Source organism: Stenotrophomonas sp. SPM, from assembly GCF_003105135.1.
In the GTDB taxonomy this organism is placed as follows: Bacteria; Pseudomonadota; Gammaproteobacteria; order Xanthomonadales; family Xanthomonadaceae; genus Stenotrophomonas.
In genome coordinates this window covers 1-44,218 of sequence record NZ_QETL01000022.1, presented here as the reverse complement: position 1 = coordinate 44,218, position 44,218 = coordinate 1, and the positions used below count along the sequence as shown (strand labels likewise).

General features: G+C 66.1%; 41 protein-coding genes. 25 read left to right on the top strand and 16 right to left on the bottom strand.

Translation table 11 applies throughout. The features are described 5' to 3' along the window. Together aceF and lpdA are read left to right on the top strand one after the other, a co-directional pair. Nucleotides 1-1,105 (top strand): dihydrolipoyllysine-residue acetyltransferase (gene aceF / locus DCO49_RS07565; RefSeq protein ID WP_116863507.1); only part of this gene is annotated, 1,105 nt, incomplete at its 5' end. A gap of 106 nt (nt 1,106-1,211) precedes the next feature. Next, nucleotides 1,212-3,020, top strand: coding sequence for a dihydrolipoyl dehydrogenase (gene lpdA, locus DCO49_RS07560; protein WP_116863506.1), 1,809 nt, complete (start codon nt 1,212-1,214; stop codon nt 3,018-3,020). 161 nt (nt 3,021-3,181) lie between these two features. Here the strand turns inward: lpdA and DCO49_RS07555 are convergent, their stop codons facing one another. Next, nucleotides 3,182-4,000, bottom strand: a complete 819-nt coding sequence (locus DCO49_RS07555; RefSeq protein ID WP_116863505.1) for a hypothetical protein — start codon at nt 3,998-4,000, stop codon at nt 3,182-3,184. Nucleotides 4,001-4,493: 493 nt separating this feature from the next. On the opposite strand from DCO49_RS07555, the gene DCO49_RS07550 reads away from it, so the two are divergent. The 9 genes from DCO49_RS07550 (at nt 4,494) to DCO49_RS07510 (ending at nt 11,554) form a co-directional block, all read left to right on the top strand. After that, entirely contained in the window at nt 4,494-4,829 is a 336-nt protein-coding gene (locus DCO49_RS07550; RefSeq protein ID WP_079223564.1) for a hypothetical protein, read from the top strand. Nucleotides 4,830-4,859: 30 nt separating this feature from the next. After that, a complete protein-coding gene (gene atpB / locus DCO49_RS07545) occupies nt 4,860-5,660 on the top strand; it encodes a F0F1 ATP synthase subunit A (RefSeq protein WP_079223562.1) in 801 nt (266 codons plus the stop codon). Between the two features lie 72 nt (nt 5,661-5,732). Further along, a complete protein-coding gene (atpE, locus tag DCO49_RS07540; protein ID WP_005411133.1) occupies nt 5,733-6,038 on the top strand; it encodes a F0F1 ATP synthase subunit C in 306 nt (101 codons plus the stop codon). Nucleotides 6,039-6,144: 106 nt separating this feature from the next. Continuing rightward, nucleotides 6,145-6,615: a F0F1 ATP synthase subunit B gene (locus DCO49_RS07535; protein ID WP_005419512.1), complete on the top strand. Its 471-nt coding sequence runs from the start codon at nt 6,145-6,147 to the stop codon at nt 6,613-6,615. Nucleotides 6,616-6,617: 2 nt separating this feature from the next. Continuing rightward, nucleotides 6,618-7,145, top strand: coding sequence for a F0F1 ATP synthase subunit delta (locus tag DCO49_RS07530; RefSeq protein ID WP_079223560.1), 528 nt, complete (start codon nt 6,618-6,620; stop codon nt 7,143-7,145). Nucleotides 7,146-7,189: 44 nt separating this feature from the next. Beyond that, nucleotides 7,190-8,737 (top strand): F0F1 ATP synthase subunit alpha, encoded by a 1,548-nt coding sequence (gene atpA / locus DCO49_RS07525; protein ID WP_079223558.1) that lies wholly within the window; start codon nt 7,190-7,192, stop codon nt 8,735-8,737. Between the two features lie 83 nt (nt 8,738-8,820). Further along, nucleotides 8,821-9,684, top strand: coding sequence for a F0F1 ATP synthase subunit gamma (gene atpG / locus DCO49_RS07520; protein ID WP_116863504.1), 864 nt, complete (start codon nt 8,821-8,823; stop codon nt 9,682-9,684). A 38-nt stretch (nt 9,685-9,722) separates the two neighbouring features. Next, entirely contained in the window at nt 9,723-11,129 is a 1,407-nt protein-coding gene (gene atpD, locus DCO49_RS07515) for a F0F1 ATP synthase subunit beta (protein ID WP_116863503.1), read from the top strand. 2 nt (nt 11,130-11,131) lie between these two features. After that, a complete protein-coding gene (locus tag DCO49_RS07510) occupies nt 11,132-11,554 on the top strand; it encodes a F0F1 ATP synthase subunit epsilon (RefSeq protein ID WP_005411127.1) in 423 nt (140 codons plus the stop codon). Nucleotides 11,555-11,611: 57 nt separating this feature from the next. Here DCO49_RS07510 and DCO49_RS07505 read toward each other — a convergent pair whose 3' ends face one another. Beyond that, a complete protein-coding gene (locus DCO49_RS07505; protein WP_116863502.1) occupies nt 11,612-11,998 on the bottom strand; it encodes a GtrA family protein in 387 nt (128 codons plus the stop codon). 82 nt (nt 11,999-12,080) lie between these two features. On the opposite strand from DCO49_RS07505, the gene glmU reads away from it, so the two are divergent. After that, complete coding sequence (gene glmU / locus DCO49_RS07500; RefSeq protein ID WP_116863501.1) at nt 12,081-13,448, top strand: bifunctional UDP-N-acetylglucosamine diphosphorylase/glucosamine-1-phosphate N-acetyltransferase GlmU; 1,368 nt, start codon at nt 12,081-12,083, stop codon at nt 13,446-13,448. 92 nt (nt 13,449-13,540) lie between these two features. Here the strand turns inward: glmU and DCO49_RS07495 are convergent, their stop codons facing one another. From DCO49_RS07495 to DCO49_RS07465, 7 genes are all read right to left on the bottom strand, one after another. Beyond that, nucleotides 13,541-14,902, bottom strand: coding sequence for a HAMP domain-containing sensor histidine kinase (locus DCO49_RS07495; protein ID WP_116863500.1), 1,362 nt, complete (start codon nt 14,900-14,902; stop codon nt 13,541-13,543). After that, a complete protein-coding gene (locus tag DCO49_RS07490; protein ID WP_116863499.1) occupies nt 14,899-16,245 on the bottom strand; it encodes a sigma-54 dependent transcriptional regulator in 1,347 nt (448 codons plus the stop codon). The genes DCO49_RS07495 and DCO49_RS07490 overlap by 4 nt, the downstream gene beginning before the upstream one ends. A gap of 103 nt (nt 16,246-16,348) precedes the next feature. Further along, the gene (locus DCO49_RS07485; RefSeq protein ID WP_116863498.1) at nt 16,349-16,747 is read right to left on the bottom strand and encodes a PDZ domain-containing protein; all 399 of its coding nucleotides are present in this window, start codon (nt 16,745-16,747) and stop codon (nt 16,349-16,351) included. A gap of 1 nt (nt 16,748) precedes the next feature. After that, the gene (locus tag DCO49_RS07480) at nt 16,749-17,966 is read right to left on the bottom strand and encodes an FtsX-like permease family protein (protein WP_116863497.1); all 1,218 of its coding nucleotides are present in this window, start codon (nt 17,964-17,966) and stop codon (nt 16,749-16,751) included. Nucleotides 17,967-17,986: 20 nt separating this feature from the next. Next, on the bottom strand, nt 17,987-19,288 hold the full coding sequence (locus DCO49_RS07475) for an ABC transporter permease (protein WP_116863496.1): 1,302 nt from the start codon (nt 19,286-19,288) through the stop codon (nt 17,987-17,989). A 10-nt stretch (nt 19,289-19,298) separates the two neighbouring features. Next, nucleotides 19,299-20,021: an ABC transporter ATP-binding protein gene (locus DCO49_RS07470; RefSeq protein ID WP_116863495.1), complete on the bottom strand. Its 723-nt coding sequence runs from the start codon at nt 20,019-20,021 to the stop codon at nt 19,299-19,301. 24 nt (nt 20,022-20,045) lie between these two features. Continuing rightward, the gene (locus DCO49_RS07465) at nt 20,046-21,323 is read right to left on the bottom strand and encodes an efflux RND transporter periplasmic adaptor subunit (RefSeq protein ID WP_116863494.1); all 1,278 of its coding nucleotides are present in this window, start codon (nt 21,321-21,323) and stop codon (nt 20,046-20,048) included. Between the two features lie 203 nt (nt 21,324-21,526). Between DCO49_RS07465 and glmS the strand changes: the two genes are divergently transcribed. The 3 genes from glmS to DCO49_RS07450 all read left to right on the top strand — a co-directional run bounded on the left by glmS (nt 21,527) and on the right by DCO49_RS07450 (nt 26,133). Beyond that, nucleotides 21,527-23,365, top strand: coding sequence for a glutamine--fructose-6-phosphate transaminase (isomerizing) (glmS, locus tag DCO49_RS07460; RefSeq protein ID WP_116863509.1), 1,839 nt, complete (start codon nt 21,527-21,529; stop codon nt 23,363-23,365). A 258-nt stretch (nt 23,366-23,623) separates the two neighbouring features. Beyond that, entirely contained in the window at nt 23,624-24,085 is a 462-nt protein-coding gene (locus DCO49_RS07455) for a DUF2846 domain-containing protein (RefSeq protein ID WP_207776474.1), read from the top strand. Between the two features lie 98 nt (nt 24,086-24,183). Further along, on the top strand, nt 24,184-26,133 hold the full coding sequence (locus tag DCO49_RS07450; RefSeq protein WP_116863493.1) for a PEP/pyruvate-binding domain-containing protein: 1,950 nt from the start codon (nt 24,184-24,186) through the stop codon (nt 26,131-26,133). Between the two features lie 39 nt (nt 26,134-26,172). On the opposite strand, the gene DCO49_RS07445 is transcribed toward DCO49_RS07450, so the two are convergent. Then, on the bottom strand, nt 26,173-26,646 hold the full coding sequence (locus DCO49_RS07445; RefSeq protein ID WP_116863492.1) for a hypothetical protein: 474 nt from the start codon (nt 26,644-26,646) through the stop codon (nt 26,173-26,175). Nucleotides 26,647-26,944: 298 nt separating this feature from the next. Here DCO49_RS07445 and yddG point away from each other — a divergent pair, with 298 nt between their 5' ends. The 4 genes from yddG to DCO49_RS07425 all read left to right on the top strand — a co-directional run bounded on the left by yddG (nt 26,945) and on the right by DCO49_RS07425 (nt 32,656). Continuing rightward, nucleotides 26,945-27,895: an aromatic amino acid DMT transporter YddG gene (yddG, locus tag DCO49_RS07440; protein ID WP_116863491.1), complete on the top strand. Its 951-nt coding sequence runs from the start codon at nt 26,945-26,947 to the stop codon at nt 27,893-27,895. A gap of 190 nt (nt 27,896-28,085) precedes the next feature. After that, complete coding sequence (locus DCO49_RS07435) at nt 28,086-30,830, top strand: TonB-dependent receptor (protein ID WP_116863490.1); 2,745 nt, start codon at nt 28,086-28,088, stop codon at nt 30,828-30,830. A 71-nt stretch (nt 30,831-30,901) separates the two neighbouring features. Continuing rightward, the gene (locus DCO49_RS07430) at nt 30,902-31,861 is read left to right on the top strand and encodes a pectinesterase family protein (RefSeq protein WP_116863489.1); all 960 of its coding nucleotides are present in this window, start codon (nt 30,902-30,904) and stop codon (nt 31,859-31,861) included. 363 nt (nt 31,862-32,224) lie between these two features. Continuing rightward, nucleotides 32,225-32,656 (top strand): CBS domain-containing protein, encoded by a 432-nt coding sequence (locus DCO49_RS07425; protein ID WP_053461435.1) that lies wholly within the window; start codon nt 32,225-32,227, stop codon nt 32,654-32,656. A 90-nt stretch (nt 32,657-32,746) separates the two neighbouring features. Here DCO49_RS07425 and DCO49_RS07420 read toward each other — a convergent pair whose 3' ends face one another. Further along, nucleotides 32,747-33,175: a VOC family protein gene (locus DCO49_RS07420; protein ID WP_108770073.1), complete on the bottom strand. Its 429-nt coding sequence runs from the start codon at nt 33,173-33,175 to the stop codon at nt 32,747-32,749. A gap of 70 nt (nt 33,176-33,245) precedes the next feature. Beyond that, nucleotides 33,246-33,764: a lactoylglutathione lyase gene (gene gloA / locus DCO49_RS07415; RefSeq protein ID WP_116863488.1), complete on the bottom strand. Its 519-nt coding sequence runs from the start codon at nt 33,762-33,764 to the stop codon at nt 33,246-33,248. A 125-nt stretch (nt 33,765-33,889) separates the two neighbouring features. Between gloA and DCO49_RS07410 the strand changes: the two genes are divergently transcribed. After that, nucleotides 33,890-35,002 carry a PLP-dependent cysteine synthase family protein gene (locus DCO49_RS07410; RefSeq protein WP_116863487.1) on the top strand — a complete coding sequence of 371 codons (1,113 nt, stop codon included), beginning with the start codon at nt 33,890-33,892 and terminating at the stop codon, nt 35,000-35,002. Between the two features lie 68 nt (nt 35,003-35,070). Here the strand turns inward: DCO49_RS07410 and DCO49_RS07405 are convergent, their stop codons facing one another. Then, a complete protein-coding gene (locus tag DCO49_RS07405; protein ID WP_116863486.1) occupies nt 35,071-35,475 on the bottom strand; it encodes a hypothetical protein in 405 nt (134 codons plus the stop codon). A gap of 210 nt (nt 35,476-35,685) precedes the next feature. On the opposite strand from DCO49_RS07405, the gene DCO49_RS07400 reads away from it, so the two are divergent. Beyond that, nucleotides 35,686-37,716, top strand: coding sequence for a M3 family metallopeptidase (locus DCO49_RS07400; protein WP_116863485.1), 2,031 nt, complete (start codon nt 35,686-35,688; stop codon nt 37,714-37,716). 156 nt (nt 37,717-37,872) lie between these two features. On the opposite strand, the gene DCO49_RS07395 is transcribed toward DCO49_RS07400, so the two are convergent. Both DCO49_RS07395 and DCO49_RS07390 read right to left on the bottom strand, forming a co-directional pair. Beyond that, on the bottom strand, nt 37,873-38,676 hold the full coding sequence (locus tag DCO49_RS07395) for an SDR family oxidoreductase (RefSeq protein WP_116863484.1): 804 nt from the start codon (nt 38,674-38,676) through the stop codon (nt 37,873-37,875). Continuing rightward, the gene (locus DCO49_RS07390; protein ID WP_116863483.1) at nt 38,673-39,239 is read right to left on the bottom strand and encodes a DUF1415 domain-containing protein; all 567 of its coding nucleotides are present in this window, start codon (nt 39,237-39,239) and stop codon (nt 38,673-38,675) included. Before DCO49_RS07390 ends, DCO49_RS07395 begins: the two co-directional genes overlap by 4 nt. A 253-nt stretch (nt 39,240-39,492) precedes the next feature. On the opposite strand from DCO49_RS07390, the gene DCO49_RS20160 reads away from it, so the two are divergent. Continuing rightward, nucleotides 39,493-40,029, top strand: a complete 537-nt coding sequence (locus tag DCO49_RS20160) for a hypothetical protein (protein WP_133249411.1) — start codon at nt 39,493-39,495, stop codon at nt 40,027-40,029. 25 nt (nt 40,030-40,054) lie between these two features. Further along, the gene (locus DCO49_RS20155) at nt 40,055-40,900 is read left to right on the top strand and encodes a hypothetical protein (RefSeq protein ID WP_133249410.1); all 846 of its coding nucleotides are present in this window, start codon (nt 40,055-40,057) and stop codon (nt 40,898-40,900) included. 212 nt (nt 40,901-41,112) lie between these two features. On the opposite strand, the gene DCO49_RS07385 is transcribed toward DCO49_RS20155, so the two are convergent. Next, nucleotides 41,113-41,316 (bottom strand): hypothetical protein, encoded by a 204-nt coding sequence (locus DCO49_RS07385; protein WP_116863482.1) that lies wholly within the window; start codon nt 41,314-41,316, stop codon nt 41,113-41,115. A 221-nt stretch (nt 41,317-41,537) separates the two neighbouring features. On the opposite strand from DCO49_RS07385, the gene DCO49_RS07380 reads away from it, so the two are divergent. Continuing rightward, nucleotides 41,538-43,004: a benzaldehyde dehydrogenase gene (locus DCO49_RS07380; protein WP_116863481.1), complete on the top strand. Its 1,467-nt coding sequence runs from the start codon at nt 41,538-41,540 to the stop codon at nt 43,002-43,004. Nucleotides 43,005-43,021: 17 nt separating this feature from the next. Beyond that, complete coding sequence (locus tag DCO49_RS07375; RefSeq protein WP_116863480.1) at nt 43,022-44,149, top strand: NAD(P)-dependent alcohol dehydrogenase; 1,128 nt, start codon at nt 43,022-43,024, stop codon at nt 44,147-44,149. The last annotated feature ends 69 nt before the right edge of the window (nt 44,150-44,218 follow it).

The following is a 44,218-nucleotide window of genomic DNA, read 5'->3' as shown; positions in this document are numbered from 1 at the left end:
CGCGCCGGCCCCGAGCAAGGCCGCCGCTGCCGCCGCCCCGGCCGCTGCCGAGACCGCCACCAAGGTCGAGCCGGTCGCCGTTCCGGCGCAGCCGGACAAGCTCGCCGCCCGCGAGATCGCCTCCGCCGGCGCCCCGTCCAGCCCGCCGGTGCAGTTCAACGCCGATGGCGTGCTGCCGGCCAAGGTGCCCTATGCCACCCCGGCCGTGCGCGTGTTCGCCCGCGAGCTGGGCGTGGACCTGCTGCAGATCAGCGGCACCGAGAAGGGCGGCCGCATCACCAAGGGTGACGTGCAGAAGTTCGTCAAGGCCGCGCTCAGCGGTGGCGTGCCGGCCGCAGCGGGTGCAGCCGTCACCGCCGGTGGTGGCCTGAACCTGCTGCCGTGGCCGAAGGTCGACTTCAGCAAGTTCGGCGAGACCGAAGTGCAGCCGCTGTCGCGCATCAAGAAGATTTCCGGTGCGAATCTGGCCCGCAACTGGGCGATGATCCCGCACGTCACCCAGTTCGAACAGGCCGACATCACCGATCTGGAAGGCCTGCGCGTGGCGCTGAACAAGGAAAACGAGAAGGCCGGCATCAAGCTGACCATGCTCGCCTTCCTGATCAAGGCCAGCGCCGCGGCGCTGAAGAAGTTCCCGGAATTCAACGCCTCGCTCGATGCCAGCGGTGAAAACCTGACCCTGAAGAAGTATTTCCACATCGGCTTCGCCGCCGATACGCCGAACGGCCTGGTCGTGCCGGTCATCCGCGACGTGGACAAGAAGGGCGTGGTGCAGATCGCGCAGGAAACCGGCGAACTGGCCAAGAAGGCACGCGACGGCAAGCTGGGCCCGGCCGACATGAGCGGCGGCTGCTTCTCGATCAGCTCGCTGGGCGGCATCGGTGGCACCGCGTTCACCCCGATCGTCAATGCACCGGAAGTGGCCATCCTCGGCGTCTCCAAGTCGGCCATCCAGCCGGTCTGGAACGGCAAGGAATTCGCGCCGAAGCTGATGCTGCCGCTGTCGCTGAGCTACGACCACCGCGTCATCGATGGCGCCCTGGCCGCACGCTTCACCACGTACCTGTCGCAGGTACTGGCCGACATGCGCCGCGTGCTGCTGTAAGGCACCGCTTCGCCCCCACCGTGCGGCCGCTGCCCCTGGCGCGGCCGCGTGAACAGATGCAGTGACAGCCCGCCGGCCACGCCGGCCGGGCACGAGGAAAACCACCATGGCCACGATTGAAGTCAAGGTTCCCGACATCGGCGATTACAGCGATGTGCCGGTGATCGAAGTGTTGGTCGCCGTCGGCGACACGGTGAAGAAGGACCAGGGCCTCGTGACCCTGGAGTCGGACAAGGCCACCCTGGAAGTGCCGTCCTCGGCCGCCGGCGTGGTCAAGGAAATCAAGGTCAAGCTGGGTGACACCCTCTCCGAAGGCGCCGTGGTCGTGGTGCTGGACGCTGAAGGTGCCGCCGAAGCCCCGGCCAAGGCCGCTGCGCCGGCCCCGGCGGCAGCCGCCCCGGCCAGCAAGCCGCCGGTGACCCCGTCGCACCGCGCCCCGGCCGAGCCGGCGGCACCGAAGCCGGCGCTGTCCAGCGGCAAGCCGGCCGACATCGAATGCGAAATGGTCGTGCTGGGCTCGGGCCCGGGCGGCTACACCGCCGCCTTCCGCGCCGCCGACGTCGGCCTGGACACCGTGCTGGTCGAGCGTTACGCCAGCCTCGGCGGCGTCTGCCTCAACGTGGGCTGCATTCCGTCCAAGGCCCTGCTGCACGCCGCAGCGGTCATCGACGAAGTGGCCCATGCAGGTGATTTCGGCGTCGAATTCGGCAAGCCGACCATCACCCTGGACAAGCTGCGCCAGTACAAGGAAAAGGTCGTCAGCCAGCTGACCAAGGGCCTGGCCGGCATGGCCAAGCAGCGCAAGGTCCGCAGCGTGCAGGGCGTCGGCAAGTTTGTTTCGGCCAACGAACTGGAAATCACCGCCGCTGACGGCAGCACCCAGCTGCTGCGCTTCCAGAAGTGCATCATCGCCGCCGGTTCGCAGGCGGTGAAGCTGCCGAACTTCCCGTGGGACGACAAGCGCGTGATGGATTCCACCGACGCGCTGGAGCTGGCCGAAGTGCCGGGCTCGCTGCTGGTCGTCGGCGGCGGCATCATCGGCCTGGAAATGGCCACCGTGTATGGCGCGCTGGGCAGCAAGGTCACCGTGGTCGAGTTCATGGACCAGCTGATGCCGGGCGCCGACAAGGACCTGGTCAAGCCGCTGGCCGACCGCCTGAAGAAGCAGGGCATCGACGTCCACCTGAAGACCAAGGCTTCGGGCGTCACCGCCGATGCCAAGGGCATCATCGTGACCTTCGAAGCTGCCGAGGAAGGCCAGACGCCGGCCCTGGCGCAGGGCACCTTCGACCGCGTGCTGGTGGCCGTGGGCCGCTCGCCGAACGGCAGGAAGATCGATGCCGATAAGGCGGGCGTGCAGGTCACCGACCGCGGCTTCATCCCGGTCGACCGCCAGATGCGCACCAACGTGCCGCACATCTTCGCCATCGGCGACATCGTCGGTAACCCGATGCTGGCCCACAAGGCCACGCACGAAGGCAAGCTGGCTGCCGAAGTGGCTGCCGGCCACAAGAAGGAATGGGTCGCCCGCGTGATTCCGTCGGTGGCCTACACCAACCCGGAAATCGCCTGGGTTGGCGTCACCGAGACCGAAGCCAAGGCCAAGGGCCTGAAGGTCGGCGTGGCCAAGTTCCCGTGGGCCGCCAGCGGCCGCGCGATCGGCATCGGCCGTACCGAAGGCTTCACCAAGCTGATCTTCGACGAAGAGACCCACCGCATCATCGGTGGTGCCATCGTCGGCGTGCACGCCGGTGATCTGCTGGCCGAGATCGGCCTGGCCATCGAGATGGGTGCTGAAGCCGAAGACATCGGCCACACCATCCATGCGCACCCGACGCTGAGCGAATCGGTGGCGATGGCCTCGGAAATCTACGACGGCACGATCACTGATCTGTACATGCCGAAGAAGAAGTAACGCTCCCTCGCGCTCCATACGAAAAACCCGGCGAAAGCCGGGTTTTTTGTTGCCCGCGCTGCGCGCGATGGTCGACCAACGGTCGACTTTACTGCCCAGGCAAAGAAAAACGCGGCGCCGGTTGCCCGGGCGCCGCGTTGGAGAGATCGTGTGACGCTCGATCAGAAGGTCATGCTGATGCCGGCCACCGGGCCCTTGAATTCCTGCTTCAGGCCGATCACGCCGTCGCTGCCCTTCTGGTCCACGTCCAGCTTGAACCAGTCATAGCCGGCGAATACGCCGAAGGTCTCGGTGAAGCGGTATTCGACGATGGCGTTGGCGCGGCTCAGGTCGCCGTCGTAGTCGTCGAAGCTGCCCCACTTGGTGTTCAGGTACTGGCCCTGGATGTTGATCAGCCAGCGGTCTGCCGGGGTGAAGCTGAGGCGGGCGCCGACCACCGGGGCCACGCCGCTCTCGCTCTCGTCCAGGAAGCGGCCGCTGTACACATTGCCGAGGTCGGCAAAGCCCTTGGCGCTGACTTTCGCCCACTCGGCGCCAAGCTGCAGGCCCATGTCGAACTTTTCGGTATCCACCACCGAGTAGTCGTACACCAGGCTGGCGACCTGGTACTTCAACTCGGCCTTGACGAAGCTGCCTTCCGGCACGTTGATCTGGCCGAAGGCGATGCCATCATCCAGGGTTTCGCGGCGGTCCTTGTCCCACTTGAAGTAGTCGAAGATCAGGCGCTGACGGTCGCTGAAGCGGAACACGCCGTCGATACGCGGCTCCCATTCCTTGCCGCCCATCTTGAAGTCTTCGCTGACGTTGACATCCTGGCCGGCAACGGTGGTGTTGCCGCGGATGGTGTTGTCGTTCTCGATGTTCATGGCACCCACGCGCAGCGTGAAGCGCGGATCGCCCTCGGCAGCATGGGCGGCAGTGGCGAACGAGGCGCCGGCGGCGAGCAGCGAGAGGGCGAGCAGGGTGGGTACGGAGCGCATCGCAGAGTCCTTGCAGTGGTTAATTCGGAATGAAGGCCACTGTGCCGGACGTGAGCGTCCACCCTACGTGAACGTATGGTCCACGCCGTGTAGACGGTTCAGCGCCGTCATGACGCTGCAAAGAAGATGGCCCCGGAGCGGACTACGGGGCCATCCTGGGACCTGCGGGGCGAAGCGTCGACGAGGTTGCTGCGGGCAGGTCGAAAGGTAGGACAGGCGGCGAATGGGAAAGTTCCGTGGCCTGCGACCAAAGTTGAATACGCTGCGTCGCAACATGGCGCGGACGCTATTGTCCCCCCTGCGGGCCGTAAAAATCCTGCCGATTCGGCAACTTGCGGCTCCGTGGATGAACAGGCAGCGGTTGTCTCACAAATTGTCCCATTGCTATAATTTGGCGGCTCGATGAGGCACACACGTTGTAACGGCCTCCGCCCTTCACAAGAACCATGTGGGACATCCTGTGCTGAACTCCGTTGAAGCGGGTCGGCGACTGATGCTGCGCGCCGCGGTCTATCCGCTGGTCGCAGTGGCTGTCCTGGCCCTGGCATTCCTGCTGCTGGCGGGGCAGAAGGCCGCACTGGGTGCGCTGCTGTCCGGCGTGGCGGTCTCGGCCGGGGGCTGGGTCGCGGCACGGATGGCGCTGAGCGGGGGCGCAGTTGCAGCAGGTTCGGCGATGGCGCGTCTGATCATTGCGGTCGTTGCGAAGTGGGCAGTCGTTTTCGGCGTCCTGCTGGCGGGTTTCCTGGTCTTCAAGCTGCCTGCACTGGCGCTGTTGGCCGGTATCGCCGTCGGTTTGATGTTCCAGGTCCTGGCTCTGGCCAGGCGTTGACAGAATTCAATTAACTAAGGTTCCGGACACATGGCGGGCGAGGCTCTAACCCCTACCAGCTACATCCAGCATCACCTGCAGAACCTGACCGCACCGGTCGGCAACGGCGAAGGGATGTTCTGGCACATCCACGTCGATACCTTCCTCACCGCCGTCCTGATGGGCCTGGTGATCGTGGTCGCGTTCTGGATGGGTACCCGCAAGGCTACCGCCGGCGTGCCGGGCAAGTGGCAGGCCTTCGTGGAAATCTGCCTGGAGTTCGTTGACCGCCAGGCCAAGGACACCTACCACGGCAAGAGCAAGCTGGTCACGCCGATCGCCATCACCATCTTCTTCTGGATTCTGCTGATGAATCTGCTGAAGATGATCCCGGCCGATTTCATCGCCAAGCCGCTGGAAATGGCCGGTGTCCACTACTGGAAGCCGGTGCCGACCGCTGACGTCAACGCCACCCTGGGCATGGCCTTCAGCGTGTTCTTCCTGATGCTGTTCTTCGCGCTGAAGTCGAAGGGCCTGCTGGGCTTCATCAAGGAATTCCTGACGGCGCCGTTCGGCAAGTGGATGATGCCGTTCAACCTGATCCTCAACATCGTCGAGTGGCTGAGCAAGCCGATCTCCCTGGCGATGCGACTGTTCGGCAACATGTTCGGCGGCGAAATCGTGTTCCTGCTGATCTGGGTGCTGGGTGGTGCCGGTTTCTTCGGTGCCATTGCCGGTGGTGCATTCGGTCTGGGCTGGATGCTGTTCCACCTGCTGGTGATCCCGCTGCAGGCCTTCATCTTCATGATGCTGTCGATCGTGTACCTGAGCCTGTCGGAAGACGCTCACTAAAGTTCCAAGCTTCAACCAGTTTCACCTTCATCCGTTTCATCACCCTTAGCAACTTAGTTCCTGGAGATAACCATGTACTTCGCCGTCCTGACCAACTTCGCGCAGATTCAGAGCTCCACCGCCCTTGCCGTCGGCATCATGATCGGCCTGGCCGCGCTGGGCGCTGGCCTGGGTCTGGCCATCATGGCTGGTAAGTTCCTGGAGTCGGCCGCCCGCCAGCCGGAACTGATCCCGGTCCTGCAGGTCCGCATGTTCATCACCGCGGGCCTGATCGACGCCGCGTTCATCATCTCGGTCGCCGTCGGCCTGCTGCTGGCCTTCGCCAACCCGCTGTCGGCTGCCTTCGCTGGCGCCGTCACCAAGGCTCTGGCCGGCTGATACAGCGGTTTGAGACGACCGGGTGCTGATGCACCCGGTTTCGGATGAAGGCCGGATGCGCTGCTTCGGCGGCGCATCCACCCCGAAACCAGCGATCGAGCTAACCATGAATATCAATTTCACCCTTCTTGCGCAGGCGCTCGCCTTCGCTGGTCTGATCTGGATCATCGCGACCAAGATCTGGCCGCCGCTGATGAACGCGATCGAAGAGCGCCAGCAGAAGATCGCTGAAGGCCTCGCTGCTGCCGACCGCAGCCAGAAAGATCTGGCCCAGGCGCAGGAGAAGGTCAACGAAGCGCTGAAAGAAGCACGCACCAAGGCCAACGAGATCATCGACCAGGCCCACGCGCGCGCCAACCAGATCGTTGATGCTGCCCGTAACGAAGCGATCACCGAAGCCACCCGTCAGAAGGAACTGGCCCAGGCTGAGATCGACGCCGCCGCCAATCGTGCCCGTGAAGATCTGCGCAAGCAGGTGTCCGCGCTGGCCGTGACCGGTGCCGAAAAGCTGCTCAAGCGCGAAATCGACGCCAACGCCCACAAGGCGCTGCTCGACGAGCTGGCCTCGGAGATCTAAGGATGAGCCAGGCCCTCACGCTTGCCCGCCCGTACGCCCGCGCCGCCTTCGCGACCGCGCGTGACGAAGGCACGTTCGCGCCGTGGTCGGACGCCCTGGCGTTCTCCGCCCACGTCGCCGCCGACCCGCGCGTGGCGGCCCTGCTCGCCAACCCGGAGCTGGGTCGCGACGAAGCCGTCGCACTGCTGGCACCGGAAACCCACGGTGAGACCTACTCGCGTTTCCTCGCCGTGCTGGCCGAATCGCATCGTCTGCCGCTGCTGCCGGAAATCGCTGGCATGTTCGACGCCCTGCGCGCCGAAGCCGAGCACGTGGTCAAGGCCACGGTGACCTCGGCGGCCGAACTGTCGGCCGGTGAGCTGGACGCGATCAAGGTCGCGCTGCGCAAGCGCTTCAACCGCGAGGTCGACGTGACCACTGCGGTCGATGCCTCGCTGATCGGCGGCGCCGTCATCGACGCCGGCGACGTGGTCATCGATGGTTCGCTGAAGGGCAAGCTGGCCCGTCTGCAGACCGCGCTCGCTAACTGAATTCATTTAACGTCCGGCCCCGCTGCCGGCACTAGGACTTGACGATGGCAACCACGCTCAACCCCTCCGAAATCAGCGAACTGATCAAGAACCGCATCGAGAAGGTCAAGCTGGCCGCGGAATCGCGCAACGAAGGCACCGTGACCAGCGTGTCCGACGGTATCGTGCGCATCTTCGGTCTGGCCGACGTGATGCAGGGCGAAATGATCGAACTGCCGAACAACACCTTCGCCCTGGCCCTGAACCTGGAGCGCGACTCGGTCGGCGCCGTGGTCCTGGGTGACTACGAGCACCTGCGCGAAGGCGACGTCGCCAAGACCACCGGCCGCATCCTGGAAGTGCCGGTTGGTCCGGAACTGCTGGGCCGCGTCGTGAACGCGCTGGGCGAGCCGATCGACGGCAAGGGCCCGCTGGGCACCGACCTGACCGCTCCGGTGGAGCGCGTTGCTCCGGGCGTGATCTGGCGCAAGTCGGTCGACCAGCCGGTGCAGACCGGTTACAAGTCGGTCGACTCGATGATCCCGATCGGCCGTGGCCAGCGCGAGCTGATCATCGGCGACCGCCAGACCGGCAAGACCGCGATGGCCATCGATGCGGTGATCAACCAGAAGGGCACCGGCATCAAGTGCGTGTACGTTGCGATCGGCCAGAAGGCTTCGACCATCGCCAACATCGTGCGCAAGCTGGAAGAGAACGGCGCCCTGGCCCACACCGTCGTGGTTGCCGCGACCGCTTCCGAATCGGCTGCCATGCAGTACATCAGCGCCTACTCGGGCTGCACCATGGGTGAGTACTTCATGGACCGCGGCGAAGACGCGCTGATCGTGTACGACGACCTGTCCAAGCAGGCCGTGGCCTACCGCCAGATCTCGCTGCTGCTGAAGCGCCCGCCGGGCCGCGAAGCCTACCCGGGTGACGTGTTCTACCTGCACTCCCGTCTGCTCGAGCGCGCTGCCCGCGTGTCCGAGGAGTACGTCGAGAAGTTCACCGAAGGCAAGGTCACCGGCAAGACCGGTTCGCTGACCGCGCTGCCGATCATCGAAACCCAGGCTGGCGACGTGTCCGCCTTCGTTCCGACCAACGTGATCTCGATCACCGACGGCCAGATCTTCCTGGAAACCGACCTGTTCAACGCCGGCATCCGCCCGGCCGTGAACGCCGGTATCTCGGTGTCGCGCGTCGGTGGCTCGGCCCAAACCAAGATCATCAAGAAGCTGTCGGGCGGCATCCGTATCTCGCTGGCCCAGTACCGTGAACTGGCTGCGTTCGCGCAGTTCGCCTCGGACCTGGACGAAGCGACCCGCAAGCAGCTGGAGCGTGGCCAGCGCGTCACCGAGCTGATGAAGCAGAAGCAGTACGCGCCGATGTCGATCGCCAACCAGGCACTGTCGATCTACGCCGTCAACGAGGGTTACCTCGACGACGTGCCGGTCAACAAGCTGCTGGCCTTCGAAGAGGGCCTGCACGCCCACTTCGCCAACACCCAGGGCGAGCTGATCGGCAAGGTCAACGCCACCGGCGGTTGGGACAACGACATCGAAGGTGCCTTCAAGAAGGGCATCGCCGAGTTCAAGACCACCGGCAGCTGGTAATCCAGCGCTCGTAGAGCGGGGCTCGCCCCGCTCAAACGGTTGAACAACGCGGGGCAACAGCCCCGCGCCACGGGAAACAAGAGATGGCAAGCGGACGCGAAATCAAAACCAAGATCAAGAGCGTGCAGAACACCCGCAAGGTGACGCGCGCCCTGGAAATGGTCTCGGCCTCCAAGATCCGCAAGGCGCAGGATCGGATGAAGACCTCGCGTCCGTACGCGCAGGCGATGAAGCAGGTGATCGGCCACCTGGCCCAGGCCAGCACCGATTACCAGCATCCGTTCCTGGTCGAGCGCGAGCAGGTCAAGCGGGTCGGGTTCATCGTGATCTCCTCCGATCGCGGCCTGGCTGGCGGCCTCAACAACAACCTGTTCCGCAAGATGCTGGGCGAAGCCAAGGCATGGCAGGACAAGGGTGCTGAAGTGGACCTGGTGACCATCGGCCAGAAGGCATCGACCTTCTTCCGCCGCGTGAAGGTCAACATGGTCGGCAGCGTGACCCACATCGGCGACGTGCCGAAGCTGGAATCGCTGATCGGTGTGATCAAGGTCATGCTCGACGCCTTCACCGAAGGCAAGATCGACCGCGTGTACCTGGTCTACAACCGCTTCGTGAACACCATGACGCAGAAGGCCAGCTTCGATCAGCTGCTGCCGCTGCCGCCGGCTGAGAAGCAGGTCGCTCACCACGACTGGGACTACCTGTACGAACCCGATGCCGCGACCGTGCTCGAGCACGTGATGACGCGTTACATCGAGTCGCTGGTGTACCAGGCACTGCTGGAAAACGTCGCCTCCGAACATGCTGCACGCATGGTCGCGATGAAGGCGGCGAGCGACAACGCCAACAAGCTGATCGGTGAGCTGCAGCTGGTCTACAACAAGGCACGCCAGGCAGCGATCACCCAGGAAATCTCCGAAATCGTCGGCGGCGCGGCAGCAGTCTGACCGCGTTCGTTCAAAGCACACATTTAGAGGATGCAGCAATGAGTCAGGGCAAGATCGTTCAGATCATCGGCGCGGTCGTCGACGTCGAATTCCCGCGTGAGTCGGTGCCGAAGGTGTATGACGCACTGAAGGTCGAAAACACCGAAATCACCCTCGAAGTCCAGCAGCAGCTGGGCGACGGCGTGGTGCGTACCATCGCCCTCGGTTCCACCGACGGCCTGAAGCGCAACCTGGTGGCCGTCAACACCGACCGCGGCATCTCGGTGCCGGTCGGCGCTGGCACCCTGGGCCGCATCATGGACGTGCTGGGCCGTCCGATCGACGAAGCCGGCCCGGTGGCCGCCAGCGACAACTGGGAAATCCACCGTGCGGCCCCGTCGTACGAAGACCAGTCCCCGGCTACCGAACTGCTGGAAACCGGCATCAAGGTCATCGACCTGATGTGCCCGTTCGCCAAGGGCGGCAAGGTCGGCCTGTTCGGCGGCGCCGGCGTCGGCAAGACCGTCAACATGATGGAACTGATCAACAACATCGCCAAGGCGCACAGCGGTCTGTCCGTGTTCGCCGGCGTGGGTGAGCGTACCCGTGAGGGCAACGACTTCTACCACGAAATGAAGGACTCCAACGTCCTCGACAAGGTGGCGATGGTGTACGGCCAGATGAACGAGCCGCCGGGCAACCGTCTGCGCGTCGCCCTGACTGGCCTGACCATGGCCGAGTACTTCCGCGACGAGAAGGACGAAAACGGCAAGGGCAAGGACGTCCTGCTGTTCGTCGACAACATCTACCGCTACACCCTGGCCGGTACCGAAGTCTCGGCACTGCTGGGTCGTATGCCGTCCGCCGTGGGTTACCAGCCGACCCTGGCCGAGGAAATGGGCGTCCTGCAGGAACGCATCACCTCGACCAAGAACGGTTCGATCACCTCGATCCAGGCCGTCTACGTTCCCGCGGATGACTTGACCGATCCGTCGCCGGCGACCACCTTCGCCCACCTGGACTCGACCGTCACCCTGTCGCGTTCGATCGCCTCGCTGGGTATCTACCCGGCCGTCGATCCGCTGGACTCCACCAGCCGCCAGATGGACCCGCTGGTCATCGGCCACGAGCATTACGACACCGCCCAGCGCGTCCAGCAGACCCTGCAGAAGTACAAGGAACTGAAGGACATCATCGCCATCCTGGGCATGGACGAACTGTCCGAAGAAGACAAGCAGGCCGTGTCGCGCGCCCGCAAGATCGAGCGCTTCTTCAGCCAGCCGTTCCACGTGGCCGAAGTGTTCACCGGCTCGCCGGGCAAGTACGTGTCGCTGAAGGACACCATCCGTGGCTTCAAGGCCATCGTCGATGGCGAGTACGACCACCTGCCGGAGCAGGCGTTCTACATGGTCGGCAGCATCGAAGAAGCGGTCGAGAAGGCCAAGAAGATGGCTGAGAAGGCCTGATCATGAGCACCATCCGTTGCGACATCGTCAGCGCCGAGCAGGAAATCTTCCGTGGTGAAGCGACTCTGGTCGTGGCTACGGGTGAGCTCGGCGAACTGGGCATCGCGCCCAAGCACGCACCGCTGATCACCCGTCTGAAGCCGGGCAAGGTCGTGGTGACCACGCCGAACGGCGAGCAGCTGGATTTCGCCATTTCCGGCGGCATCCTGGAAGTGCAGCCGCAGGTGGTGACCGTGCTGGCCGACACCGCGATCCGCGCGCAGGACATTGACGAAGCCTCGGTCCGCAAGGCCAAGGAAGAAGCCGAGCGCATCCTGGCCAACCGCGGTGAAGCCATGGAAGTGGCCGAAGCCCAGCAGAAGCTGGCTGAAGCCGTGGTACAGCTGCAGGCGCTGGAGCGCCTGCGCAAGACCCTCAAGCACTGAGGTTCGCGCCACACCCGCAGAAACGCCGGCCTCGTGCCGGCGTTTTTGTTTGTGCCGTCAGCGGTAGACCACGTAGCGCATCAGCAGGAACGACGCCGCGGCCAGCGCCGCTTCCACCAATGGCTTGGCCAACCAGGCGTACTGCAGGCCCAGCGCATGGTGGGCGGCGGACACCAGCAGCGTGCTGGCTACGGTCAGCAGCAGCCACACCGGCAGGAAGCGGGCGAAGCGCTGCCAGCCCAGACGCTGCCGGCCCTGCGCATCGGCGAAGGTGATCCGCCCGTTCAACCAGAAGCCCAGCAGCATGCCGGCCACGCGCCCGGCGATGTTGCCCGGGGCCACCGGAACGCCCGCCGCAGTGACGGCGACAAACACCAGCCAGTCCAGCAGCAGCTGCAGCAGGCCGATGACGATGTAGGCGCTTCCCTGGCGGAGCAGGCACATGGCGGCAATCAAGGCGGGCAGGCCGCCATGTTAACGGCCGACGCTCTAGAATCACCGGCAACGAACCACGGACCGCTGCCCCATGACTCAAGCCCTGCACGTCATCATCCTCGCCGCCGGCGCTGGCAAGCGCATGAAATCCGTGTTGCCGAAGGTGCTGCAGCCTATTGCCGGCCAGCCGATGCTGGCCCATGTGATCGCCGCGGCACGCGAACTGCAGCCCGCCGCCATCCATGTGGTGTACGGGCATGGCGGTGAAGCCGTGCGGCAGCGCTTTGCCGACCAAGCCGATCTGTTGTGGGCCGAGCAGGCGCAGCAGCTGGGCACCGGCCATGCAGTGGCGCAGGCCATGCCGGAGGTGCCGGATGCAGCGCAGGTGCTGGTGCTGTACGGCGACGTGCCGCTGATCCGCGCGGACACCCTGCGCCACCTGCTGGCACAGCCGGGCCGCCTTGCGGTGCTGGTGGCCGAGGTCGACGACCCGACCGGCTATGGCCGCGTGCTGCGCGATGCCGAAGGCCGGGTCGGTTCGATCGTCGAGCAGAAGGACGCCAACGACGACCAGTTGCGGGTGCGCACCATCAATACCGGCATCATTGCCGCCGAATCGACCGCGCTGCGCCGCTGGCTGTCGCAGCTCTCCAACAGCAACGCACAGGGCGAGTACTACCTGACCGATGTGTTTGCCTTTGCCGCGCACGAGTACACCCCGGCAGAGATGGCCCTGGTGTCCGACGCGCAGGAAGCCGAGGGCGCGAATGATCCCTGGCAGTTGTCGCAGCTGGAGCGTGCATGGCAGCGCCGCGCGGTGCGTGCCCTGTGCGCGCAGGGCGCGCGCGCGCTCGATCCGGCGCGACTGGATATCCGCGGCGAGGTCACGGTTGGCAGCGACGTGCTGATCGATGTCAATGTGATCCTGGAAGGCAGGGTGGAGCTGGCCGACGGCGTGACCGTGGGGCCGTTCACCCGCTTGAAGGATGTGCGCCTGGGACCGGGTACCGAAGTGCGCGCGCACTGTGACCTGGAAGGCGTGGTGACCGAGGGCGCCGCGCAGATCGGCCCGTTCGCGCGCCTGCGCCCGGGCACCGTGCTGGCCGACGGCGTGCACGTGGGCAACTTCGTGGAAACCAAGAAGGTCACCCTGGGCGTGGGCAGCAAGGCCAACCACCTGACCTACCTGGGCGATGCAGTGATCGGCAGCAAGGTCAACATCGGCGCCGGCACCATCACCTGCAACTACGACGGGGTGAACAAGTCGACCACGACCATCGGCGACAAGGCCTTCATCGGTTCCAACAGTGCGCTGGTGGCGCCGGTGACGATCGGCGAAGGCGCGACCATCGCGGCGGGCTCGGTCATCACCCGCGATGCGCCGGACGGCAAGCTGACCTTGGCCCGTGCGCGGCAGGAAACGATCGACGGCTGGAAGCGGCCGGTGAAGAAGGGCTGAGGAGAGGCCGCCGGGCATGGCCCGGCGCTACCTTGGTGGACGGTTGGCGGCGTTGCAGTAGATCCACGCCATGCGTGGATGCGGCCAACCGGTCAACCCACCGGCAGCAGAATCGACACGCACAAGCCGCCATCACCGCGGTTCTGCAGGGAAACCCGGCCGCCGTGTGCCTCGACGATCTCGCGGGTCAGCGCCAGACCCAGGCCGGTGCCGTTGCGCTTGGTTGAATAGAACGGCATCAGCGCGTTCTGAAGCACCTGCTCGTTCATGCCCTTGCCCCTGTCCAGTACGTCCAGGCGCAGCCACTGCGGCAGCCGCGTCAGCTGCACCTGCACGTCGTCGTTGGGCGGCTCCGCTTCGGCGCAGGCTTCGTGTGCGTTCTTCAGCAGGTTCAACAGCGCCTGGCCGAACTGGGCGATGTCGATGCGGCTGCTCAGCGTCTCGTCCGGCTCGCGGTCCATGCCGAAGGGAATCTGCTGGCGCAGGCTGGACAGGAACGGTGCCCAGTGCACGGTCTGCAGCTGCGGCTGCGGCAGTTTGGCGAAGCGCGCATAGCCGCGGATGAAGCCTTCCAGGTGGCGTGCGCGGTCTTCGATGGTGCTGAAGATTTCCGGCAGGCGATCGAAGCGTTCGCGCTTGACCAGCTCGCCGCCGGAATGGGCCAGCGAGGCGATCGGTGCCAGCGAGTTGTTCAGTTCGTGGCTGATCACCCGGATCACCTTCTTCCAGGTCTGCACTTCCTGCCGCCGCAGTTCGGCGGTCAGCTGGCGCACCAGCAGCAGATCGTGCGGGCGGCCGTTCAGATGGAACGCGCGCCGCGACAGATGGTAGACCTGCTCGTCGTCCTCATCGGGCTCGACGCCCTCCTCGACCTCCGCGCGCACCGCGAACAGGCTGTCACCGCCGCGTGCGATGGCATCGCGCAGTTCCACTGGCAGCTGTTCGAGCACCTCTTCCATGCGCTGGCCTTCCAGCTTCCAGCCCCCGTGCAGCAGCTTGCGTGCGGCCAGGTTGGAAAACACCACGCGGGAAATGCCATCGCCACCGGCCGCGATCAGCAGCATCGCCACCGGCGTGTTCTGCACCATCGTGTCCAGCAGCAGTTCGCGCTGCACCAGGCCCTGGCGCTGCTCGCGCAGCACGTCGCCCAGTTCGCGGTGTGCGTCCACCAGGTCGCCCAGTTCGTCGTTGCCCGGCCAGTACACGCCGAAGTTGAACTCACCATCGCGATAGCTGCTGGTGGTGCCGGCCAGTGCGCGCATCAGCGAGCGCACAGGCGCGGTGGCGCGGCGCAGCGACCACCACATCAGCGACAGCAGCACGACCGAGGAGATCCCCGTCACCCACCAGCCGTGGTTCATCCAATAGGCCAGCAGCCACGGCAGCGCGGCGGCCAGCGCCAGCACCGGCAGCAGGCGCAGGAACAGGAGGAAGGTGAAGGAGCGCCGTTTCATTCGCGCGGAATGCCGTGGCGGTCCATGCGCCGGTACAGCGCCTGGCGGCTCAGGCCGAGCTCGGCCGCGGCCTGGGCGATGACGCCGTGGTTGCGGGCCAGCACGTCCTCGATGCGTGCACGGTCGGGATCGTTGCCCGCGCTCGGGGTCGGGCGCGGCGCGGCCGCTGCACGCGGCAGGTTGAGGTCGGCCACCTCGATGCGGTTGCCGCTGGCCAGCAGCTCGGCACGCTGGATCACGTTGCGCAGCTCGCGCACGTTGCCCGGCCACGGATGCCGCTGCAGTGCGGTGGCAGCAGCGGTGGACAGCGGCTTGCCGGCGCTGAGGAAGCGCTCGGCCAGCGGCACGATGTCGCCCGGTCGCTCCGCCAGCGGCGGCAGCACCAGTTCCACCGTGTTGAGGCGGTAATAGAGGTCCTCGCGGAAGCTGCCGTCGCGGATCATCGCCGGCAGGTCGGCATTGGTCGCGCTGACCACGCGGACCTTGACCTGGCGCTCGCGGTTGGAGCCCAGGCGCTCGAAGCGGCCGGTTTCCAGCACGCGCAGCAGTTTCATCTGCCCGCCCAGCGACAGGTTGCCGATCTCGTCCAGGAACAGCGTGCCGCCGTCGGCGGCTTCGAACTTGCCCTCGCGCGCCTTGTTGGCGCCGGTGTAGGCACCGGCTTCGGCGCCGAACAGTTCGGCCTCGATCAGTTCGGAGGGCAGGGCACCGCAGTTGACCGCCACGAACGGGCCCTTGGCCACCAGCGAATTGGCCTGGATGATCTGCGCGATCTTCTCCTTGCCGGCGCCATTGGGGCCAGTGATCAGTACTGGCAGTTCCGAACGCGCGACCTGGCAGGCCAGGGCGATGACACGTTCGCTGGCGGGATCGGCGAACACCGCGCCGCACAGCTCGTATTTCTCTTCCAGCGCATTGCGCTGGCGCTCCTCGCGGGCGCGACGCTGGTCCAGCTCGCGACGCGCTTCGGACAGTTCCAGCAGGTTGTTGACCGTGGTCAGCAGCTTGCGGTCATCCCACGGCTTGGCCAGGTAATCGGCGGCACCGGCCTTGACCAGGTCCACCGCGCTGCTCAGGTGCGTCCAGGCGGTGAGCAGGATGACCGGCAGGTCGGGATGGCGCGCGCGGATCTGCGCGAACAGGGCCTCGCCTTCTTCGCCCGAGGTGGTGTCCTCGGTGAAGTTCATGTCCTGGATGACCAGGTCGACGGCGTATGCTTCCAGCATCGCCAGTCCGTCGGCCGGGCTCTGCGCCTGCAGGGTGTCGATGTCATGCAGGGAAAACAGCACGTCCAGCGCGGTGCCCACGCTGGCGTTGTCGTCGATGATCAGGATCGCGGGCATGGAAGCGTTCTGGGAAAGGGATGGGTAGCGCCGAGAGAGCCGTGAGGCGAGCACTACCCATCAAGCATAGCCAAACCCGTGGCCCCGCAGGGACCGGGGCACGTCAGCGCGGCGGTGGCGGCGGTGGGGGAGGTGGTGGCGCCGGCGGTGGCACCAGCACGGTCCTCCAGGTGGCCACGGCCACCGGCACACTCAGGGTCTTGCCGTTGCGCAGCAGCAGCAGGAAGACCTGCGCCTTGCCCGCTGCGTCGGCCTGGCGCACCGCAGCTGCAAGCTGGTCGATCTGGCGTACCGGCGTGTCGTCCACGCGCACGATGCGGTCGCCCCGGCGCACGCCGAAGCGCGCCTCGGGGCTGGCCGCCTCGACCTGCACCTGGCCCTCGTTCGAGCGCAGTGCCAGCCGCGCGCCCTCCTGCTGCCAGTTCATCGTCTGCACCGTGCTGCTGCCGGCCAGTACCGGCAGCGGCAGGGCCAGCGCAATTGCCAAGGCCAGGGCGCGCATCTCACGCCCCCCGGGTGGCAACGGCCGGCGGCACGGCGGCGGCGCGGCGGGCCGGGCCGAACACTGCCACCTGGCCCAGCACCCACAGCAGCACCGCACCCAGCGGCAGGTACAGCAGCGGCATGCGCGGCAGCTCGTACATGTTCATCAGCGCCAGGTTGATCGCGTACGCGGCGAGCATGCCCAGCACGATGCCCAGCGTGGCCAGCAGGAAGTTCTCGGTCTGGAAGTAGCGGAGGATCTGCCCGCGGGTCGCACCCAGCGCACGGCGGATGCCGATCTGCTTGCTGCGCTGCTGCACCCAGAAGCTGGCCAGGCCGATGATGCCCAGTGCGGTCACCACCAGCAGGGCGATGGACACCGTCACCAGCAGGCCGACCATGGCGCGGTCGTTCTTGAAGTAGTCGTTGCGCTGGTCCTCGTAGGTCTTCTTGTCGCGCATCAGGCGATTGGCATCGTTGCGCTCCAGCGCAGCGACGGCGGCCTTGAGCACTTCATCGCGGCGCTCGGGAGCGGTGCGCAGCATGTAGGTGCCGCCTTCGTCGAAGCCGCGGCGCAGCGGCATCAGCATCGACTCGTTCCAGTTGTCGTCCCAGCCGGTGGGCGTGGTCAGGGTGTCGACGATGCCGACGACATGCAACTGCTGCTTGCCCATGTAGTAGGTCTTGCCCAGCGCGCTGCCGTCGGGTTCCATCTTCGCGGCGGTGGCCTGGCTGAAGATCACCGGGACTGCCTTGTCCTTGGAGCCGGCCTTGGAGACGACGGCGTAATCCATGTACTCGTCGGGCAGGAAGTCACGCCCGGCGATCACGTTGATGCCCATCGTGCGGATGCCGTCCTCTGACATCGTGTACATCGATGCCTCGGTGGTCGGCCGCTCCTGGTCCTGCTGGCGCTGGATGCTGCTGCTGGACGAGCCGCTGCGGAACGGCACCTGGTTGATGATGGTGGCGCCGGTGACGCCGGGGATCGCGCGCAGCGACGCCAGATCCTCGCGGGTGCGGGCCATGCCGTTGGTCTGCTTGCCGATGCCGCTGACGCGGACCATCACCAGTTCGTTCTCGGCGATGCCGCTGGGCATGCTGATCTTTTCCACGCGTTGGCTGACCAGGAACAGCGCGTTGCAGACGATGGCGCAGGTCAGGGCGACTTCCAGCACGATCAGTGCGGCAGCGGTCTTGTGCCGGCGCAGGGTGCTGAGGATGGGGCGGATGTCCATGGGAGTCCTCGTTCCGGTACTTACTGCGACTTGAGCTGGATGGCCGGGGTGACCTGCATCGCGCGCCAGGCGGGCAGGAAACCGGCAGCAAGGCTGGCAAACAGGGTCAGGCCGATGGCCAGCAGCAGCATGCTGCCGTCCAGGTGGGCCAGCTTGGCGTAGTCCACGGGCTGCTGGCGCACGGCGAACAGACCGAGCAGGGCCACGCCGATACCGAGCACGCCGCCGACCACGCCTACCGCGCCGGCTTCCACCAGGCACTGCAGGAAGATCTGGCCACGGCTGGCACCGAGCGCGCGACGCACGCCGATCTCACCGCTGCGGCGCAGGAACTTGGCCAGCAGCAGGCCCACGGTGTTGACCAGGCACACACCGAGGAAGCCCAGAGCCAGCCACAGCTGCAGGCGCACATCGCTGGGCACCGCACCGTTGAAGTCCAGCCACTCCATCACGTTGCGCAGGCGCACGTTCGGCGGGCGCTCGAAGCGGCCGGCCTCGCGCTGCTGGCTGGAATAATTTTCCAGGTAGCGACGGTAGTCGTCGGCCTTGCCCGGCTCCATCTCGGCCCAGTACTGCAGCCAGGTGCAGGGGGCATTCACCGAATAGCTGTCGCCGTCGGGGTTTTCGCCGAAGCAGTTCATGTTGCCGTTGCTGCCCAGCTTCAGGTCCATCGAGGTCGACATCGGCAGCAGCAGATCCTCGTCCTTGCCGAAGCTGCCGGTGGTGAGGTCGAAGAACTGCGGTTCGGGATTCCATTCCTTCATCACGCCGACGATGCGGAAGCTCTGGCCATCCATGCGGATGTCCTTGCCGACGCTGTTGCCGCCCTGGTACAGCTTGTCGTTCAGGGCCTTGGAGATGACCACCACGCGGGCGCGGCGGTCGTCGTCCTGGCGCGTCCAGGCACGGCCGTACTGCATCGGCACGTCGAACATCGGGAAGAAATCAGCCGAGGTCCAGCGCGTATCGATCGAGAACGGCTGCAGCGTGCTGCCGTCCGGCTCGATGGTGCCGCCGCCGCCGCTCATCAGCGCCTGGCGCTCGGCCTTGGCTTCGCGCAGCAGGGCTTCGCCATCGAAGCGGGTCATCTGCGAATTGGGTTCCTCGCCGGGCACGTAGCCACCGCGGGGGCCGGGGTCGAGCTGCACGTAGAACAGGCGGTCGCTCTTGTCCGGAATCGGATCGCCGGAGAGCACGTGGAAGACGGTCAGGGTGGTCATCGAGGCGCCGATGCCCAGCGCAATGGCAACCACCATCAGCGCGGTCAGGACCTTGTTGCGGCGGAAGCTGCGCGCCGCCAGTCGGGCGTAGTAGGCGAACATGTTCGGGCCCTCACTCGTTGACGGCGACGATGCGGCGCGGGGTGGCCAGCACCGGCTCACGCACCAGGTCGGTCACCTGGCCATCGACGATGTGCACGTTGCGCTGCGCGCGTGCGGCCAGTTCCGGGTCATGGGTGACCATGACGATGGTGGTGCCGGCGGCGTTGATCTCTTCCAGCAGTTCCATCACGCCACGCGCCATCTGCGTGTCCAGGTTGCCGGTCGGTTCGTCGGCCAGCAGCAGGCGCGGGCTGCCGGCCAGGGCGCGGGCGATGGCGGCGCGCTGCTGCTGGCCGCCGGAGAGTTCATTGGGGTAGTGCTTCATGCGCGAACCCAGGCCGACCTGGCTCAGCGCCTTCTCGATGCGCTCGCGGCGTTCGCCGGCGCCCATCCTGCGGTAGCGCAGCGGCACGTCGACGTTGTCGAACAGGTTCAGGTCGGGGATCAGGTTGAAGCCCTGGAAGATGAAGCCGATCTTCTGGTTGCGCATGCGGCTGCGGGCATCGTCGCCCAGCATGCTGACGTCCTGGCCGTCGAGCATGTAGGTGCCGCTGGTGAAGGTTTCCAGCAGGCCGGCGATGTTGAGGAAGGTGGTCTTGCCGGAGCCGGACGGACCGGTGACGGCGACGAACTCGCCTTCCTTGACCTGCAGTTCCAGCGAGCGCAGTGCGTGGGTCTCCACCTGCTCGGTACGGAAAACCTTGGCGACCGAACGCATTTCGAGCATGTACATGGGGTGTCCTCTCTCCAGGATGTGTCAGTTGACGGAGACGCGTTCGGCGTCCTTGAACAGGTCGCTGCCGGAGACCACGATGCGGTCGCCCGGTTGCACACCCGACTTGATTTCCACTTCGCCCAGGCTGCTGACGCCCAGTTCCACCGGTCGGCGCACCGCGGTGCGGCCGTCCATCACGTAGGCCACGCCGTTGCCCTGTTCGACGAACGGGCCACGCTCGACCTTCATCACATTGCGGCGCGTATCCAGCAGCACGCGCACCGACATGCGCTGGCTCTGGCGCAGGCCTTCCGGCTGCGCGGCGGCGAAGCGCACGCGGGCGTTGACCTCGCCGTTGACCACTTCCGGCGAGACAGCGCTGATCTCACCCGGGAACGGCTTGCCGTTGCCGCCGGTCAGCTGCGCCGGCATGCCGATCGCCAGGTCACGGGCGAAGCTCTCCGGCACCTTGATCTCCACCTCGAACTTGGACAGGTCGACCACGCCCAGCACCGGCGCGTTGGCCGCCAGGTTGGTGGCCTGGGTGGCCTGCACCTGGCCGACCTGGCCGTCGAACGGGGCGCGCAGGGTCAGTGCATCGACCTGGCGCTGCACTTCGGCCACCACCGCCTTCTGGCGGTCGGCCAGCAGGCGCTTGTTGCGCGCGTCCAGGTCGGCGCCCTGGCTCTGCAGTCGCGCATCGGTGGTCGCATTGGCCAGGGTGATGTCGGCCTTCTTCAGTGAGTCCTGGGCCTTGGCCAGGTCGATCTGCGGCACCGCGCCGCCGTCGTAGCCGCGCTGGTAGCGCTGCAGGTCACGGTCGGCGGCCTGCCGTTCGATGCTGGCCTGGTCGGTTTCCTTGCGCGACTTGGCGCGGGCGAGGGTGGCGTCCAGCGCGGCGCGGCTGGCCTCGGCTTCCAGGCCGGCCAGGGTGGCCTGTTCCTGGGCCAGCTTGCTGCGCAGTTCCGGGCTGTCGATGATCGCCAGCTCCTGGCCCTTCTTGACCACGTCGCCGGCCACCACCTTCAGGTCCACCGTGCCTGCGGAGATCGCGTAGAGGGTCGGGCTGTTGGCGGCGATGACGCGGCCGTCGGCGGCGATGTCGCGCACCAGGTCGCCGCGCTGCACTTCGGCGATGCGCACCCGGCTGCTGTCGAAGGAGCGGCTGGCGTTGGACCAGGCATGCACCGCCCAGCCGATGGCGGCCAGCAGGGCGACCGCACCCAGGGCAGGCCAGCGGTAGCGCTGCCAGGCCGCACGGGGGCCGCTGGCAGAGGAGGCGGAAACGATCTGGTCCTGGGCAGAGGTGTCGCGGATCATCGGGTGCGTGCCTGTCGGTGGTGACAGGGTTAAAGCATGCTCCGTGCCAACTTTATCTTATTTATTTTCAGTCACTTGCGTTTGGCTTGCGGGTGTCCGGGTGTCCGCGGACACCGTTGCGGACACTTTCATTAAGCGGACAGGAGGGACGAAGCGGACACCCACGCTAGAATGCGGCGACCGTCTTCAAGGAAATGCGCGACATGTGTGGAATCGTAGGAGCGATCGCTGATCGCGATGTGGTGCCGGTGCTGATCGAAGGACTGAAGCGGCTGGAGTATCGCGGCTACGATTCGTCCGGCATCGCGGTGATCGACCATGCCGAGCGTGCTGACGTGCGCCGCGTGCGCCGTACCGGTCGTGTCTCGGAAATGGCCTCCGCTGCCGAGGCGGAAGGCTTCAATTCCCAGCTGGGCATCGGCCATACCCGCTGGGCCACCCATGGCGGGGTGACCGAGGCCAATGCGCACCCGCACATCAGTGCCGGCGTGGCGCTGGTGCACAACGGCATCATCGAGAACCACGAAGAGCAGCGCGAGAAGCTGCGCGCGCTGGGCTACACCTTCGAGTCGCAGACCGACACCGAGGTGATCGCCCACCTCATGCACCACCACCTGAAGGGCGGCGACAGCCTGCTGGGCGCGCTGCAGCGCACGGTGAAGGAACTGACCGGCGCCTATGCGCTGGCCGTGGTCAGCCGTGCCGAGCCGGACCATTTCGTCTGCGCACGCATGGGCTGCCCGCTGCTGGTCGGCCTGGGCGAAGGCGAGAACTTCGTCGCCTCCGACGTCTCGGCCGTGATCTCGGCCACCCGCAAGGTGATCTTCCTGGAAGAGGGCGACACCGCCGACATCCGCCGCGATGGGGTGCAGGTGTTCGACGAGCACGACCAGCCGGTCGAGCGCGACGTGCACCTGTCCGACGTGTCGCTGGCCTCGCTGGAGCTGGGCCCGTACCGCCACTTCATGCAGAAGGAAATCCACGAGCAGCCGCGTGCGCTCGGTGACACCCTCGAAGCGGCGATCGACGCCGGTGGCTTCCCGGCCGAGCTGTTCGGCAAGAATGCCGAGGCCGTGCTGGCCGGCATCGAAGGCGTGCAGATCCTGGCCTGTGGCACAAGCTATTACTCGGGCCTGACCGCGCGCTACTGGATCGAATCCATCGCCGGCCTGCCGTGCAGCGTGGAAATCGCCAGCGAGTACCGCTACCGCGCCGCGTATGCCAACCCCAGGCATCTGATCGTGACCATCTCCCAGTCCGGCGAAACGCTGGATACGATGGAAGCGCTGAAGTACGCCAAGTCGCTGGGCCACAAGCACACGCTGTCGATCTGCAACGTGCCGGAGAGCGCGATTCCGCGTGCCAGCGAACTGGTCTGCTACACCCGCGCCGGCGCCGAGATCGGCGTGGCGTCGACCAAGGCCTTCACCACCCAGCTGGCCGCGCTGTTCCAGCTGACCGTGGTGCTGGGCAAGCTGCACGGCCGCGTCGATGCCGCACAGGAAGCGGACTACCTGGAGCAGCTGCGCTTCCTGCCGGGCAGCGTGCAGCACGCGCTGAACATGGAGCCGCAGATCGCGGCGTGGGCCGAGCGCTTCGCACGCAAGAGCAGTGCGCTGTTCCTGGGCCGTGGCCTGCATTACCCGATCGCGCTGGAAGGCGCGCTCAAGCTCAAGGAAATCTCCTACATCCACGCCGAGGCCTATCCGGCCGGTGAGCTCAAGCACGGGCCGCTGGCGCTGGTGGACGAGGACATGCCGGTGGTGGTGATCGCGCCCAACGACAGCTTGCTGGAAAAGGTGAAGTCGAACATGCAGGAAGTGCGCGCCCGCGGTGGCGAGCTGTTCGTATTCGCCGACCAGGACAGCAACTTCAACGAGTCCGAAGGCGTGCATGTCATCCGCACCCCGCGCCACGCCGGCGTGCTCAGCCCGATCGTGCACACCATTCCGGTGCAGCTGCTGGCGTACCACACCGCGCTGGCGCGCGGCACCGACGTGGACAAGCCGCGCAACCTGGCCAAGAGCGTGACGGTGGAGTAAGGCCGTTCGGGCCAGCACGCGGAACGCATGGGGTGGCCCGCAGGGGCCACCTTTTTTCATTCCGTCATGGCACCATCTGCGCACGCCGCTGCACGCATCACGGAGGATGCCCGCGCCACTCTCGATTTCCGATCCGTCCACCCACCTGCGCAATCGGCGCAGCGTCGGGGGTGGGCGTCGATCCACCACGCCCGTTCAACACGGGCGCGATTGCAGATTTCAATCCGCGTGCATGGCACGCATGACAGGGGGCTGTAGATGAGCAAGTGGCACGTGGTTGCAATGGCGGCGGCGATCAGCCTGCTGTCCGGGTGTGCGAGTGTTCCGATGTCGGACAAGGGCCAGCTGGACGTGGCCAAGAGCTTTCCGGTTCCGGAGGAGGGCAAGGCGGGCGTGTACGTGTACCGCAACTCCTTCGTCGGCCAGGCGCTGAAGAAGGATCTGCGCATCGATGGCGAGTGTCTGGGTGAGACGGCCAACAAGGTGTTCTTCTACACCCTGGTGCCCGGCAACCAGGAGCACGTGATCTCCACCGAATCGGAGTTCTCGCCCAACGACGTCAAGCTCTACACCGAGGCTGGGCGCAACTACTTCATCCAGCAGTCGATCAAGATGGGCGTGTTCGTCGGTGGCGCCAAGCTGACGGTGATGCCTGAGGCCGAGGGCCGCCGCGAGGTGGCGCAGCTCAGCCTGGCCCAGCGCGGGCGTTGCTCGAAGTAAGGTAGGCGAGCCGTTTCGAGGTGGCGATGGCTGATGGGCCATCGCCACCGGACCGAGTACCCTGTTGTCTCCGTAACGGCATCAAGGATCGATCCCGTATGAATTCCCTCTGGCACCGCGCGATCGTGCTGTTGGTGCTGGCCTGCGCCACGCCCGCGCTGGCACAGACCGCACGCAAGCCCTCGGCGTATGAGCATCGTCCTGACGCGGCACAGCAGCCGGCCGAAGGGCCAGACTATCTTTCGCGCATCGACAGCCGCGCACAGTTCATGCAGATGGCCCGCGTCTACAACGCCGGCACGGCGCTGGAGATGCCGCATCTGATCTTCGTCATCGACCGGCGCGAGAATGGTCGCATCTACTACGTCAACACGCGCCGCCACGGTCTGCATGAGCAGTTCGTGCGCCAGCAGCGGCTGCTGCGCTCGATGGACAAGGCCACGGTGAACGCGCAGTACCGCGATCGGCAGCGGCGCTTCCTGTTCGGGACCGTGGCCTGGCAGCAGGATCTGCCGGGATACACCTACGAATTCTGGGAAGGCGACCAGCTGACCGCGCCGCTGTTGCGCGAGGCCGATGCAGTGCTGCGCGCCTCGTTCGCTGATCCGGTCCGCTTCAAGACCAATTCCACCGCACATGAGCAGCTGGCTGGCGAGATGAAGCTGGTCTACGTCAGCCAGGAGGCCCTGCTGCGTGAGCAGCGCTTCCTGCCGCTGAACACCGGGCAGGCGGAGGGGCGCCTGCGCATCGTCCGCACGGAGGCGCAGCTGGCCACGCTGTCGCCGCGCGATATTCCGGTGCTGGATGAGGTGCCGATCGCGCTGGCCCCGGTCGCCGGGCTGGTGACGCAGCGGCCGTCGACCCTGCTCTCGCACGTCAACCTGCTGGCCAAGGGCTGGGGCATTCCCAACGTCTACGTGCGCGATGCGCAGGACGTGTTGCGCCAGTACGACGGGCGCTGGGTGGCGCTGGAGGTGACCGGCAGCGATTACCGGGTGACCCCGCTTGCGCGGCCGGCACGCACCCCATCTGCCACTGCCGCACGCTCTGTGCAGCGCAGCCTGCCGCGCCCGGATCTGGCCGTGGTGGCGCTGAAGCCGCTGCAGGCGCTGCGTGCGCGTGACAGCACGCACTGCGGGGTGAAGGCCGCCAACCTCGGCACGCTGCGTGCGGTGCTGCCACCGGCGGCACGGGTGCCCGATGGCTTCTGCATTCCGTTCTCGCAGTACCAGGCCATGCAGCAGCGGCTGCAGGTGCCGCAACGCCTGCGCGAACTGCAGCAGCGGCCGGGTTTCAACAGCGATCCGGCGGTGCGCCGCGATGCGCTGGCGTCGCTGCGTACGCAGATCGAGAACGCGCCCGCTGATTCCGCCTTCGTGCGTACGCTGGAACGCCAGTGGCGTGACCAGTTGAAAGGCGCGCCGGTGTTCGTGCGCAGCTCGTCGAACTCCGAGGATCTGCCGGGTTTCAGCGGGGCTGGGCTGTACACCACGGTGCCCAACGTGAACCGCATGGAGGCGGTGGCCAAAGCGGTGCAGACGGTCTGGGCGTCGGTTTACAACTTCGAGGCCTACGAAGCGCGCACGGCGGCGGGCCTGCCGCAGGATGCGGTGGCGATGGCCGTGCTGGTGCAGGTGGCTGCACCGTCGGACAGCTCCGGGGTGATGATCACCCGCGATCCCTTCGATGCCGAACGCCGCCACGTCACCTACATCTCGGCCAAGCGTGGGCTGGGCATCCGCGTGGTGGAAGGCAAGCGCCAGGCCGAGCAGGTGATGTACTCGTCGTGGTCGAAGGCGGTCCAGGTGCTGAGCCGTTCGGCCGAAGACACCCAGCTGGTGGCGCGTGCGGGTGGCGGTGTGCGCGAGGTGCCCATCACCGGTTCGCGGCAGGTGCTGACCGATGCACTGATCGCACGGTTGGCGCGTATTGGTACCCGTACCAGGCAGGCGCTGGGCGGTGCCGACCAGGACATCGAATGGGCCGTGGTCGGCGATGAGGTACTGATCCTGCAGTCGCGCCCGTATGTGGAGGGAAGCGCGCGCTAGCCCTGCCGGGACAGGGCCAACGCGCACTCCACGGGTCGCTTACGGTTCCTGGTAGTCGCGCTCGTCGTAGGCGCCATAGACCAGGCAGGTCAGCTGTGACGATCCATCCTGGGCGATCGACAGAACACCCATGCTGGTATCGCGCTCGGGCTTCCTGCCCAGCTTGGAGGCGTTGCGCACCGCCGCGGCATTGGCCGAGAGCTGGCTGGTGTAGCTGGCCCCCAGGTCACCGTCGGGATCGATGTAGACCGAGAACGAGCGGACCTGCAGGCCGAACACGGTGAACGGCACCGGCGGCTTGATCGGTTCGCTGGTGCCTTCCACATTGCCTGAAAGCCCTGCGAGTGCCTTGGCTGCGGTATCCGGGTCCGCGCGGCATTCCAGTGCCGCCTGAAGCGTGGGTGCCAGCTTCTGCCACTGCGCTGCGTCGATGGTCGTTGCGGCATGCGCCGTGGGTGCAGCCAGCAGGGCGGCGATGAGGGGTGCAAGCGTCCGTGCGAGGGGCATCTTCATGGCAGTCATTCCTTTGCGTGCGGGCCGGGAATTCTACGCAACGCGATGAGAATGAACAGGGCGATATTGCGGCGCAGCATCGAAAGCGTACAATCCGCTTCGGCCAGTCGGCTGCTGTAACCCGCCTCCCGCCGTACCCCCTGCAACGCACAGTGCCGGGGTGTTCCGGGGACGACGCTACGGACCAGCGTACTCCCCAGGACCCACGCGTCCGCATGACCTGCCTGTCCCGCTGTCGGGGCCGGGCGCATCGCTGCGCGTGCCTTTCAACCGATCGCCTTCTGTTGTCGTCGCTCCCATGTACGGCTTCCGCGCCCTGCGCGCCTCCGCGTCACCCCATCTTCCGACCCTCATCGGCGCCAGCGCCGTGCTGCTGTGGAGCCCGACCCTGGGCATGCTGCGCACGATCAGCGAGATCTTCGGTGCCGTTGGTGGCGCCGCACTGATCTTCACTGCCGCTGCCGTGTTCTCGGCGCTCATCCTGGGCGTGCCGCGACCCGCGCAGCTGCCGCGACGCTACCTGCTGATCGGCGGTGCGTTGTTCATCGGCACCGAGATCTCGCTGTCGCTGTCCATCGGCCTGGCCCACCATCGTGGGCAGGCGCTGGAACTGGTGATGATCAACTACCTGTGGCCGTGCCTGACGGTGCTGCTGACCGTGCTCACCCGCATGCAGCGCGGCAACTGGCTGCTGCTGCCGGCCACCGTGCTGTGCCTGCTGGGTGTGGTGCTGGTCATCACCGGCGAAGGCGCGTGGTCGCCGGCGATGCTGCTGGCCAACCTGCGCAGCAACCCGCTGGCCTATGCCTTGGCGCTGGCCGCCTCGTGCATGTGGGCCACCTATTCGCTGGTGACCAAGCGCATCGGCGGTTCGCGCAACGCGGTGCCGTTGTTCATGATCGCCACCGCCGCGGTGCTGTGGCTGAAGTACGCGCTGGGCGATGCGCCGCCACTGCGCCTGCACTGGGGCGGCCTGGCGCAGGTGGCCGTGTTCGGCCTGCTCACCGCCACCGCCTATTCGTGCTGGAACCATGGGCTGCAGCACGGCAACGTCACCTCGATGGCGATCTTCTCCTACTTCGCCCCGGTGCTGTCGGTGCTGTGGAGCAGCGTGTGGCTGTCGCTGCACCCGGGCATGGGCTTCGTGCAGGGCGTGGCCTGCGTGACCGCTGGCTCGCTGCTGTGCTGGTGGGCGACCCGCGCGCGGCCGCTGGCGCCCCCGGCGCCGCCGGCCGCACACACGGCCTGATCCTCCGCCTGGCGGCTTGCCGCGAGGGGCGCGAATTTCCTTTGGGGGCAGACACTTGTGAGTGCCTGCTGCTGTCTTGCTGCACCGCATGATGTGTCAGTTCCATGACGCTGCTACGTTTCGTGTCCCCCGGTGTCATCTCTTGAACGACACCCTCGACCGCCAGTAGCAGTGATTGCAAGGGATTTTCATGACGCACAGGCTGAATCGCAAAAAGACACCGGTTACCTTTGCCGCCAGCGCGCTGGCCAGTGCCGTGCTGCTGGCCCTGGCCGGCCCGGCTGCCGCCCAGGACGCCGCCGCGGCCAACCCCACCGAACTGGATGCGGTGACGGTGACCGGCTACCGCGCCAGCGTGGAGAAGGCGCTGGACATCAAGCGCTCGGAAAAGGGCATGGTCGATGCGGTGGTGGCCGAGGACATCGCCAACTTCCCCGATCTCAACCTGGCCGAATCGCTGCAGCGCATCCCCGGCGTGACCATCACCCGCGACGCCGGCGAAGGCCGCAACATCTCCGTGCGCGGCCTCGGCCCGGATTTCACCCGCGTGCGCATCAACGGCCTTGAGGCGCTGACCACCGTCGGCGGCTCCGACCAGTCCGGCGGCACCAACCGCAGCCGCGGTTTCGACTTCAACGTGTTCGCCTCGGACCTGTTCTCGCAGCTGATCGTGCGCAAGACCGCCTCGGCCGACGTGGAAGAGGGTTCGCTGGGTGCCACCGTGGACCTGCGCACCGCGCGCCCGTTCGACTACGACGGCTTCACCTTCGCGGCGAGCGGGCAGGGCAGCTTCAATGATCTTTCCGAGAAGGCCAGCCCGCGTGCGGCTGCGCTGATCGCCGATACCTGGGCCGACGGGCGCTTCGGTGGCCTGCTGTCGGTGGCCTATTCCGAACGCCGCGTGCGCGAGGAAGGCAGCAACACCGGCCGCTGGTACAGCGCCAGCAGCAACGGTGGCTTCAGCCCCAGCTCGCCGTTCACCGCCGGCCTGGCCGATGGCGTGTGGCACCCGTATTTCCCGCGCTACACGCTGCTGGAGCACGACCAGAAGCGCCTGGGCGTGACCGCATCGCTGCAGTGGAAGCCGACCGACAGCACCGAGTTCGCGCTGGACGCACTGTATTCGAAGATCGATACCGTGCGCAGCGAGAAGTACATCGAGGCGATCTCGTTTGCCTACTCGGCGCAGAAGCAGAACATGGTGCTGCGCGACGGCTACATCGACCCCACCTCCGGTGCGCTGCTGTACGGCCTGTTCGATGGCGCCGGCGTGCGCTCCGAACAGCGCCGCGACGAGTGGAACACCGCCTTCAAGCAGGTCTCGCTGAGTGGCGAACACCGCTTCAGCGATGCGTTCAAGGTCAACCTGCTGGCCGGCCATTCCAGCTCGAAGCACGCCAACCCGGTGCAGACCACGCTGATCATGGACAAGGCCAACGTGTCCGGCTACAGCTACGACTTCCGCGACAGCGTCACCCACCCGACCTTCAACTACGGCATCGACCCCACCGACACCAGCGGCTGGACCCTGGCTGAAGTGCGCCTGCGGCCGCAGTACGCCAGCAACAGCTTCGACAACGGTGCGCTGGATTTCACCTGGAACTTCGGCCCGTCGTTCACCCTGCGGGGCGGCCTGCTCGCCAAGGACTATAAGTTCGACACCAGCGAGTACCGCCGGCAGAGCGAAACCGTGGTGCCGGCGTTCGCCGATGGCGGCTACACCGTCCCGGCGGCACTGGTGGACATCGCCCGCCTGGGCGGCGTGGCCGGTTCGCCAGATGCCTGGGCCGTGCCCGACCTGGCCGCGTTGTCGGAGCTGCTGGACATCTACAGCGGGCAGGGCATCTACCAGCTGTACGAACGCAACGCGACCCGCCGCAGCGTGGAAGAGCGTGACCGCGGCGCGTGGCTGATGGGCGAGTTCGGCTTCGATGTCGGCAGCGTGCCGGTGTCGGGCAACGTGGGCGTGCGCCGGGTCAAGACCACCCAGTCCTCCACCGGCTATTCCACTGTGGATGGCGCGATGGTGCTGACCCATGTGTCGCGCGACTACACCGATACGCTGCCGTCGCTGAACCTGGTGGCCGAGCTGTCACCGGACCTGATGCTGCGCTTCGGTGCGGCCAAGGTGATGGCACGCCCCGGCCTGTCCTCGCTGACCCCGGGCACGACGCTGAGCCTGTCCAGCGGCCACCGCTACGTCAACGGCGGCAACCCGAACCTGGACCCGATCCGCGCACGCACGCTGGACCTGGGCGTGGAGTGGTACTTCCAGGAGGGCGGCCTGCTCGGCCTGGCGCTGTTCCACAAGGACATCGAGAGCTTCGTGCAGGGCACCAGCACGGTCATGCCGTTCAGTGCCAGTGGCCTGCCGGCCAGCCTGCTCGACGGCACCGGGGTGTCGCCCAATGAAGACTTCACCTTCACCCGTCCGTTGAACACGCCCGGTGGCGACCTCAAGGGGGCCGAGTTCAACTACGTGCAGCCCTTCAGCTTCCTGCCGGGGCGCTGGAGCAACCTGGGTCTGCAGCTGAACTACACCTGGGTCGATTCGCAGATCCAGTACCTGACCTCCACGGGCGCGGCCTCGCTGAAGACCGACCTGACCGGGCTGTCGAAGAATTCGTACAACAGCACGCTGTTCTACGAAGGTGAGAAGCTGGGCGCGCGCGTGTCGTACACCCACCGCGACGGCTACTACACCCAGGTGCCGGCCAGCGTGCAGGGCTTCAGCTTCCACGGCATGGATGCGGTGGACACGGTGGATGCCTCGATCAGCTGGAAGATCGACGACCACCTCGAAGTCAGCCTGGAAGGCATCAACCTCACCAATGAAACCAGCAACGAGTGGGTGGGTATCTCGGCCTGGAAACTGCCGCTGACCTACACCCAGACCGGCCGCGAATTCCTGCTCGGCCTGCGCTACAAGTTCTGATCGTTGCCCCTGGATCGCGGCCGGCATGCAACGCCGGCCGCACTTCGTTCCTCTTGCCCGCAGGACGCCGCATGCCGCAGCTACGCCGATTCTCCCTCCCCCTGGCCGGCCTGCTGGTGCTGGCCGCGCTGCCTGCCGCCGCGCGCGACTGGGTGGTGGCCGCCGATGGCAGCGGTGACTACCGCAGCGTGCAGGCGGCCATCGATGCGGTGCCCGATGGCAATCGCACGCGCCAGGTCATCGTGCTGCGCGAAGGGCTGTACCGCGGCGTGGTGAAGGTGCCGAAGGAAAAGACGCGGGTGACGTTGCGCGGGGCCGGTGCCGGTGCGTCCGTCCTCAGCTGGAACAACTACGCCGATCTGGTCGACCCGGCCACCGGCAAGGCGATGCGCACCAGTGGTTCGGCCACGGTGTACGTGTATGGCGATGAGTTCATCGCCGAAGACCTGACCATCGAGAACACCGCCGGCAACGTCGGCCAGGCACTGGCGCTGTATGCCGCGCCGCCACGCGGCGGCTTCCGCAACGTGCGCCTGCTCGGCAACCAGGACACGCTGTACACGCACGAAGGCAGCGTGCTGCACTTCAAGGACTGCTACATCGAAGGCACGGTGGATTTCATCTTCGGGGCGGCCACGGCGCTGTTCGATGACTGCACCATCGTCTCCAAGGGCAAGCTGGGCTGGGTCACCGCGGCATCCACGCCGGAAGGGCAGCGCTTCGGCTACGTGTTCCGTCGCGCGCTGCTGCGCGGCGAAGGCGCGGGCACCGCCTACCTGGGCCGGCCGTGGCGGCCGTTCGCACGCACGGTGTTCCTGCAGTCCAACCTGGGCCCGCACATCGTGCAGGCCGGCTGGCACAACTGGGACAAGCCCGATGCCGAACGTACCACTTACTACGGCGAGTTCGGCAGCGTCGGTGCCGGTGCCTCACCGGAAGAACGCGTGGCGTGGTCGCATCACCTGTCCGGTGACGAGGCCGCGCAGTACACCACCGAGGCGGTGCTCGGCAGCTGGCGACCGTTCCCCTGACTTTGCACGGTCGGGCGGTTGCGCGTGCGTCGGCCGCGCGGGTGCGAACTTGAGCGGCTTGAAAGGGCTGTATTCAGCGCCGGTTTTGCCGCAGGTGCGATTCTCGGAGTCGTCGACAGGTTCCACGACGAAGCGTCCCATCGGTGCCGGTAGTGGCCGCGCGGTGCAGTCGTAGAATCGAATCGTCCGAGGCCCCTGCAGGTTTTCCTTCTCCGGCCTCGTTCGCGTTGCAGCACCTGCTGGTCGATGCAGTTCCTCGGCCGCACCGTGCGCCAGACGTGCGCTGAAAGGTCTGTTCCCGGGGAGGGGGCGATTCGGAAGAGCACACTTTTTGACTTCAGTGACCTGCACCAGGAAACAAGAATGAACGTCCGCGAACTCCTGCAATCCAAGAAAGAAGCTGTCATCACCATCGATTCGGAAGACACCATCGGTGCCGCCGCCCACAAGATGAGCGCGAATAAAATCGCTGCCCTGGTGGTGATCAAGGACGGGGTGCCGGTCGGCATCATCTCCGAGAAGGACATCGTGCGCAGCCTGGCCGACGATGGCCCGCAGGCCGGCCGCCGGGTGATCTCCACCGTGCCGACCACCGGCCTGGAAGGCATTGCGCCGGAGGCCACGCTCAAGCAGGCCATGTCGCTGATGACGTACTCGCGTCGCCGCCACCTGATGGTCACCGATGGCAACACGCTGGTCGGCATCCTCAGCCTGGGCGATATCGTGAAGAACCTGCTTGGCGAGCTGGAGCTGGAAAAGGCCGTGCTGCAGGACATCTACATGGCCGCCCACTGAGGCGACCATGCAGGACGAACGAAGCCGGGCATTGCCCGGCTTCTTCGTTGGTAGCGCCGGGCCATGCCCGGCGAGCGCGCAGCGCAGGAATCAGAAGCTGACTTTCACCGAGTCGGCGCTGTAGGTCGCCGGGCCGTGGTAGACCACTTCGATGTTGTTGCCGTCCGGGTCGAGCACGAAGGCGCCGTAGTAGCCCGGGTGGTAGGGCCGCTCGCCCGGCGCGCCGTTGTCGGTGCCACCTGCCGCCAGTGCGGCAGCGTGGAAGGCATCGACCGTGGCCGCATCACGCGCCTGGAACGCCAGGTGATGGCGTCCGGTCAGCTGGCCGGCGGCTGCCTCGCTGCTGGCGGTGGAAATGAACAGCTCGTCGGCCCAGAAATAATCCGGACCTTCGCCGGCGATGGGTATGCCGATGGCATCGAACACAGCCTGGTAGAAGCGGCGGCTGGCGGCCAGGTCACGCACCACCAGCTGCAGGTGGTCGATCAGGCGCCCGCGATGCAGTTCCATCGTTTCCATGCGTACCTCTTCAGAAGGGGGCCGCTCTGGTAGCGCCGGGCCATGCCCGGCGAGCGCCTGGCGCGGCCGGTCAGGCGTTGGCGATGATCTCGACCCAGTAGCCGTCCGGGTCCTTGATGAAGGCGATGTTCTTCATGCGGCCATCGGTCAGGCGCTTCTGGAACGGCACGCCGAGGTCTTCGAAGCGCTGGCAGGCCGATTCCAGTTCCGGCACCGACACGCAGATGTGGCCGAAGCCGCGCGGGTCGCTGTTGCCGTCGTGGTAGACCGGGCCATCCTGGGTCTCGGTGCCGTGGTTGTGGGTCAGTTCCAGCACGCCCGGCAGGCCGGCCATCCACACGCGGCGGGTGGCATCGTCTTCCGGCACGGCCATGCCAGCCGGCACGTAGGCCAGGAAGTACAGGCTGAACTGGGCTTCGGCGAAATCACGCTTGTCGATCAGCTGGTAGCCGAGCACGCCGGTGTAGAAATCCAGCGAGGCGGTGATGTCCTTGACCCGCAGCATGGTGTGGTTGAACACGAAGCCTTGGGTTTCGGCCGGGGCCTGGGCAGCCACGCCGGCAATATCGCGCAGGGCGGGAAGGGTCATGGGGGAAGGTCCTTCAGACAGGGCCGTGATGGCCGGATGGCGTCATTCTACCGGCCGCCACCTGACGGCACTGCGACGTACAATGGACGGATCGCACCGTTCCGTCCTGACAACGATTGCCCGCCATGTCGCAGCGTGAATGGGTGGCCGCCGCCATCCGCAAGATCGAAGCCGATTTCAACCGTTCCGCCGATACCCACCTGATCCCGCTGGCACTGGCCGGGTTCGAGGGCATCGACGTGTACCTCAAGGATGAATCGAGCCATCCCACCGGCAGCCTCAAGCATCGCCTGGCGCGCTCGCTGTTCCTGTACGCGCTGGCCAATGGCTGGCTGCGTGAGGGGCGGCCGGTGATCGAGGCGTCCAGTGGCTCGACCGCAGTGTCCGAAGCCTACTTCGCGCGCCTGCTCGGCCTGCCGTTCATCGCGGTGATGCCGGCCACGACCTCGCCGGAAAAAATCGCCGCGATCGAATTCCACGGCGGCCGCTGCCACCTGGTCGAGCGCGCCTGCGACCTCAACTGCGATTCGGAACGGCTGGCCCGCGAGACCGGTGGCCACTTCATGGACCAGTTCACCTACGCCGAGCGGGCCACCGACTGGCGCGCCAACAACAACATCGCCGAATCCATCTTCAAGCAGATGGCCGAGGAGCCCAGCCCGATTCCGGAATGGATCGTGTGCAGCCCCGGCACCGGCGGCACCGCGGCCACCCTCGGCCGCTATGTCAGCTACCGCCGGCATGACACCCGCATCCTCTGTGCCGACCCTGAAATCTCGGTGTTCTTCGAAGGTTACCAAGCCGCCGTCGCCGGCGAGCCCGACTGGCGCGGGCTGACCTGCAGCGGCGGTTCGCGGGTGGAAGGCATCGGCCGGCCGCGGGTGGAGTCGAGCTTCATCCCGACCAGCGTCGATGCGATGGTGAAGGTGCCCGACGCACTCAGCCTGGCGGCGATGCGCCACGTCAGCCGGCAGATCGGGCGTCGCGTCGGCGGCTCCACCGGCACCAACTTCATCGGCGTGCTGCAGGCCGCGCAGTGGATGCGCGAAGCTGGCCACCAGGGCAGCATCGTCAGCATCCTGTGTGATGCCGGCGAGCGCTACGCGCACAGTTACTACGACCCGGCGTGGTACGGCCGCCAGGGCATCGACGTGGACGGCGCCGACGCGCAGCTGGCCGCGGCCGTGGCCGGGCAGGGCCTGCCCGCATTGCCGTGGTGCAGCCTGGAAGCGTTGTAACGCGGCAGGATGCCGGCCAGGTAGCGCCGGGCCATGCCCGGCGAGCGCAGCGGGGTTTCAAGGGCCGCTCAATACCCCGCATCCATGAATGCATCGAGCAGGGTGTCACGCAGGGCATCGGGCAGCGCCTCGATGTCCATCGCGCGGTCGTCCAGGTGCAGGTGCGGATCCAGCACGCTGGCGCGGCCCTGGGCCAGCGCCTTCAGCCACAGCAGCACGCAGATCACGAACTCGCGCTCGTGGCCCGGCTGCAGGCGGCTGGCACCACGTTCAATCACCTCGAACGGGTACCACTCCTGCGTCTCGCTGAGCCGGCCCCCCTGGCGTTGCAGGGCCTTCAGCTGGGCCAGGTGGCGCGGTGCATCGTCGCCGACATCGCACAGCGCGGCGATCCAGGACAGCTCGTCCGTGGTGGCGGTCAGCGCCAGTGAACGGGCGGATGACGCGGTGGAGCTTGGAGCCAGATCTTCCATGTGGGCCTCCTCATGACGTACCGCTGCGGTCTCCCCCGCCGTGCCAGCTTCGGCGCGGGCCCGTAAGGCCGACGTGAATGCCGGGGTTCCGTGGAAAGCTCCATTCATGCATGGCGTGGATCTACCGGGGATACCCCTTGTCTGGCGGCCCGGCCAGCGCCATATGGACCGGGATGCCCGCCTGCCGGGCCCGTTTCCTGGAGATCTGCCGTGACCGTTGCCAACCCCCTGCTCGCTGCTTCCGGCCTGCCGCCCTTCGAGGCGATCCGCCCCGAGCATGTGGCGCCGGCGCTGGACGTGCTGCTGGCCGACGCCGAAGCCGCCCTCAAAACGGCCGAGCAGGTGCAGCCGGTGCGCTGGGAAACCTTCGTGACCCCGCTCGACGATGCCACCGAACGCCTGTGGCGCGCCTGGGGCCTGGTCGGCCACCTGCAGGGCGTGGTCAACACCCCCGAGCTGCGCGAGGCCTACAACAGCAACCTGCCGCGGATGACCCGCTTCGCCAGCGCGCTGGGCCAGAACCTGGCGCTGTACCGCCAGTACCAGGCGCTGGCCGCCAGCCCGGAAGCGGCCAGCTTCGACGAGGCGCGGCGCAAGGTGCTGGACAACACCCTGCGTGATTTCCGCTTGGGCGGTGCCGAACTCGACGCCGACGCCCAGCAGCGTTTCGCCGCGATCAAGGAAGAGCTGTCGGCGCTGTCGGCCAAGTTCTCGCAGAATGTGCTCGACGCCACCGATGCCTGGTCGCTGATCGTGGAAGACGAAGCGCGGCTGGCCGGCGTGCCGGACGACGTCAAGGCCGCTGCCCGCGCCGCCGCAGAGAAGGACGGCAAGCCCGGCTGGAAACTGACGCTGCAGATGCCGTGCTACCTGCCGGTGCAGACCTGGGGCGAAGACCGCGACCTGCGCGAGATCCTGTACCGCGCCAGCGCACAGCGTGCGTCCGAATTCGGCGATGAAGCGCTGGACAACGGCGGCAACATCGACCGCATCCTCGCCCTGCGCGCCGAACTGGCCGCGCTGCTGGGCTTTGCCTCCTACGCCGATTATTCGGTGGCCACCAAGATGGCGCAGGACCCGGCCGAAGTGCTGGCCTTCCTGCGTGATCTGGCCGCCCGTGCCAAGCCGTTCGCCGGCAAGGACCGCGCCGAGCTGGAACAGTTCGCCCGTGAACAGCTGGGCATCGACAGCCTGCAGGCCTGGGACCTGGCGTTCGCCGCCGACCGCCTGAAGCAGGCGCGCTACAGCTATTCCGAGCAGGAAGTGAAGCAGTACTTCACCGAGCCGAAGGTGCTCGGCGGCCTGTTCTCGGTGATCGAGCAGCTGTATGGCCTGCGTGTGCAGGAAGACAGCGCGCCGGTGTGGCACGAGGACGTGCGCTTCTTCCGCCTGGTCGATGCGCAGGGTGCGTTGGTCGGCCAGTTCTACCTCGACCTGTACGCGCGCGAAGGCAAGCGCGGTGGCGCGTGGATGGATGATTGCCGCAACCGTCGCGAGCGTGCCGATGGCAGCGTGCAGACGCCGCTGGTCTACCTGGTGTGCAACTTCGGCCGCGGTGCCAACGGCAAGCCGGCCACCTTCAGCCACAACGAAGTGACCACGCTGTTCCATGAAATGGGCCACGGCCTGCACCAGCTGCTGACCCGCATCGGTGAACTCGGCGTGGCCGGCATCAACGGCGTGGAATGGGATGCGGTGGAGCTGCCCAGCCAGTTCATGGAGAACTTCTGCTGGGAATGGGACCACCTGCAGGGCATGACCGCACACGTGGACACGGGCGAGCCGCTGCCGCGCGCGCTGTACGAGCGCATGCTGGCGGCGCGCAATTTCCACAGCGGCATGGCCACCGTGCGTCAGCTGGAATTCGGCCTGTTCGACATGCTGATCCACAGCCAGTTCGAACCGGCGCAGGACAGCGTGCTGGCGTTGCTGGACCGCGTGCGCAGCGAAGTGGCGGTGAACCATCCGCCGGCCTGGAATCGCTTCCCGCACCAGTTCAGCCACATCTTCGCGGGTGGTTACGCGGCCGGTTACTACAGCTACAAGTGGGCCGAGGTGCTCAGCGCAGATGCCTATGCGGCATTCGAAGAAGCTCCGCAGGCGCTGGCTGAAACCGGTGCGCGCTTCCGCGACGAAATCCTCTCGCGCGGTGGCAGCCGTCCGGCGGCGGAGAACTTCAAGGCGTTCCGCGGCCGCGCGCCGCAGATCGACGCGTTGCTGCGCCATTCGGGCATGGCGTAAACGCGGGGGCGTCATCCACGCATGGCGTGGATCTACTGCAATGCTCCTGCCAAAACAGGCGGTGCATCCCGGTAGCGGCGGGCCATGCCCGGCGAGCGCGCAGCGCGGCGCGGCAAAAAGAGCCGCCGGGCGTGGCCCGGCGCTACCGCCCAGCGGTCATTCGGCGTAGATCATCTTCCGGGTCATGCCGCCGTCGACGATGAAATCCTGGCCGGTGCTGAAGCCGGACAGCGACGACAGCAGATACACCGCCAGCGCGCCGATGTCTTCGGGTTCGCCCACGCGGCCGACGGGGTGCTGGCCGTGGTCGGTGGCCGAATGCTCCGGCGCATGCCGACGTGAGGGCGCCTGCCAGGCTGTGGTGGTGATCCAACCGGGGCTGATGCTGTTCACGCGTACCGCCGGGCCGGCACTGATCGCCAGCGCGTGGGTGAAGGCCACCAGCCCGCCCTTGGCCGCAGCATAGGCCTCGCTGTTGGCTTCCGACTGCCACGCGCGGGTGGAGGCCACGTTGATGATCGAACCGGCCGCGCTGGCCTTCAGCGCCGGCAGCGCATGCTTGCTGCACAGGAACGCACCATGCAGCGAGGACAGCCGTCGCTGCCACTCGTCCCATTCCATGTCCTGCAGCACGGTGCCGTGCGGGCCGGCGATACCGGCGTTGTTGACCAGGCCATCGATGCGGCCGAAACGCTGCTGCGCCGTGCCGATGAAGTCGCGCACGCTGGCTTCGTCGGTGATGTCCAGGCGCTGGAACGCGGCATCGTCGCCACGCTGCCATTCGTCCAGGCAGGCCTGGCCTGCTTCCACGTCCAGGTCGCCGATCAGCACGCGGCCACCGGCGCCCAGCACGGCCTGCGCCACGCCGCGGCCGATGCCGTTTGCCCCGCCGGTGACCAGCACCACCTTGTCCTGCAGCGGTGCCGCCGGCCACGCAGCGATGGGCGGGGCCGCGCTCACGACAGGTCTTCCCCGCGCAGGCGGCGGTGCCAGCCGGCCACGCCGATGCGGTCCAGGGTCTGGATGTTGCGCTCGACGATCACGTCCGGGTCCGGGAAGGCGTCCACCGCGCGTTCCACACTTTCCTCGCGCAGCAGGTGCAGGGTGGGGAAGGGCGCGCGGTTGGTGTAGTTGCTGGCATCGTCGGCGGCCACGCCATCGAACTGGTAGTCCGGGTGGAAGCTGGCCACCTGCAGGATGCCCTGCAGGTCCAGTGCCTCGATGGCGGCGTCGGCGTTGTCGAGGAAATCGTTGTAGTCGAGGAAATCGGTCAGCACCTGCGGGTGCACGATCAGGGTGGTGTCGATCTGCTCGGTGGGGGTGTCGCGCAGCAGCACCAGTTCCTCGGCCAGCTGTTCAACCAGCGCCTCGGGCGTGGTCGCATCGCTGAGCACGAAGCGGACCTGGTCCTTCACGTACACGGCCTTGGCGAACGGGCACAGGTTCAGGCCGATCACGATGCGCTCCAGCCACAGGCGGGTGGCGGCGATCGGATCGTCGGTGGGCAGGACGGGGTCGGTCATGGCGGGCGCTTCGGCTGGCGGGGGCCGCCATTGTAGGCAGTCGCCCGCGGTCGCGCCGCTGGACAGGGGCGATGAGCTGAATGCCATCCCTCCCTCTATGGTGCGTAGCACTCTCTGCGCTAGGGCAGGCTGGCGGCGAGGGCGTCCAAAAATACAATTATTCTGATGGGGTTTTCATTGACGGCAATTTTTCTGAGTTATAGGGTGGTGTCGAGCAATGAGAAATATTTAGCTCGATCAATCAATCATCGACATGGGATTTGAAGAGATGAGGAAACTTATTTTCGTAATTCTGATGGTCGTGAGTTGTTATTCAATTTCAGTATTTGCGATGCAGTCAGGACGTTCCGAAGGTGTGGGTCCTGAAAATGTTGTGCTCGCGTACGCTCCTATCAATTCTTTGGAGCAGCTTGATGATCATATGAATGCTCCGACGCTCGATTCGCCAATGATGGCGTTATCGCAAAGTGCGAGAAAAAGATTCATGGCGGGGCTGCAGTTTGGTAGCCAGGGGTTGGCTAGCTATGACTACGAGCCAATTACATCTGAACTGACCGCTGCTCAGGCATATCGACTTCTTTCACTGTTTGGTGCTCAGCGTACTCTTTCATTGCTGCCGGGCTTGGAAATAGAGTCTGCATCTGACTGGGAAGTCATGAATTTTTCGGATGCTGAATTTTCAAAGAAGGGTGGTCCTGTGCATGATATTATCGACTACCCCGGATTTGCCTGTGTTCGTCGAGCGACTTGCACTGTTTCTCCGCATAGTATTTGCATGTCGAGCTGCTGACTTGGTGGTTCGCGCATTACTTTTGGTGTTTCTGGTCCTGTCGCCCGTAAACCTGCGGGCGGCAGACCCGATAGATTCTCGCATCATTGAGCTGGACCGCGCCTTGATCGCGGCAGGCGCTGCTGACCGTGCGGAGCAGTTGGCTGCAACATACAGAGAATGGAAAAGACGCAATCTTTCAGGGGGCAGTTCCTCGCACTTGAGTGATGCCATTCTTCACGAGTCATTCCGCGCAGGTGCGCGAGTATCCCTATATCTCGGCGATACGCCATCACTTCTTGATCTTGAAGAAATTTATCTGCAGATGGTTGGAAGGAACATAGCTGGTCGTAGCGAACATCTGGCAATGTACGGAGCGCTTATCCAGAATCGTGAATTCCACCGCGCCAGTGCTTTGGCAAAGCGAGAGAATTTGTCGGTTCCCCATCTTCCTGTCATAAGCGGGGCACGGAGTGATAAGCAAGGTGTGCTCCAAACATCGAAGGATGGCAGGTTGGAGTGGCGCCCTTGGGTTTATCGGAAGGGCTACGAAGTGATTGCCTATGTTAGTCCGAGCTGCGGCTTCTCTGGCGTGGCGATGAAGTCTATTTCAGAAGAGGTTGAGTGGTCATGGATAAGACCGAACATTAGATTGGTTGTTCGTCGGGCGCCGTTCTGGCCTTACCCCGGTGTCAGTGAGTGGAATGAGGTGAATGAGCTTCTTCCAATGCAAAGTCAAGCTGGAGCAGTGGGGTGGGGTGCTCTGGATGTTCTCGAAACTCCGGTTTTTCATGTGGTTCAGGATGGGGCTGTAATAAAAACGATATATGGGTGGCAGGATTCTGGTGCGGAGCTTGCGGAGATGCGCGAGTACTTTACGGAAGGCCATTGATCTGGGAGGTCTGCTATTCCGGGTATGCAGTAACTTGGCAAGGGGTTCCCGGGCCAGGGGATGCAGTGGCCTGGAAGCAGGTCGGGAAGATAGCCGGGGCATAGCGCGGCGCCATAGAGCAAGCGTTGGGTGGGGGCGAACAATCGTTGCCGATGCTGGATTGTTGGCGCCGTTCGCCTCCGTGCGTTGCCGATCACTCTTACCTTTGAGCGCTAGATAACATTGGGAGGCTTCGCCTTGTAATCGGACAGCGTTGCACGCTTGTCTGCGCCGCTTTCGTCGATAACACCGGTGACTTCACTCGTCTTGGCAGCGCGGTAGCACACGATCACCATGAGGTCGCCCACTTCGGTGCAATTCATGCCGCTCGCCAGTCCCGAGAACGCTTCTGCGCTGATGTGCGCCTTGATACCCAAGTGGCTCTAGTTTCGGTATCGGTCATGGCGGGCACATCGGCTGTCGGGGGCCGCCATTGCAGGCAGCCGCCCGCGGTCGCGCCGTTCACTGTCCACGCACTGGACAGTGGCGATGCTGGAAAGTCCCATCCATTCAAGCCCTTGCCGAGATCGCACCGATGGCTGATTGCCTGCGCGGCGGGCCAGGCGTGCAATGGACGCACGACACAGGAGGACACCTCATGACTGCATCTTCCCCGTGGCTGCCGGACGAACTCTGGTCCGGTGCCTTCTTCGACGGCCAGTGGCAGGCCGCCGGCCAGCGCCAGCCGGTGATCGAACCGGCCACCGGCCAGACCCTCGGCGAGGTCGGCCTGGCCGACGCCGCCCAGGTCGCCACCTCGGCCGCCACCGCCGCGCAGGCCCAGCAGGCCTGGGCCGCCGCCCCCTATGAACAGCGTGCGCAGGTGCTGCGCCAGGCCGCGCGCCTGGCCGAAGACAACATGGACACCCTGGTGGACTGGCTGGTGCGCGAAAGCGGCTCGACCCGCCTCAAGGCCGGCTTCGAGGCCAAGGTGACCATCAAGGCGCTGCACGAAGCCGCCGCGCTGCCTTCGCGCAGCACCGGCGAAATCCTGCCATCCGAACCGGGCCGCCTGAACTTGGCGCGGCGCCGTCCGCTGGGCGTGGTCGGGGTCATCTCGCCGTTCAATTTCCCGCTGTACCTGGCCATGCGTGCGGTGGCACCGGCCATCGCGCTCGGCAATGCCGTGGTGCTCAAGCCCGACCCGCGCACCGCGGTGTGCGGTGGCGCGGTCATCGCCCGCCTGTTCGAACAGGCCGGGCTGCCGGCCGGCGTGCTGCACATGCTGCCCGGTGACGGCGCCGCCGGTGCCGCGCTGACCAGCGATCCGCACGTGGCGATGATCCAGTTCACCGGTTCCACCGCCGCAGGCCGCAAGGTCGGCGAAGCGGCCGGCAAGCACCTGAAGAAGGTCTCGCTGGAACTGGGTGGCAAGAATTCGCTGATCATCCTCGACGATGCCGACCTCGACCTGGCCGTGGCCAACACCGCCTGGGGCGTGTACCTGCACCAGGGCCAGATCTGCATGGCTACCGGCCGCGTGCTGGTGCACAGGAAGATTCATGCCGCGTTCCTGGAAAAGCTGGTGGCCAAGGCCAAGTCGCTGAAGGTCGGCGACCCGGCCCGCGAAGACGTGGCGATCGGTCCGCTGATCAACGCCACCCAGCGCGATCATGCCGCCCGCGTGGTGGCCGACGCGGTCAAGGCCGGCGCCACGCTGGAAGCCGGCGGCACCCACCAGGACCTGTTCTTCGCGCCCACCGTGCTCGGCAACGTGGCCGCCGACAACCCGGCGTTCAACGAGGAAATCTTTGCGCCGGTGGCCGTGGTGGTGCCGTTCGACGATGACGACCAGGCCGTGCAGCTGGCCAATGACAGCGAGTACGGCCTGTCGATGGCCATCGTGTCCAGCAACGTCGGCCGCGCGCTGAAGCTCGGCGAACGCCTGCGCACCGGCTTGCTGCACATCAACGACCAGACGGTGAACGACGAAGTGATCAATCCGTTCGGCGGCGTCGGTGCGTCCGGCAACGGCACCAGCATCGGCGGCCCGGCGAACTGGGAAGAGTTCACCCAGTGGCAGTGGCTGACCGTCAAGGGCGAAGCGCCCGCCTATCCGATCTGATCGAAGGAACCATCACGATGAACGACAACACCGCAACGCGTGAGATCACCGCCGCCGTGGTCCGCGGCAAGGAACAGCCTTTCGTCATTGAGCAGGCGCAGCTGCGCGGCCCGCAGGACGACGAGGTACTGGTGAAGGTCGTGGCCACCGGCCTGTGCCACACCGATCTGATCGTGCGCGACCAGTACTACCCGGTGCCGCTGCCGGCGGTGCTCGGCCATGAAGGCGCCGGCATCGTCGAGGCCGTGGGCCCGAACGTGCGCGACCTGAAGGTGGGCGACCACGTGGTGCTGACCTACGGCGCCTGTGGCCACTGCAATCCCTGCCGCGGCGGCCACGGTGCCTACTGCAAGGATTTCTTCGGGCTCAACTTCGGCGGCGACGATGGCCACGGCCATACCGCCATCACCGATGCGCAGGGCCAGCCGCTGCACGATCACTTCTTCGCGCAGTCCTCTTTCGCCACCTTCGCCATCGCGCGCGAGATCAACGCGATCAAGGTGCCCGACGATGCGCCGCTGGAACTGCTGGGCCCGCTGGGCTGCGGCATCCAGACCGGTGCCGGAGCGGTGCTCAATTCGCTGAATGTGCGCTCGGGAAGCAGCTTTGCCAGCTACGGTGCCGGTGCGGTGGGGCTGAGTGCGGTGATGGCGGCCAAGGTGGCCGGTGCCACCACCATCATCGCCATCGATGTGGTGCCGTCGCGCCTGGAGCTGGCACTGGAGCTGGGGGCTACCCACGTGGTCAACAGCCGCGAGACCGATGTGGTGGAAGCGGTGCGTGCGATCACCGGTGGCGGCGCGGATTTCGCGCTGGAATCCACCGGTCGCCCGGAAGTGCTGTCGGCCGGCATCGAGGCGCTGGGCGGGCTGGGCATGATGGGCGTGGTGGGTGCGCCGAAGCTGGGCACCACGGCCAGTTTCGATGTGAACAACCTGCTGCTGGGCGGGCGCAGCATCCGCGGCATCGTCGAAGGTGACAGCGTGCCGCAGGTGTTCATTCCACGGTTGGTGACGCTGTTCCTGCAGGGACGGTTCCCGTTCGACAAGCTGGTGAAGTTCTATCCGCTGGAGCAGATCAACCAGGCGGCCGAGGACAGCACGCGCGGGATCACCCTGAAGCCGATTCTGCGGATCGCGTCGTAACGCTTGGTAGTGCCGGCCCCTGGCCGGCATGGGGTCGGATCCGTTTTCCACCGGAAAACGGCTCCGACC

Coding starts and splice junctions, on each gene's coding strand:
- atpE (WP_005411133.1), top strand. CDS start 5,733: ATGTACTTCGCCGTCCTGACCAACTTCGCGCAGATTCAGAGCTCCACC.
- DCO49_RS07495 (WP_116863500.1), bottom strand. CDS start 14,902: ATGAAACGGCGCTCCTTCACCTTCCTCCTGTTCCTGCGCCTGCTGCCG.
- atpB (WP_079223562.1), top strand. CDS start 4,860: ATGGCGGGCGAGGCTCTAACCCCTACCAGCTACATCCAGCATCACCTG.
- DCO49_RS07550 (WP_079223564.1), top strand. CDS start 4,494: ATGCTGCGCGCCGCGGTCTATCCGCTGGTCGCAGTGGCTGTCCTGGCC.
- DCO49_RS07510 (WP_005411127.1), top strand. CDS start 11,132: ATGAGCACCATCCGTTGCGACATCGTCAGCGCCGAGCAGGAAATCTTC.
- DCO49_RS07535 (WP_005419512.1), top strand. CDS start 6,145: ATGAATATCAATTTCACCCTTCTTGCGCAGGCGCTCGCCTTCGCTGGT.
- DCO49_RS07490 (WP_116863499.1), bottom strand. CDS start 16,245: ATGCCCGCGATCCTGATCATCGACGACAACGCCAGCGTGGGCACCGCG.
- DCO49_RS07505 (WP_116863502.1), bottom strand. CDS start 11,998: ATGTGCCTGCTCCGCCAGGGAAGCGCCTACATCGTCATCGGCCTGCTG.
- DCO49_RS07380 (WP_116863481.1), top strand. CDS start 41,538: ATGACTGCATCTTCCCCGTGGCTGCCGGACGAACTCTGGTCCGGTGCC.
- DCO49_RS07435 (WP_116863490.1), top strand. CDS start 28,086: ATGACGCACAGGCTGAATCGCAAAAAGACACCGGTTACCTTTGCCGCC.
- DCO49_RS07445 (WP_116863492.1), bottom strand. CDS start 26,646: ATGAAGATGCCCCTCGCACGGACGCTTGCACCCCTCATCGCCGCCCTG.
- DCO49_RS07430 (WP_116863489.1), top strand. CDS start 30,902: ATGCCGCAGCTACGCCGATTCTCCCTCCCCCTGGCCGGCCTGCTGGTG.
- DCO49_RS07425 (WP_053461435.1), top strand. CDS start 32,225: ATGAACGTCCGCGAACTCCTGCAATCCAAGAAAGAAGCTGTCATCACC.
- DCO49_RS07475 (WP_116863496.1), bottom strand. CDS start 19,288: ATGTTCGCCTACTACGCCCGACTGGCGGCGCGCAGCTTCCGCCGCAAC.
- DCO49_RS07530 (WP_079223560.1), top strand. CDS start 6,618: ATGAGCCAGGCCCTCACGCTTGCCCGCCCGTACGCCCGCGCCGCCTTC.
- DCO49_RS07410 (WP_116863487.1), top strand. CDS start 33,890: ATGTCGCAGCGTGAATGGGTGGCCGCCGCCATCCGCAAGATCGAAGCC.
- DCO49_RS20160 (WP_133249411.1), top strand. CDS start 39,493: ATGGGATTTGAAGAGATGAGGAAACTTATTTTCGTAATTCTGATGGTC.
- glmS (WP_116863509.1), top strand. CDS start 21,527: ATGTGTGGAATCGTAGGAGCGATCGCTGATCGCGATGTGGTGCCGGTG.
- DCO49_RS07450 (WP_116863493.1), top strand. CDS start 24,184: ATGAATTCCCTCTGGCACCGCGCGATCGTGCTGTTGGTGCTGGCCTGC.
- DCO49_RS07555 (WP_116863505.1), bottom strand. CDS start 4,000: ATGCGCTCCGTACCCACCCTGCTCGCCCTCTCGCTGCTCGCCGCCGGC.
- lpdA (WP_116863506.1), top strand. CDS start 1,212: ATGGCCACGATTGAAGTCAAGGTTCCCGACATCGGCGATTACAGCGAT.
- atpD (WP_116863503.1), top strand. CDS start 9,723: ATGAGTCAGGGCAAGATCGTTCAGATCATCGGCGCGGTCGTCGACGTC.
- DCO49_RS07375 (WP_116863480.1), top strand. CDS start 43,022: ATGAACGACAACACCGCAACGCGTGAGATCACCGCCGCCGTGGTCCGC.
- atpA (WP_079223558.1), top strand. CDS start 7,190: ATGGCAACCACGCTCAACCCCTCCGAAATCAGCGAACTGATCAAGAAC.
- DCO49_RS07465 (WP_116863494.1), bottom strand. CDS start 21,323: ATGATCCGCGACACCTCTGCCCAGGACCAGATCGTTTCCGCCTCCTCT.
- DCO49_RS07455 (WP_207776474.1), top strand. CDS start 23,624: ATGAGCAAGTGGCACGTGGTTGCAATGGCGGCGGCGATCAGCCTGCTG.
- DCO49_RS07405 (WP_116863486.1), bottom strand. CDS start 35,475: ATGGAAGATCTGGCTCCAAGCTCCACCGCGTCATCCGCCCGTTCACTG.
- yddG (WP_116863491.1), top strand. CDS start 26,945: ATGTACGGCTTCCGCGCCCTGCGCGCCTCCGCGTCACCCCATCTTCCG.
- DCO49_RS07485 (WP_116863498.1), bottom strand. CDS start 16,747: ATGCGCGCCCTGGCCTTGGCAATTGCGCTGGCCCTGCCGCTGCCGGTA.
- glmU (WP_116863501.1), top strand. CDS start 12,081: ATGACTCAAGCCCTGCACGTCATCATCCTCGCCGCCGGCGCTGGCAAG.
- atpG (WP_116863504.1), top strand. CDS start 8,821: ATGGCAAGCGGACGCGAAATCAAAACCAAGATCAAGAGCGTGCAGAAC.
- DCO49_RS07470 (WP_116863495.1), bottom strand. CDS start 20,021: ATGTACATGCTCGAAATGCGTTCGGTCGCCAAGGTTTTCCGTACCGAG.
- DCO49_RS07420 (WP_108770073.1), bottom strand. CDS start 33,175: ATGGAAACGATGGAACTGCATCGCGGGCGCCTGATCGACCACCTGCAG.
- gloA (WP_116863488.1), bottom strand. CDS start 33,764: ATGACCCTTCCCGCCCTGCGCGATATTGCCGGCGTGGCTGCCCAGGCC.
- DCO49_RS07390 (WP_116863483.1), bottom strand. CDS start 39,239: ATGACCGACCCCGTCCTGCCCACCGACGATCCGATCGCCGCCACCCGC.
- DCO49_RS07480 (WP_116863497.1), bottom strand. CDS start 17,966: ATGGACATCCGCCCCATCCTCAGCACCCTGCGCCGGCACAAGACCGCT.